This window comes from Flavobacteriales bacterium (genome assembly GCA_016779995.1).
In the GTDB taxonomy this organism is placed as follows: Bacteria; Bacteroidota; Bacteroidia; order Flavobacteriales; family UBA7312; genus UBA8444.
In genome coordinates, this window is the sequence record JADHMO010000002.1 from 1 (window position 1) to 57671 (window position 57671).

The 57671-nt window shown below is 33.8% G+C and carries 50 protein-coding genes (1 of these 50 running past the window's edge); 23 read left to right on the forward strand and 27 right to left on the reverse strand.

Annotated features, from left to right (window positions below):
- The 8 genes from cysD to ISP71_01915 all read right to left on the reverse strand — a co-directional run.
- Positions 1 to 464: sulfate adenylyltransferase subunit CysD (gene cysD, locus ISP71_01880; GenBank protein ID MBL6662827.1), on the reverse strand; the 464-nt coding region annotated here is incomplete at its 3' end.
- On the reverse strand, positions 457 to 1053 hold the full coding sequence (gene cysC / locus ISP71_01885; GenBank protein ID MBL6662828.1) for an adenylyl-sulfate kinase: 597 nt from the start codon (positions 1051 to 1053) through the stop codon (positions 457 to 459). The genes cysC and cysD, both read right to left, overlap by 8 nt.
- Complete coding sequence (locus ISP71_01890) at positions 1040 to 1447, reverse strand: DUF2061 domain-containing protein (GenBank protein ID MBL6662829.1); 408 nt, start codon at positions 1445 to 1447, stop codon at positions 1040 to 1042. The genes cysC and ISP71_01890 overlap by 14 nt, the downstream gene beginning before the upstream one ends.
- Positions 1434 to 2399, reverse strand: coding sequence for a GDP-L-fucose synthase (locus tag ISP71_01895; GenBank protein ID MBL6662830.1), 966 nt, complete (start codon positions 2397 to 2399; stop codon positions 1434 to 1436). The genes ISP71_01890 and ISP71_01895 overlap by 14 nt, the downstream gene beginning before the upstream one ends.
- A 7-nt stretch (positions 2400 to 2406) precedes the next feature.
- Positions 2407 to 3798 (reverse strand): UDP-glucose 6-dehydrogenase, encoded by a 1392-nt coding sequence (locus ISP71_01900; GenBank protein ID MBL6662831.1) that lies wholly within the window; start codon positions 3796 to 3798, stop codon positions 2407 to 2409.
- Positions 3788 to 4306 carry an ArsR family transcriptional regulator gene (locus ISP71_01905; protein ID MBL6662832.1) on the reverse strand — a complete coding sequence of 173 codons (519 nt, stop codon included), beginning with the start codon at positions 4304 to 4306 and terminating at the stop codon, positions 3788 to 3790. The genes ISP71_01900 and ISP71_01905 overlap by 11 nt, the downstream gene beginning before the upstream one ends.
- Before the next feature lie 79 nt (positions 4307 to 4385).
- A complete protein-coding gene (locus ISP71_01910) occupies positions 4386 to 4898 on the reverse strand; it encodes a UpxY family transcription antiterminator (protein MBL6662833.1) in 513 nt (170 codons plus the stop codon).
- Between the two features lie 4 nt (positions 4899 to 4902).
- The gene (locus ISP71_01915) at positions 4903 to 6003 is read right to left on the reverse strand and encodes an undecaprenyl/decaprenyl-phosphate alpha-N-acetylglucosaminyl 1-phosphate transferase (GenBank protein MBL6662834.1); all 1101 of its coding nucleotides are present in this window, start codon (positions 6001 to 6003) and stop codon (positions 4903 to 4905) included.
- A gap of 172 nt (positions 6004 to 6175) precedes the next feature.
- Here ISP71_01915 and ISP71_01920 point away from each other — a divergent pair, with 172 nt between their 5' ends.
- A complete protein-coding gene (locus tag ISP71_01920) occupies positions 6176 to 6934 on the forward strand; it encodes a glycosyltransferase (GenBank protein ID MBL6662835.1) in 759 nt (252 codons plus the stop codon).
- Here ISP71_01920 and ISP71_01925 read toward each other — a convergent pair whose 3' ends face one another.
- Together ISP71_01925 and ISP71_01930 are read right to left on the reverse strand one after the other, a co-directional pair.
- Positions 6935 to 8158 (reverse strand): hypothetical protein, encoded by a 1224-nt coding sequence (locus tag ISP71_01925; GenBank protein MBL6662836.1) that lies wholly within the window; start codon positions 8156 to 8158, stop codon positions 6935 to 6937. It abuts the gene before it with no gap.
- Positions 8159 to 8193: 35 nt separating this feature from the next.
- Positions 8194 to 10236 (reverse strand): hypothetical protein, encoded by a 2043-nt coding sequence (locus tag ISP71_01930; protein MBL6662837.1) that lies wholly within the window; start codon positions 10234 to 10236, stop codon positions 8194 to 8196.
- A 178-nt stretch (positions 10237 to 10414) separates the two neighbouring features.
- Between ISP71_01930 and ISP71_01935 the strand changes: the two genes are divergently transcribed.
- The 8 genes from ISP71_01935 to secA all read left to right on the forward strand — a co-directional run bounded on the left by ISP71_01935 (position 10415) and on the right by secA (position 22022).
- Positions 10415 to 11047, forward strand: coding sequence for a toxin-antitoxin system YwqK family antitoxin (locus ISP71_01935; GenBank protein MBL6662838.1), 633 nt, complete (start codon positions 10415 to 10417; stop codon positions 11045 to 11047).
- A 123-nt stretch (positions 11048 to 11170) separates the two neighbouring features.
- Complete coding sequence (gene htpG, locus ISP71_01940) at positions 11171 to 13078, forward strand: molecular chaperone HtpG (GenBank protein MBL6662839.1); 1908 nt, start codon at positions 11171 to 11173, stop codon at positions 13076 to 13078.
- Between the two features lie 110 nt (positions 13079 to 13188).
- A complete protein-coding gene (locus ISP71_01945; protein ID MBL6662840.1) occupies positions 13189 to 16473 on the forward strand; it encodes a CotH kinase family protein in 3285 nt (1094 codons plus the stop codon).
- A 17-nt stretch (positions 16474 to 16490) separates the two neighbouring features.
- A complete protein-coding gene (locus tag ISP71_01950) occupies positions 16491 to 17108 on the forward strand; it encodes a hypothetical protein (protein MBL6662841.1) in 618 nt (205 codons plus the stop codon).
- Positions 17109 to 17124: 16 nt separating this feature from the next.
- Positions 17125 to 17820, forward strand: a complete 696-nt coding sequence (locus ISP71_01955; protein ID MBL6662842.1) for an ABC transporter ATP-binding protein — start codon at positions 17125 to 17127, stop codon at positions 17818 to 17820.
- A gap of 9 nt (positions 17821 to 17829) precedes the next feature.
- Positions 17830 to 18378 carry a cob(I)yrinic acid a,c-diamide adenosyltransferase gene (locus ISP71_01960; GenBank protein MBL6662843.1) on the forward strand — a complete coding sequence of 183 codons (549 nt, stop codon included), beginning with the start codon at positions 17830 to 17832 and terminating at the stop codon, positions 18376 to 18378.
- A gap of 54 nt (positions 18379 to 18432) precedes the next feature.
- Positions 18433 to 18654 (forward strand): DUF2795 domain-containing protein, encoded by a 222-nt coding sequence (locus ISP71_01965; protein ID MBL6662844.1) that lies wholly within the window; start codon positions 18433 to 18435, stop codon positions 18652 to 18654.
- 104 nt (positions 18655 to 18758) lie between these two features.
- Positions 18759 to 22022, forward strand: coding sequence for a preprotein translocase subunit SecA (secA, locus tag ISP71_01970; protein MBL6662845.1), 3264 nt, complete (start codon positions 18759 to 18761; stop codon positions 22020 to 22022).
- Between the two features lies 1 nt (position 22023).
- On the opposite strand, the gene ISP71_01975 is transcribed toward secA, so the two are convergent.
- The gene (locus ISP71_01975; GenBank protein ID MBL6662846.1) at positions 22024 to 22596 is read right to left on the reverse strand and encodes a nicotinamide mononucleotide transporter; all 573 of its coding nucleotides are present in this window, start codon (positions 22594 to 22596) and stop codon (positions 22024 to 22026) included.
- Between the two features lie 10 nt (positions 22597 to 22606).
- Between ISP71_01975 and ISP71_01980 the strand changes: the two genes are divergently transcribed.
- The 3 genes from ISP71_01980 (at position 22607) to ISP71_01990 (ending at position 24944) form a co-directional block, all read left to right on the forward strand.
- Positions 22607 to 23365 carry a hypothetical protein gene (locus ISP71_01980; GenBank protein ID MBL6662847.1) on the forward strand — a complete coding sequence of 253 codons (759 nt, stop codon included), beginning with the start codon at positions 22607 to 22609 and terminating at the stop codon, positions 23363 to 23365.
- 34 nt (positions 23366 to 23399) lie between these two features.
- Positions 23400 to 24032 (forward strand): Crp/Fnr family transcriptional regulator, encoded by a 633-nt coding sequence (locus ISP71_01985; protein ID MBL6662848.1) that lies wholly within the window; start codon positions 23400 to 23402, stop codon positions 24030 to 24032.
- A 177-nt stretch (positions 24033 to 24209) separates the two neighbouring features.
- Positions 24210 to 24944: an alpha/beta hydrolase gene (locus ISP71_01990; GenBank protein MBL6662849.1), complete on the forward strand. Its 735-nt coding sequence runs from the start codon at positions 24210 to 24212 to the stop codon at positions 24942 to 24944.
- A 56-nt stretch (positions 24945 to 25000) separates the two neighbouring features.
- Here ISP71_01990 and ISP71_01995 read toward each other — a convergent pair whose 3' ends face one another.
- Genes ISP71_01995 through ISP71_02015 form a run of 5 tightly spaced genes read right to left on the reverse strand, consistent with a single transcriptional unit; the run spans position 25001 to position 31653 of the window.
- On the reverse strand, positions 25001 to 26539 hold the full coding sequence (locus ISP71_01995) for a YifB family Mg chelatase-like AAA ATPase (protein MBL6662850.1): 1539 nt from the start codon (positions 26537 to 26539) through the stop codon (positions 25001 to 25003).
- A 37-nt stretch (positions 26540 to 26576) separates the two neighbouring features.
- The gene (locus ISP71_02000; GenBank protein MBL6662851.1) at positions 26577 to 28565 is read right to left on the reverse strand and encodes a thioredoxin family protein; all 1989 of its coding nucleotides are present in this window, start codon (positions 28563 to 28565) and stop codon (positions 26577 to 26579) included.
- A 2-nt stretch (positions 28566 to 28567) separates the two neighbouring features.
- Positions 28568 to 29065, reverse strand: a complete 498-nt coding sequence (locus ISP71_02005; GenBank protein ID MBL6662852.1) for a hypothetical protein — start codon at positions 29063 to 29065, stop codon at positions 28568 to 28570.
- Positions 29049 to 30368: a tRNA lysidine(34) synthetase TilS gene (tilS, locus tag ISP71_02010; protein MBL6662853.1), complete on the reverse strand. Its 1320-nt coding sequence runs from the start codon at positions 30366 to 30368 to the stop codon at positions 29049 to 29051. Before tilS ends, ISP71_02005 begins: the two co-directional genes overlap by 17 nt.
- On the reverse strand, positions 30358 to 31653 hold the full coding sequence (locus tag ISP71_02015; GenBank protein ID MBL6662854.1) for an anthranilate synthase component I family protein: 1296 nt from the start codon (positions 31651 to 31653) through the stop codon (positions 30358 to 30360). The genes tilS and ISP71_02015 overlap by 11 nt, the downstream gene beginning before the upstream one ends.
- A 114-nt stretch (positions 31654 to 31767) precedes the next feature.
- Here ISP71_02015 and ISP71_02020 point away from each other — a divergent pair, with 114 nt between their 5' ends.
- The gene (locus ISP71_02020) at positions 31768 to 32016 is read left to right on the forward strand and encodes a hypothetical protein (GenBank protein ID MBL6662855.1); all 249 of its coding nucleotides are present in this window, start codon (positions 31768 to 31770) and stop codon (positions 32014 to 32016) included.
- A gap of 10 nt (positions 32017 to 32026) precedes the next feature.
- Here the strand turns inward: ISP71_02020 and lnt are convergent, their stop codons facing one another.
- Positions 32027 to 33553, reverse strand: a complete 1527-nt coding sequence (lnt, locus tag ISP71_02025; protein MBL6662856.1) for an apolipoprotein N-acyltransferase — start codon at positions 33551 to 33553, stop codon at positions 32027 to 32029.
- Between the two features lie 34 nt (positions 33554 to 33587).
- On the opposite strand from lnt, the gene ISP71_02030 reads away from it, so the two are divergent.
- Entirely contained in the window at positions 33588 to 34319 is a 732-nt protein-coding gene (locus ISP71_02030) for a CDP-alcohol phosphatidyltransferase family protein (protein ID MBL6662857.1), read from the forward strand.
- Positions 34316 to 34567: a phosphoribosylformylglycinamidine synthase subunit PurS gene (gene purS, locus ISP71_02035; protein MBL6662858.1), complete on the forward strand. Its 252-nt coding sequence runs from the start codon at positions 34316 to 34318 to the stop codon at positions 34565 to 34567. The genes ISP71_02030 and purS overlap by 4 nt, the downstream gene beginning before the upstream one ends.
- A 3-nt stretch (positions 34568 to 34570) precedes the next feature.
- Here purS and lptB read toward each other — a convergent pair whose 3' ends face one another.
- From lptB to ISP71_02050, 3 genes are read right to left on the reverse strand one after another with little or no spacing between them, the layout of a single operon-like run.
- Positions 34571 to 35296, reverse strand: coding sequence for an LPS export ABC transporter ATP-binding protein (gene lptB, locus ISP71_02040; protein ID MBL6662859.1), 726 nt, complete (start codon positions 35294 to 35296; stop codon positions 34571 to 34573).
- Complete coding sequence (gene tatC, locus ISP71_02045; protein MBL6662860.1) at positions 35293 to 36090, reverse strand: twin-arginine translocase subunit TatC; 798 nt, start codon at positions 36088 to 36090, stop codon at positions 35293 to 35295. The genes lptB and tatC overlap by 4 nt, the downstream gene beginning before the upstream one ends.
- A gap of 8 nt (positions 36091 to 36098) precedes the next feature.
- The gene (locus tag ISP71_02050; protein MBL6662861.1) at positions 36099 to 37175 is read right to left on the reverse strand and encodes a KpsF/GutQ family sugar-phosphate isomerase; all 1077 of its coding nucleotides are present in this window, start codon (positions 37173 to 37175) and stop codon (positions 36099 to 36101) included.
- Here ISP71_02050 and recQ point away from each other — a divergent pair.
- Complete coding sequence (gene recQ, locus ISP71_02055) at positions 37157 to 39346, forward strand: DNA helicase RecQ (protein MBL6662862.1); 2190 nt, start codon at positions 37157 to 37159, stop codon at positions 39344 to 39346. The two genes, ISP71_02050 and recQ, sit on opposite strands and share 19 nt — an antisense overlap.
- Here the strand turns inward: recQ and ISP71_02060 are convergent.
- The gene (locus ISP71_02060; GenBank protein ID MBL6662863.1) at positions 39343 to 40518 is read right to left on the reverse strand and encodes an amidohydrolase; all 1176 of its coding nucleotides are present in this window, start codon (positions 40516 to 40518) and stop codon (positions 39343 to 39345) included. The genes recQ and ISP71_02060 overlap by 4 nt on opposite strands.
- Entirely contained in the window at positions 40515 to 40883 is a 369-nt protein-coding gene (locus tag ISP71_02065; GenBank protein MBL6662864.1) for a sulfite exporter TauE/SafE family protein, read from the reverse strand. The genes ISP71_02060 and ISP71_02065 overlap by 4 nt, the downstream gene beginning before the upstream one ends.
- A gap of 47 nt (positions 40884 to 40930) precedes the next feature.
- On the opposite strand from ISP71_02065, the gene ISP71_02070 reads away from it, so the two are divergent.
- Entirely contained in the window at positions 40931 to 41572 is a 642-nt protein-coding gene (locus tag ISP71_02070; protein MBL6662865.1) for an MBL fold metallo-hydrolase, read from the forward strand.
- A gap of 36 nt (positions 41573 to 41608) precedes the next feature.
- A complete protein-coding gene (locus tag ISP71_02075) occupies positions 41609 to 42019 on the forward strand; it encodes a hypothetical protein (protein ID MBL6662866.1) in 411 nt (136 codons plus the stop codon).
- Here ISP71_02075 and ISP71_02080 read toward each other — a convergent pair.
- The 4 genes from ISP71_02080 to ISP71_02095 are packed head-to-tail and all read right to left on the reverse strand — an operon-like array spanning position 41998 to position 46630.
- Positions 41998 to 43215, reverse strand: coding sequence for an MFS transporter (locus ISP71_02080; protein ID MBL6662867.1), 1218 nt, complete (start codon positions 43213 to 43215; stop codon positions 41998 to 42000). The genes ISP71_02075 and ISP71_02080 overlap by 22 nt on opposite strands.
- Positions 43212 to 44549, reverse strand: coding sequence for an FAD-dependent monooxygenase (locus ISP71_02085; GenBank protein MBL6662868.1), 1338 nt, complete (start codon positions 44547 to 44549; stop codon positions 43212 to 43214). The genes ISP71_02080 and ISP71_02085 overlap by 4 nt, the downstream gene beginning before the upstream one ends.
- Positions 44546 to 45814, reverse strand: coding sequence for a kynureninase (kynU, locus tag ISP71_02090; GenBank protein MBL6662869.1), 1269 nt, complete (start codon positions 45812 to 45814; stop codon positions 44546 to 44548). The genes ISP71_02085 and kynU overlap by 4 nt, the downstream gene beginning before the upstream one ends.
- A gap of 9 nt (positions 45815 to 45823) precedes the next feature.
- Complete coding sequence (locus ISP71_02095) at positions 45824 to 46630, reverse strand: hypothetical protein (protein ID MBL6662870.1); 807 nt, start codon at positions 46628 to 46630, stop codon at positions 45824 to 45826.
- 140 nt (positions 46631 to 46770) lie between these two features.
- On the opposite strand from ISP71_02095, the gene gcvP reads away from it, so the two are divergent.
- The 5 genes from gcvP to ISP71_02120 all read left to right on the forward strand — a co-directional run bounded on the left by gcvP (position 46771) and on the right by ISP71_02120 (position 57413).
- Entirely contained in the window at positions 46771 to 49650 is a 2880-nt protein-coding gene (gene gcvP / locus ISP71_02100; protein ID MBL6662871.1) for an aminomethyl-transferring glycine dehydrogenase, read from the forward strand.
- A gap of 90 nt (positions 49651 to 49740) precedes the next feature.
- Positions 49741 to 51603, forward strand: a complete 1863-nt coding sequence (locus ISP71_02105) for a T9SS type A sorting domain-containing protein (GenBank protein MBL6662872.1) — start codon at positions 49741 to 49743, stop codon at positions 51601 to 51603.
- A 68-nt stretch (positions 51604 to 51671) separates the two neighbouring features.
- On the forward strand, positions 51672 to 53549 hold the full coding sequence (locus tag ISP71_02110; protein MBL6662873.1) for a T9SS type A sorting domain-containing protein: 1878 nt from the start codon (positions 51672 to 51674) through the stop codon (positions 53547 to 53549).
- 101 nt (positions 53550 to 53650) lie between these two features.
- Positions 53651 to 55543, forward strand: a complete 1893-nt coding sequence (locus ISP71_02115) for a T9SS type A sorting domain-containing protein (GenBank protein MBL6662874.1) — start codon at positions 53651 to 53653, stop codon at positions 55541 to 55543.
- 10 nt (positions 55544 to 55553) lie between these two features.
- Entirely contained in the window at positions 55554 to 57413 is a 1860-nt protein-coding gene (locus ISP71_02120) for a T9SS type A sorting domain-containing protein (protein ID MBL6662875.1), read from the forward strand.
- 53 nt (positions 57414 to 57466) lie between these two features.
- Here the strand turns inward: ISP71_02120 and ISP71_02125 are convergent, their stop codons facing one another.
- Positions 57467 to 57671 carry the end of an ATP-binding cassette domain-containing protein gene (locus tag ISP71_02125; protein MBL6662876.1) on the reverse strand. Its footprint extends 542 nt past the window's final position, so only the last 205 of its 747 coding nucleotides appear in the window; its start codon lies off the right edge, out of view — the gene reads right to left on this strand; its stop codon occupies positions 57467 to 57469.

Consider the following 57671-nt stretch of genomic DNA (forward strand, 5'->3'; position numbering starts at 1 on the left):
AACTCATCTCTATGAGAAAAGAAACGCTCTTTAGCTCGAGCTTTTTCTTCATCTCTACGAGCTCCACCCATAGCAGCATCTACTTTGTGTTCTTCTAAAGTGTCTAGTAAAGAAACTATTTGCAATGAATTCCTTGATGCATCAGCTCCTGTTTCTTCTTTGGCTCTTCCTTTATCGATAGCTTCTTGAACAGAACCGACTATCAATTGAACACCTAGGCTTTTAACTAAATTATCTCTAAACTTAATGGTCTCAGGAAAATTGTGACCCGTATCTATATGAACTAGTGGAAAAGGTATTTTGGCAGGATAAAAAGCTTTTTTTGCTAAATGAGTCAGCAAAATAGAATCTTTCCCTCCAGAAAATAATAGAACAGGATTTTCAAACTGAGCGGCTATTTCTCTGATAACAAAAATTGCCTCTGATTCTAATTCTCTCAAATGAGTGATAACGTAATTACCCATACAATCTTTTTTCTAAATATTTAAAAATTTTATCTACTGACTCCTCTACCGATTCCTTTATAGTATCAATTTCTAAATCAGGATTTTGAGGGATCTCATAGGGAGCAGATATACCCGTCATATTCTTAATTTCTCCCTCCCGGGCTTTTTTATAAAGCCCCTTAACATCTCTTCGCTCACATTCATCAAGGCTAGTATTAACATACACCTCAATATAATTTTTCGCTCCAACAGTATTTCTTACATCTTCCCTATCCTTAGAGTAAGGAGAAACAAAACTTGCCAAAGTTACTATTCCTGCATCAACAAACAAATTAGCAATTTCAGCTATCCTACGAATATTTTCTGTTCTGTCTTCAGGGGAAAATGTCAGGTCTTTACAAATACCAAATCGAATGTTGTCGCCATCCAAAGCATAAGTTGATACATTTAAACTATTGAGTTTTGATTCCAATGCATTGGCAATAGTCGATTTTCCAGAGCCAGATAGTCCAGTAAACCAAATTAAAAATGCTTTGTGCTGGTGTAACCTTTCTCTATCAGATTTAGAGACGTTGAAATTATGATGGACTATATTATTCATTCGCATTATCTTTTTCTAATCCATAATTAAACTTATACCAAACCTTCTCGTGAATGAAATACAAAACCATCTTAGTGATGACTTCAGCAAACCCAATTTGCAATCCAGTAAATGGATCCCCTGAAATTAGCCACCCAATAGCAATGGTGTCAGCAGTACCTAAAAAGCGCCAACTGAATGTCTTATAAATATGACGCTTTGAACTATTAGAAACAGTAGAGTTAAACCAAAAACGTTCATGGATATAATACAGCACCATTTTGGTTACAACTTCAATAGCACTAATTTTAAAGCCTGTAAATAAATTACCAGTAATCAGCCAAGACAGCAGCAAAGTATCCACAGTACCTACAAGGCGCCAACTTATGGTTTTTATAATATGTCTTTTACTTAACTTCAAATTTAACTTCTTTTAAATGAGCTTGATTTGCCAAAAACCATGAATACGTGTTTGCAATACCTGTTTTTAAATTATAAGTAGGCCGCCAACCTAATTGCATCATTTTTGAACTATCCATTAACTTTCTAGGAGTTCCATCAGGCTTTGAGGAATCCCAATTAATGTTTCCCTTATGACCAACTTGTGATTGAATAGTCTCAGCTAATTCTTTAATAGTAACATCTGTTCCAGTACCCACATTATATAAATAATCAGGTAATACATTTTCAAGTGCAAAAACAACGGCATTGGCTAAATCATCAACATGAAGAAACTCACGCATGGGACTCCCTGAGCCCCAAAGAGTAACATCTGAATGATTATTTTCTTTTGCTTCATGAAATTTCCTAATCATTGCAGGTAAAACATGAGAAGTTTGTAAGTCAAAATTATCATTCGAACCATAAAGGTTTGTAGGCATTAAACTCACAAAGTCTTTTCCAAATTGTCTTCGAATAGCTTCACATAATTTTACTCCAGAGATTTTAGCAATAGCGTACCACTCATTAGTTGGCTCTAAAGAATCTGTAAGTAAATATTCTTCCTTCAGTGGTTGTGGAGCCAACTTAGGATAGATACAAGAGCTGCCTAAAAAAATGAATTTAGCAGTATTCAAATCATGGGCTGCACTAATCAAATTATTTTGGATTTGCATATTCTCCATCAAAAATTGATAGGGGTAATCTTTATTGGCTACAATACCACCAACTTTTGCTGCCGCATCAATAATAACATCTGGTTTTGAATCTCTTAAAAAATCATAGACTTGTGATTGACTTCTTAAATCTAACTCATTCGATGTCCTTCCTATTAAATTAGAGTAACCTAATTTTTCTAAGACCCTCCAACAAGCTGAACCAACCATCCCACGATGACCTGCAATATATATTTTGGAAGACTTGTTAAGATTCATTTTTTTATCATTTACCTATCGAGAACACCTCAAAACCTATTTCTTCAAGAGCATCTTTATCTAAAATGTTTCTACCATCGAAAACTTTAGCTGGACTCATAACATTATCATATATTTTATACCAATCGTAAGATTTAAACTCATCCCACTCTGTGATGACTGCTACTGCATGCGAGTTTTCACAAGCTTTTAATGGATCTGAATAATAACTTAATGCGTTTTTATTTTCTTCAGATGAACGACTATTCAGATAATCCAAATCTGAAAGCATCTGTTGTTCACTAACCTTAGGGTCATACACACAAATTTCAGCTCCATTTTCAATGAGTATATCAGCAATATATATAGCCGCTGATTCTCTAGTATCGTTAGTGTCCTTTTTAAATGCCCAACCTAATAGAGTTATTTTTTTACCAGAAACTGTACCGAAAAGTGAAGTCATTATTTTTTTTGCAAAACGCTCCTTTTGGTAATCATTAATCTTAATGACTTGATTCCAATACTCAGAAACTTCATCTAAACCCAAAGATTTAGCAATATATACTAGGTTTAAAATATCTTTTTGGAAACAACTGCCTCCAAAGCCTACTGAAGATTTTAAAAACTTATTTCCTATTCTAGAATCCATTCCGATAGCTGTTGCCACTTCATCAACATCAGCTTCTGTAGCTTCACACAAGGCAGATATACTATTAATAGAGCTGATCCTTTGTGCTAAAAAAGCATTAGCCACTAATTTCGATAATTCTGAAGACCAGACATTAGTTGTGTATATCTTTTCTTTAGGAATCCAATTAGCATATATATCAACAAGAGCAGATATCGCTTCTTTTCCACTTTCAGTTTGTTGGCCACCAATCAAAACTCTATCTGACTTAAATAAATCTTGAATAGCCGTTCCCTCAGCTAAAAACTCAGGATTAGAAAGTACCTCAAAGTGAACACCATTTCCAGTAGAATCTAAGATAGTTTGTACAGCTTCGGCAGTTCTTACAGGTAAAGTTGACTTTTCTACAACTATTTTGTCTGTTTTAGCTACTTTGGCTATAGTTCGAGCACACAACTCAACATATTTCAAATCAGCAGCTTGACCTTTTCCCTCACCATAGGTCTTAGTAGGAGTATTCACTGCGATGAATACCATTTCAGATTCATCAATGGCTTTTTCAACATCCGTAGAAAAAAACAAATTGCGACCTCTAGCTTCTTTAACGACATCAGCTAAACCTGGCTCATAAACTGGTAGATTATCTAAATTATTATCGTTCCAAGCATCTATCCTATCCTGATTAATATCAACAACATTAACTTTGATATGTGGACATTTCAAAGCTATCACCGCCATAGTAGGGCCGCCTACATATCCTGCTCCAATACAACAAATGGATTTAATTTTCATAATACATTATATCTTTATCATAGAGTACAATACCCTCTTCTTCTGATTCCACCGAAAAGACCACTTTTCTTCCTATCTTATTTTTTAATTTTTTCTCTAACTCATCAATGTAATCCAAATTAATGTCATTGGCAATCAAAAGAACTTCGATTAGTCCAGAATCAATGCCTTTAGCATAATCGCCAATCAAAATAATCTTCTGAACATCACCAATACGCTTAACAATTGTCTCTACCATTTCGTCTAGCCTAAGATGTTTTTTTACGAGTTGTTGTAAAACTGAGTATAAAGGATGATTGGTATTTGCCCTATAAATTACTTTATTCTGCTCTTTATTACTTACTAAATAGCCTGCATCTTTTAACTTATTTAACTCCTTACGTACGCCATTGGTAGATTCGCCAAACTCTGATGCAAGTGAATTAAGGTGACCTTTGTTAGCTGCTCTTATAAAGAACTTAACAAGAACTCGTAATCTGGTTTTAGATGTTATTAATGAATTAAGCATAATTTACAATCTATTTAAAGGATAGCAAGTAGCTATCATAAATAAATGAGTAACAAAAGTACTTAAAAAAAGAAGAAAATTAAACTATTTCGAGACTAACCTTAATATTTAGACTTTTTATTTTTACCCAAAGTCTGTTTGATGTGACTTTAACAATCTCTCCTATTTGGTTTTGAAATTGCTCCACCTTCAATTTCTGTCCGACATTTAAACTAGTAACAGTAGATTTCAAACAACACTTCCCTTCGAGATAATTTTTAAGTAAATCCACCTCATGCTGTGGAATGCTGACTATTTTTTTGTTGTAAAACATATAACGTAAAACTCCAGGGCAATCAAAAACTTGACTTCTTTCGTGTTCAAACATATATACTAAAACCATAGAAGGAAGTGCAGCTGATCTAATTTTCTTTTTTCTATCTGACCATTGAGAGACTTTAATAACTACAGGACAATAAGAATCAATACCCAAAAGTTGTAAGCGCTCGTTTACCTTTATCTCATGCCTAGGCTTAGTATATAAAACATACCACTTTTTAATTGGTGTATTTTGCTGTCCATTGTTATAGTATTTAGAAAGTGTAGCCCTCATAATCTTACTTTTTGGCTTTTGACAACAACCATATCATTGAAAGTAATAGAAGAATAGATAGCACTAAAATCAAAATAAAATGTTTCAAAATCATATTATCAAACAATAAAAAAGAACATACTATAATTATTAAACAATATAAGATTATGAAAATAGTGGACTGTATATGAGAAAAACCTGCCTCTAACAATTTATGGTGAAAGTGGTTTTTATCGGCTAAAAATGGACTATTTCCAGAAATTCCTCTTAATGCAAATACGCGAAGAGTGTCTAAAAAAGGAAATGCAAACAAGGCTAATATGAAAACTGGTTTATTATCAATAACATGGACTGAACTAAATTCTGTAGAAAGAATCATTGTTGTAAAAAGAGCTAAAACATAGCCTATCACAAGAGAACCTACATCTCCCATAAAGATTTTACGTTTGCCTTTTGAAAGATTAAACCTCAAGAAAGCTAAAATACTACCCAGCATAGAAGAAATACAAATTACAGCTAAAAATGACTTAATACTGATAAAATAATACAGAAAACAACTAAAAATTATGAGTGCAATAGAAGCCGCCAAACCGTCTATACCATCTATTAAATTGTATGAATTAATAATGATAACAAAAACAAAAATGGTATAGATATAGGATACAGCTACAGGCAATTCATTTATACCAAATAAACCATAAAAACTATCAATACGAATATCTGTCAATACAATAAAAATTAAAGCAGATAATACCTCAACAAACAGCTTAATCTTGGGAGATAATCCAAAAATATCATCTTTTAGCCCAGCTGAAAAAAGGATTACAAGAGATGCTGTAACAGAAATTAAAATGGACATTTCACGAGAATCTAACATGAATGAACCAAAAACTCCGCTAACAAAAAACGCTCCAAAAGAAACTCCTAAACCACCAAGGTGAGGTGTACTTTTTTGATGAGAGCTTCTTTCGTTAGGACTTGCTGTTAAATTTTTAATAACACTTACGTACACAATCATTGGAAAAGTTCTGTATGCAGCAACAAGTGAAAGAGCAAAAACAGTCAGCGAAAAGATAAGAATGTTATCTTTAAAAAAAACAGAAACTACTTCAATAAATGTACTCAAGGTGTACTAATTTTGGTTAAGATTTTTTATAAAAATACTAAAAAAAAAGCACTTTTTAAAATGTTGTAAATTAAATTTCCTCATCTATAATTTTAAAATTTATTTCAATAAATAAATTAAGATATTATTTACAGATATATTTATTGATTATATTGCTGGCTATTCATTAAATATGAAAATATCAATAATTACAGCTACATTTAATCGAGGTCATTTTATTGAATCCTGTATATTATCAATTTTAAGACAAAACATAAAAGATATAGAAGTCATTATAATTGATGGTCTTTCTACAGATTCAACGTCAGAAAAACTTGAGCCACTGATTAAAAAAAACAAAAACATTAAGTTTTATTCAGAAACAGACTTGGGAATTTATGATGCTTTAAATAAAGGAATTGATAAGGCAAGTGGTGATATTATTGGTTTTTTGCATTCTGATGATCTTTTTTACAACTCAGAAGTTTTAGAAAACGTCATTAATACCATTCAAAATAATGACCTTGACGGTGTATATGGCGACTTAGAGTATGTAGAGAAAATTAATACAAGTAAAGTAGTGAGATACTGGCAAAGCTGTGTATTCAACACAAAACTTCTTAGAAAAGGATGGACACCTCCCCACCCTACCTTATTTCTGAAAAAAGAGGTTTACAAAAAACATGGAAAGTTTGATTTAAAGTTTAACATTTCAGCTGATTATGATTTTATGCTAAGGGTATTTAAAGATGACACCCTAAATCTTGACTATATACCTAAAGTGATAACTCGAATGAGAGTTGGTGGCATTAGCAACAAAAACATTAAAAATATTTTACTAAAAACGTTTGAAGACTACAAGGCTATTCGCAAGAATAAAATTGGAAGTATAGGTACATTATTAAGAAAAAACACCTCAAAAATTAAACAGTTTTTTAAAAAAAGAGTCTAACTATTCTTTTTTATCCCTTTTAGCGAAAAGGAATTTAACACCGATACCAACATTTATACCATACATCGAGTTTAAATCAAAAATGTTAGCCTGCCTGGTAAACAATTGAAGATGTATGCTATCAGCTTTGTAATTGTATTTAAATTGTAAGCCATTTTTTTCTAATCCACCTAGATGATATCCAAGGGTTAACTCGTGCTTCTTTAATGTTTTATGAAAATCAACCGCAAGTCTTGGCCTAGGATACATACCAACTCTGTGCTCAGCAGTTATAGTATATCCATCCGTGTATTTATTTCCAACAATTTCCTTATTGAAAGAGCCGTTTAATCGAGCGGGAAGTGTAAAAGTATAGCTTTCATTATAAGGATTGATTAAGTCTCTTAAAGTGTCTAATTCGGCAGTAAAATAGCTAGATTCTATTTCTGAAAAATCAGAAACTTCCATAGGAACAATTATATCATCAGCAACGATATCAAAATGACGTGCAGATTCATCCCATTTAATGAAACCCAAGTCTTTTACTGAAATCATATAATTTCCATCATATATTTCTCCCTTATAATCAAAACCAACAGAAAAGCCACTACCAACGCTTTTAAATAACTCATCAATTCCCTTTAAAGCTGTAAGATCAGATCCATTGTCAATAATATACCTAACGGGGACACTCTCAATACCCTCAAGAGCCATATCGTATGAAATAGATTGCCCATATTCAGCTGAAGCATAATCTAATTTTGAAAATTCACCAGAAACAAATTGATGTCCTGCAATTAAGGATACAGAAGCTGATAATTGTTCCGAAATATCGTAACCCAATGTGATGTCTGAATAGTGAAAAAACTTTCCTTCAACTGGAGTCAAATCAAAACTCTGTGCTGAAGAAGAAGTATTACCATACAAACCTAAACGCACCAATTCTCCATCGAAAATCCCGTAAGAAGAAACATGATTTCCAAATGCTAGACTAATGCCTTTTCTAGTTGTAAATTTAATAACATTGTTGATGTCAACATAATAAAAGTTTTCGTCATCCATGTTCTTAAGAATAGCTTGTTTTTGATCTTCATCAATATATCCTAAAGAATTTAAAAGTGTCTGGGCATCTAGAGACGAATTGTATAATCCAATATCAGAACTTAAATCAATAGTGAACTTTTCTTGTGCTTTCAAAAGAAAAGGGAGTAAAAACAAACAGATTGTAAAGATTATATTTCTCATTGTTTAGTTATAAAATGTCAAAAAATATTAGATAATTATTCTGCAATTGATTGACTTATTAATTTTTCAAAATTTGCTATCACTGTCATATCAATAGAGTAATCGCTGTATAGCTTGACAAATTGATCAGCAGGTTGTGTATTTAATGTTATTTCTACACCTATTTTTTTAGTTCGATTTAATATCAAACTCAAATCATCAAAAGGAAAATTAAGGACGCTTTCTGTTGAAGCAACGGTAACACCTTCAATATCAACCTGACTAGCTCTAACAAAATTTTCACTTTCTAATGTCTCCAGGACTCTGCCTGCATTATTCATTAGTTCCATCTTTATTTCAGCATCAAATGGAAAACCATTATTGACTATAATAGTAAATGAGCCGTCTAATAGGATACTTGGAACCGACAAACTAACATCAACTGTATCTTTCATAACCATATTAGATGCTTTCATTGAAACTGGAATTTCAATTTGCAATTCTGAACTCACGCCATAATCAAGATAAACAAAACCTTCGTTTTGATTATTATCTCCATTCACAACCATCTCAAAATCAAAAGCAATACTATTAGGTTTACTTTCAACAATCTTGTCAATATTTGAATTGGATTCATCAAAAATAATTTCAGTTATTACAGCAGTAACAGGATTTTGAGGGTCCATACTTTCTACGGCAGGCTGAATAGTAAATGGAGAAGCAAGTAAAGGACTTTCTAATTGAATAGATGATTCAGCACTTGAACTCTCAATTTTAAGCACGTGCAAATCTGCAGCAACACCTAAGTTATTTTCGGTCACCATTTTGACTTCAACAAATTCGAAGTCAATATCTCCTTTCAATGCACTTAAATCTAGGAAAGAAGTTTCTCGACTTTCTTTGATGGTATCCTGTCCTAAATAACCCCAAGCTGCTGAAGGTGATATATTCTCAATAGAAATTGTGCTTTCAACACCATTATCTAAGGATATTGATACGTATTCACCGGTAGAATCTATTCTAGCGTAAGACTCAACAAATATGGTATTACTTTGATTGCCATCCTGTCCAGTTAGGTCAAACTCATAGTTAGCAAGTGAGATAGTCTCATTTAAAGTACCTCCAGCAGGAATTTCTCTGTACACAGAAAATGGCTCCCCATTAAGAGTAGCTTTTGGTATTTTATATTCAAATTTCAAAACAGTATTTAGAGAGCTAGAAATATCCATTTTTATATCTCCACTACTCATTTTTACTCTATCTAATAATGCTCCACCTGCATCAAAAACAAAGGAGGTGTCTTCATTTATGAGCTCTTGATTAGGCAAAATAACAATAGCTTCATCTAATTGAATGTCCATAATATCGACCTGAGCAACCAACTCATCAGAGTAATTAACAATAAAAGCATTTGTTTGAGCTGGAATATCAATATTTGAAATAGAAACCTCAATGTTTCCAGTCATAGATTTTCCGGATAAATTAATCTCTTCTGAATATGTGCTACCAGCATTGAGGTTAGCGATATTAAATGTATTTAAAGGTAAGTTTTGGCCATTATCTACCGAATATATATCTATGATAATGTTACTTAAGTCAACATCATAACCATTACTAAAAGTTAGTTTTAAGGTCCCATCTGCAAATTTAATTTCTTGAAAATCATCTGATGCATCATGCGTAATAGTTTTGTTCAAAACATCGTTTATTTCATTTTCAAATGAAAATGGTGTGCCATCAGCAATATTAAATTGAGATACTATTTCACCAAAATTTGTGCCGTCAGAAAAAGAAACATCATCAATATCGACATCTCCTATTGTTTCAGATCTACTGATAGAAATAGAGTTTAATTCAACTATTTCATCGAAACTATAATCGACCAAGTCTTTTTGGTAAACAAAAACTAAACTTTTATCGCCAAGCGTATCAATCGATAATGTTGTGTCTCCTAACAAATCGTCGAAACTTACACTACTTCTAGCGATTGGAGCAGATGCCTCTACATCCCAACTTGGCAGTTGATAATCTTCTCTAATATCACAAGATGAAACTAAAAAAATAAGAAAAAGTGATGAAGCTTGAATTAAGGTTTTCATAAGGTTAAAATTTACCGTAAATATATTTGTTTTTTTTTATCTAGTAAAATTTAATTTAAAAAAAAACAAAGTAATTTTTTACTAATAAAAATTCTAAAGATTGTATTCAACTGGGCATTTATTGATAAAATTTTGTTAAATTTATGAATTACTTAATTCAATGATAATGCTTAAACTTATGTGCCTTTCTCTTCTTTTTGCGTCTACTATATTCGCACAAGATATTACTACAGAACTAGAGAAAAAAAATCCCATTAGACAACAAGACAAAGATACACCTAACACGCTTAAAATTAGTGGTAAAGACACCATTAATGTCAGTGATGAAAACGGAGAGCTACAAGGTCAATGGGAACGCACTCATCCAGATGGTAGTTTTAAATGCAAAGGCGTATATAAAGATGGCTATAAAATGGGCTATTGGGAAAGAAAATGGCCAAATGGAAAATGGAGATATCAGATAAACATGAAAGATGGTTATCGCCATGGATATTGCAAGTTTTATTATGAAAATGGCAATATTGAAAAAGAAGGAAACTATATAATGAGTAAAGAAGATGGGCTCATATTAACATTTTATGAAAATGGCAATTTAGAATCTGAGGAAACATATAATAATGGTGTACTTCATGGCTTATGTAAATATTTTGATGAAAATGGCACTTTAACAAGAGAAGGAGCCTTTTTGGAAAATAAAAGAAATGGTTTGTGGAAATTTTACTCGCCTAAAACTTCCAAACTTAGCTCACAAATAACATTAGTTGAATACGATAATGGTCAAGCCATTAGCACAAAAATATCAGCTTATTAAATTAAAAATCTGTCAATTTTTCAGAATAAGACATTTGAAAATCTCTTACTAAGCTATATTTGTCAGTCAAACTAAGCTTGGCATAATTATTGTGTCGTTGTTTTTTTAAAACACTATAAACTGATGGCAAAAAAAGGCAATATCAATGTTCAAACGGAAAATATTTTTCCAATTATCAAACAGTTCTTATACTCAGACCACGAAATCTTTCTAAGGGAGTTGGTTTCTAATGCTGTTGATGCTACTCAAAAAGTAAAAACACTAAAATCAATAGGTGAGTTAAAAACTGATATCGACAAATTAAGAGTTGAAGTTATCATTGACAAAAAGAAAGAAACCTTAACCATTAGAGATAATGGTATAGGAATGACAGAAGAAGAAGTTGATAAGTACATTAACCAAATAGCTTTTTCTGGTGCTGAAGAATTCGTAAACAAATACAAAGATGTTGATGCTAAAAATTCTATAATTGGACATTTTGGGTTAGGCTTTTACTCTTCATTTATGGTTTCTAAAGAAGTAGAAATCATTACTAAAAGTCAAAAAGCTAATAGCACTGCCGTTAGATGGATTTGTGATGGCTCGCCAAATTATACTATTGAAGAAACAAGCAAAAAAACAAAAGGAACAGATATAATTCTTCATATCGATGAAGACTCTAAAGAGTTTCTTGAGGAAGGAAGAGTCAGTGAAATTCTAAACCGATACTGCAAGTTTCTGCCAGTCGAAGTGAAATTTGGAACAAAAAGCATTTTTGTTGATGATCCCTCAGGAGAAAAAGACGACAAAGGAGAGATAAAACAAATTGAGAAAAAAGTTGACAACATCATCAACAACACTAAACCAACATGGACAAAAGCTCCACAAGATTTAAACGAAGAAGATTATTCCAATTTCTACAAAGAATTATACCCAACAGAATTTAATGACCCTATCTTTAATATTCATCTTAATGTTGACTATCCATTTAATTTAACTGGAATTCTATACTTCCCAAAACTAAAGAACAACTTAGAGGTACAGAAAAATAAGATAAACCTTTACAGCAATCAGGTATTTATCACTGATAATGTAGAAAATATAGTTCCAGAGTTTTTGACACTTTTACATGGCGTCATAGACTCTCCTGACATACCCTTAAATGTATCCCGATCCTATCTTCAGGCTGATGGTAATGTGAAAAAAATATCAAAATATATTACTAAGAAAGTTGGTGATAAGCTAAGTAATATGTTCAAAAATGACAGAGAAGATTTTGAAAGTAAATGGGATGAAATCAAAGTTTTCATAGAGTATGGAATGCTTACGGAGGATAAGTTTTTTGAGAAAGCAAAAGATTTTTGCCTGTATAAAAACACGAACAATAAGTACTCAACATTCAACGAATTAATTGAGCGAGTTAAGGACAATCAAAGCAACAAGGACGGTAAGACTATTATACTTTACACTCACAATAAAGAAGAGCAAGACAGTTTCGTTAATAGTGCCATAGAAAAGAATTATGAAGTGATGGAGCTAGAAGGTCCTCTTGTTAGCCATTTGATTTCTAAATTAGAGTCTGAAAATAGCAATGTCCAATTTGCAAGAGTTGATGCCGATACTATAGATAAGCTTATTGAGAAAGAAGACAAAACCCCATCATTATTAAGTGAAGAAGAGGAAAAAACTCTCAAAGAAATAATTGAAAAGAAAATTGATGATAAAAAATTTAATGTTCAAATTGAAAGTTTATCAACAACTGACGCACCTTTTATAATTACACAAAGTGAATTCATGAGAAGAATGAAAGAGCAACAACAACTTTCGGGGGGAATGAATGTTTTTGGAGAACTCCCTGAAAGCTATAATTTGGCAGTAAATTCAAACCATCCAATCACAAGTCAACTATTAAACGAAAGCGATGAAAATATTCAATCAGAACTAATCCGCCAAATTCTTGATTTAGCATTATTATCTCAAGGACTACTTAAAGGCAAAAATCTGACTGAATTTATCGCTAGAAGTGTATCAATGATTAACTCAAAAATCTGAAAGCTATCTGCAATTTTAAAGTTTGAACACGTAATAAATTGACTGTTGATATTTTTTTGTTGGTACGTAATAGTATATATTTGCTCTACAATTACTAACAACAAGTCATCATGCGACTATTTTTTATAATTTTTATTTTTTTTAGCTTAAATTCATACAGTCAAATTGTTGTAAATGAATACTCAGCTGCAAATTTTGATGACTTCAATGATAATTATGGTCAAAATGAAGATTGGTTTGAACTGTACAATCCTTCTGGAACTGCAATAAACCTAAACGGCTACTATGTCAGCGACAAAGATGACAACCTCACAAAATGGCAATTCACTTCAGATGTTAACATCAACCCCAATGAGCACTTAGTTGTTTTTTGTTCAGGTAGAGATGAGATAAACGGAGGTAATATTCACACCAGCTTCAAACTTCATCAAACAAAAGGTAATGAATGGATTATTTTGACCGACCCAAATGGAATTACCGTTATTGACTCTGTCTTTATCAGACCTTGCTTAACTAATTCATCAAGAGGAAGATTAAATTACTCAGACAACACTAAAGGAGTTTTTACTACGCCAACTCCTGGAGCTATTAATACTGGAGGATATATTGATTATTCATCAACACCATCATTTACGCCTGCTGCTGGTATTCATAACAATCCTATCAATGTGACTATTACAGCAGATTTAGGATCAACTATATACTTCACTACAGATGGAAGCTTACCAGATAATACAGATACACAATACAATGGACCGATTCCAATTAATAATACTACAGTTTTAAAAGCTGTTGCTTACAGTGATAATCCTGATATTTTGCCTAGTTTCATGGAATTTGGCACCTATTTCATCGGAGTTTCACATAGTATTAAAATTCTTTCTATATCTGGAAGAGAGTCCAATAATCCAGCCTTCCCTGAGCTTTATGAACTAATAGCTGGAGGAAATCAAGTGCAGCCTTTTGGAACTTTTGAAATATACAACCCTGACGGAAGCTTATTTGATAAAGCTAGAGGAGAGTTTAACGAACACGGAAACGATTCTTGGGCCTATCAACAAAGGGGATTTGACTACATAACTAGAGATCAATTTGGTTATAACTATGCAATTAAAGGTGAGGTTTTTAATGATAATGATAGAGATAGATTCCAAAGATTTATTGTAAAATGTGCTGCTAACGACAACTATCCTTTTTCTTACGGAAGCTCAGGAGCACATATTAGAGATGCTTATGTTCAGTCTCTTTCACAGGTTGCCAAGTTGAGACTTGATGAACGTTCATACGAATCGTGCGTTATGTATCTTAATGGAGAATATTGGGGCGTTTACGAACTCCGAGAAAAAGTGGATGATTTAGACTACACCGAAATTCATTACGATCAAGACTCTGTTGCATTTTTGAAAACTTGGGGAGGCACATGGGTAGATGTATTAACAGACGGGCAAAACCCTAATGATGTTGAGAATAGCTGGGATGATATAAGAAACTACATAACCGGCAACGACATGAGTATTCAAGCCAATTATGATTACGCTAAAGATCAATTTAATGTGGGAAGTTTAATTGATTACTTTATTCTTAATTCTTACACCGTAAACGCAGATTGGCTAAATTGGAACACGGCTTGGTGGAAAGGACTTAATGAAGATGGCGACAAAAAGAAATGGCGCTACGCTCTTTGGGATATGGATAATACTTTTGACCATGGTGCAAATTATACAGGCATACCTAATGATGGTCCCGATGCAGACCCATGCGCCCCTGAATCATTAGGAAATATTGGTGGTCAAGGACACATTCCTATATGGAATGCATTGATTGAAAATGAAGAATTTTTTGACGACTACATAAACAGATGGACAAATCTTTCAAATTCTTATTTGTCATGCGACTTTATGATTGCTCACCTAGATAGTTTGATAGGTATTATAGAACCTGAAATGCAAGACCAAATTGACACTTGGGGAGGAAGCTACAACGAATGGATGGACAATGTCAATGATATGAAAGAATTCATGAACGAACGTTGCACATTTTTGAACGCTGCAATTGTAGATTGTTATGATGTTGAAGGTCCATTTAATGTAAATGTGGTTATTAATGGTGTTGGCGAAGTGGATTTTAACAATTTTTTCGATGTAAATGAATCAAACACTCCATTCAACGGAGAATTTTTTGGTGGAATTGATATTGATTTTAGTGTTACTAGTGGCAATTTCTCTTATTATGAAATTATTAGTAATGATAATTACAACTATAATGAAACAGATACGGATTTCTCATTAGAACTATTGGGTGATATAACTATCGTATTTTATTTTGATGCTAACGAAATAACTTTTTTAGTCGAACCTATTGGCTCAGGCAGTATGTCTATAAATGGAAATTCTATCACTGCATTTCCGCACTCACAAGCTTTTATTGACAATAGCAATATTGTGCTAAACGCACAGCCAAACCTAGGTTGGGAAATGGCATATTGGAGTAGCACAAATCATTCATTTTCGCCAACTACTACAGATGAAAATGTAAGTATAGTGGCTAACAGCTCTGATACTATTATCTTACATTTAAACCAACAACGTTTTGATTTAACTTACATATTAGAACCATCAAATGCTGAAGTAGATGTCGAGATTAATGGTAATATAATATCATCATTCCCCCATACTACTACAGAATTTTATGGTACCAACATTAGCCTAGATGCCAAGTCCAATATCGCTTGGGACTTTTCGTATATGACCTCCAGCAATGGTTATTTTGCTGGACAATCTATTTCTCCTGTCTTTTCATTTGATGTAGATAAGTCTGACACCATAACGATTTATTACGATGCGAACATCTTTTATGACGTTTCATATGAGGTCTCTCCAATAGGAAGTGGACAGATAAGAGCTAATAATGTTATGATTGGAGATACCATTGTAACTATAACATATCCTTATACTGAATCAGTAAGCCTAGAAGCAATTGCATCTGATGGTTGGAGGTTTTCTCACTGGGACAAGCAAAATAATATACTTAATCCTAGCGAAGATAATAGTAATGTGAATTTCACTGTCGAATCTTCTGATAATATTCGAGCGAACTTTAAAGAAATGTTCGAAGTATATGTGCCTAATTCATTCACTCCTGCCAATGACGATAACTTACACAACACATTTGATGTATCTATCTTCTCCATAGAAGGTGTAAAATTTGAATTTGAAGTGTTCAATCGTTTTGGCGAATCTTTATTCTATAGCAATGATGAAAACATCTCTTGGGATGGTTCCTATAAAAATGGCTCTCAAGTACCATCTGGAGTTTACATCTACATGCTTACTGTAGAATCAAATATGACAGGAAAAAAGATTCGGAAAAAGGGTTCAATTACTCTCTTAAGATAGATTGTTAAATTTGCTAAATGAGCAAATTACTATTCCTACTAAAATATCTAAGGTATATTTTTATTAGCAAAACAAAGCATGGCGTTCATTCTCCCTTTGTTTATGATTTGGTTACCAATGTTTTAAATGACAAAAGTCAAAGACAAGAGTATGCAAAAATTCGAAATTTAAATACTTTCACAATTAATTCGAAGCACCTCAAATTAATATACAGAATAATCAATCATTATAAATCTGAGAACATCTTAGAACTAGGACATTCTGAACATTTAAATAAGACAATTCTAAGTCATATTCAGCTCAAAGCTAATATGTTCTATTGCAATATAAAAACAAACGAAATTTCTGAAATTAATACTCAAAACAAGATACAATCACAAAGTTTTGACTTTGCAATTTATAATATGCAAAATAAAGAGGAATTGACGCTAAATAAATTCATGAGTCATCTAAAATATTTTCATAACAACAGTGTTGTAGTTATTAATCATATCCATCAATCTAAGAAAATGGAGGACCTTTGGAGAAAGATTAAAACTCAAAAAGAAGTCACCATAAGTATTGATCTATTTTTCATTGGACTTGTGTTTTTTAGAAAAGAACAAGTAAAAGAAAATTTTATCATTCGTTTTTAATTAACTTTACACAACTATGGCGGTAATTGAAATTGAAAATATTGCAAGGCATTTTTATGTAGGAAACGAAACCATTAAAGCTTTAAAAAAGATTGATATTTCTATTGAAAAAAATGAATTTGTTGCTCTTATGGGACAATCTGGTTCTGGTAAATCTACCTTAATGAATATACTTGGGTGTTTAGATACACCAACTAAGGGAAATTATCATTTAGCAAACAAAAATGTTAGCTTATTAAATGACAATAGCTTAGCAGAAATCAGAAATAAAGAAATAGGATTTGTATTTCAAAGTTTCAATTTGCTGCCTAAGTCAACAGCTTTAGAAAATGTAATGCTTCCCCTAATATATTCTGGTTTTGACAAAAAAGAAAGACAGCAAAAAGCCTTAGTGGCCTTAGAAAAAGTTAATCTATCGGATAGAGTTAATCACAGACCAAATGAACTTTCTGGAGGACAAAGACAACGAGTAGCAGTAGCAAGAGCATTAGTCAATAACCCATCTATTATTTTAGCAGACGAACCTACTGGAAACCTCGATAGTGCCACTTCTGAAGAAATAATGGCTCTTTTTCAAAATATTCATAAAAATGGTAATACCATAATTATTGTAACCCACGAGGAAGATATTGCACAATATGCCCATCGAATAATTAGACTTAAAGACGGTGAAATAGAAAGCGATAAGGTAAATAAATCCCCCAAGCAATAAATTTAAGATATGAAGATTTATACTAAAAAAGGAGATAAAGGAACTACCCAACTCATTGGAGGAAAACGAGTGCCAAAAAACAACTCCAGAATCGAAGCATATGGTACTATTGACGAACTTAACTCATACATAGGCTTGGTTAGAGATCAAGGCATAGACCAACAATCCTTTGATATGCTAGTTGAAACACAAGACCGACTGTTTACCCTAGGAGCATTACTTGCAAATGATGGCGCATCAAATAAAATGAAACTTCCTTTAATTGACGAAAAGGATATTCATTTACTAGAAAAAGAAATCGATAAAATGAATGAAGAATTAACTGAAATGAAATCTTTTATTCTTCCAGGAGGGCATACCACTGTATCCTATTGTCACATAGCTAGATGTATTTGCCGAAGAGCAGAACGCTTAGTTGTTGATTTGCCAGAAACCACATTACAATTTGATTTAATCCTTAAATATTTAAACCGACTTTCTGACTATTTATTCGTTTTAAGCCGGTTTTTAACAAAAAAATTAAACGCTAAAGAAATACCTTGGAAACCTAGGATGTAAAAAAGTGTTGTCTATTTGACTAAAAAAATTACATTTGCAAAAAAATTTAAGGTTATGTATTGGACATTAGAATTAGCATCAAAATTAGAAGACGCACCTTGGCCAGCAAACAAAGATGAACTTATCGATTTCGCCATTCGCTCTGGAGCACCTATGGAAGTAGTAGAAAATCTTCAAGAATTAGAAGATGACGGCGAAATGTTTGATTCTATTGAGGATATTTGGCCTGATTATCCTGATAAAGACGACTTCTTCTTCAATGAAGATGAATATTAAAACATTAGCTGCTATTTAGCAGCTTTTTTTTATTCAAAAAGCTATGTATATCTCTTAAAAAAGTAAATTTGCTAATCCATAATATAACAGCATAATTTTAGGCGATGGGACTATTCGATTTTACAACAAAACTTTTTGGCAATAAATACGATAAGGATTTAAAAGAAATTAATCCTATCATTGATAAAATTAAAGCTGTTTATCCATCCATTCAAGCACTTTCCAACGACGAACTAAGGCAAAAAACAGAGTCCTTCAAAAAACAAATAAAGGAAGCTACTCAAGAGCACGAAGATGATATAAAATCACTTCAAGAAAAAGCTGAAAATTCTGATATAGAACTTCAAGAAAAAGAAGATATATATAGCCAAATAGACAAGCTACAAAAAGAAATAGTTAGTACAACAGAAGAAAAACTTGAAGAGATTTTGCCTGAAGCTTTTGCAGTAGTCAAAGAAACAGCCTCACGCTTTTCAAAAGGAAACATCATAGTTACTGCCAATGACTTTGATAAAGACTTGGCAGCAGAATATAGCAATGTAGAGATTAGTGGAGAACAAGCCACATTTTTCAACAAATGGATAGCAGCAGGGAATGAAATTGAATGGAATATGGTTCATTATGACGTTCAATTAATTGGTGGATATGTATTACACTCTGGTAGGATTGCAGAAATGCAAACAGGTGAAGGTAAAACACTTTCTGCCACCCTGCCCGTTTATTTAAATGCCCTAGCAGGAAAAGGTGTTCACCTAGTAACAGTAAACGATTACTTGGCTAAAAGAGACTGCGAATGGATGGGCCCTATTTATCAATTTCACGGATTAACAATAGACTGTATTGATAGACATCAGCCTAACTCTGAAGAAAGAAGAAAAGCATATCTCGCTGACATCACTTATGGAACTAACAATGAGTTTGGCTTTGATTACTTAAGAGATAATATGGCAAGAAGGCCTCAAGATTTAGTTCAAAGACCTCATAATTATGCTATTGTTGATGAGGTGGACTCAGTACTAATTGATGATGCACGTACACCATTAATTATTTCCGGTCCTACACCTACAGGTGATAAACACGAATTTGGTGAATTGAAACATAAAATCAGTTCACTAGTAGATGCTCAAAAGAAATTCGTTAATACCGTTTTAGCTGATGCTAAAAAACTCATTAATGAAGGCAATGATAAAGAAGGTGGCTTTAAATTATTAAGAGCATATCGAGGACTTCCTAAGAATAAAGCACTTATAAAATACTTGAGTGAAGATGGTGTAAGGACTTTATTGCAAAAAACAGAAAACTTCTACATGCAAGACCAAGGTAAAGATATGCCAAAAGTCGATGAAGACCTCTTTTTTGTAATAGATGAACAACACAATGCTATTGAACTGACAGATAAAGGGATTGACCTTATTACCAGCAATTCAGATGACAACAACTTTTTCATTATGCCAGATGTAGGCGCAGAAATAGCTGTACTAGAGAAATCCGATTTATCAGAAAAAGAAAAACTTGTCAAAAAAGACGAGTTAATGAGAGATTATTCCATTAAAAGTGAACGAATTCACTCCGTAAATCAATTACTAAAAGCTTACACACTCTTTGAAAAAGATGTAGAATACGTTTTAATGGACAACAAAGTAAAGATTGTTGATGAACAAACTGGTCGTATTATGGATGGAAGACGTTATTCAGACGGCCTCCACCAAGCTATAGAGGCTAAAGAAAACGTAAAAATAGAAGCAGCAACACAAACCTTTGCTACCATTACTCTGCAAAACTATTTCAGAATGTACAACAAACTGTCAGGTATGACAGGTACAGCTGAAACAGAAGCAGGAGAATTTTGGGATATCTATGAATTAGATGTAGTTGTAATTCCTACAAATCGCCCTATTCAAAGAGACGATAAAGAAGATAAAGTATATAAAACTGCAAGAGAAAAATACAATGCAGTCATAGATGAAATTGTTGAATTGAGTAAGCAAGGAAGACCTGTGTTGGTAGGTACGACATCTGTAGAAATTTCAGAGCTACTTAGTAGATTGCTAAAAATGAAAAACATTAAGCACAATGTACTTAATGCAAAACTTCATCAAAAAGAAGCTGACATTGTAGCCGAAGCTGGAAAAGGCGGTAATGTGACCATAGCAACAAATATGGCAGGTCGTGGTACCGACATCAAACTTTCTGACGAAGTCAAAGTAAATGGCGGATTAGCCATCATTGGTACCGAACGCCACGACTCTCGAAGAGTTGATAGACAGCTAAGAGGTCGTGCGGGACGTCAAGGAGATCCAGGCTCATCACAATTCTTTGTATCTCTAGAAGATAACCTGATGCGATTATTTGGCTCAGACAGAATTGCCAAAATGATGGACAGAATGGGGCTTGAAGAAGGCGAGGTTATACAACACTCCATGATAACTAAGTCTATTGAACGTGCTCAAAAGAAAGTAGAAGAAAACAACTTTGGTATAAGAAAACGATTACTTGAGTATGATGATGTTATGAATGCTCAAAGAACCGTCATCTATAAGAAAAGAAAACACGCATTATTTGGTGAAAGGCTAGCCGTAGATATTGACAATATGATTTACGACACCTCCGAAACTATTGTCAATGAGTATCAAACACTGCAAGATTTTGAAGGCTTCAAACTAGAACTTATTCGTTTCTTAAGTATAGATTGCCCGGTAGATGAAGCCGAATTCAAATCATTAAAATCTGAGGACTTAACCAACAGGGTTTATCAAAATGCCGTAACAAATTATAAAACAAAGTCGCAAGTCATTTCGCAAAAGACATATCCTGTTATTAAAGATGTTTACGAAAATCAATCGGCAAGCTATCAAAACATTGTTATACCATTTACCGATGGTTTAAAAACCTTACAAGTGGTTACCAATTTGAAAGAAGCCTTTGAATCTGAAGGAGGAAACATACCTTTATCAATAGAAAAAGGTGTCAGTTTAGCTATAATTGACGAGTCTTGGAAAGAGAACCTTAGAGAGCTTGACGATTTAAAACAATCTGTTCAAAATGCTACCTATGAGCAAAAAGACCCACTTTTAATCTATAAGTTTGAATCGTTCAACTTGTTTAAACAAATGGTAGAAAAAGTCAATAAAGATATCGTCTCCTTTTTAATGAAAGCGAATCTTCCTGAACAAACTTCTGTCCAACAAGAGCAAAAAATTGCTAGAGAAAAACTACAAACCGGCCGTCAAGACATTGGTGGTAATACTAATACTGAACCAAAGAAACAAGCTAGAGTACAACCAGTAAGAGTAGAACAAAAAGTAGGCAGAAATGAACCCTGCCCATGTGGAAGTGGAAAGAAATTCAAACAATGTCACGGAAAATAATTTAGACAAACTCTTTTTTCCACTTAAAATAACCGACAAAAGACATGATAAAGTATATAACTGTTAAGCCTGAATAATAGTCTAAAGCTTTGCTATAATACAAAGCTACAGTCATACCATTAATTATTATCCAATAAATCCAACCAGAAAGTACTTTTTTTGTTTCCAAATAAGTAGCCAAAAAACTAAAAATAGTAGTAAAAGCATCTAAATAAGGCGAACTAGCATCCGTGAAATTTTCAAAAACCCATGCCAATGAAATTGCAACTAAAGATGAAAAACTAATTACTTGAATATGAAAGCTCAACCCCTTTTCGCTAATTAAAAGACCTGTATTACCGCCGCTATTAGGAATTGTTCGACTCCAAGAGTAATAGCCATAAAACCCCATAAAGACATAATACGTGTACAAAATCGCTTCTGAATACAACTTACTATTATAAAACAAAAAAATACTTAGAAGAGAAGCTGCGATACCAAACCACCAACAGTTTATATTTTGTTTTATGAGTAGGATTAAATAAATCAATCCAAGAATAACTGATACTATTTCAATAGTTAAAAATAAATCCATAACCTAAATCATGAATGTAAAAATAGAACTTATAAACGGATATTTTAAGACCAATATTTGTTTAGATAAAACTATAATTGATGAATCTTTTAAAACCTTTATGTCAAGACATATCTCGTATAGAAAAAACTTTCTACAAACTGAATACAATTATGCATTTGATGGATATTCATATATGGGACAAAAAAACAGTACTAATCAATATGCCCATGACTCATTGCACTCATTTGTGGTATCCGATTTTCAAGCGGTTAAAAATTATCCTATAGAATTTCACCCTTTCTTGAATACATATTGGAATAAGTTAACTTCCATTGTAAAAGCAGTTGAACATAACCTATTACATAAAATGTTAGTCCAAAGTGAAATAATTCAATTTCATGAAAAAAACGTTGGTCACATGATGAGTTTAAACTTCTATCCAATAGTTAAAAAAGAAAATACTAAACGATTATCTATACACAAAGACGTGTCGTTAATTAGTATTTTTCCTTTTGGAATTTCGAGGGAATTATTCATTATTGATGAAAATGGAAATGAAATAAAAATACCAGCGACAAAAAATCTTATCGCCTTTCCTGGATTTTTAATAGAACTACTCTCAAAAGGAAGAATTAAAGCCTTACAACACTATGTCAATTACGATGAATCGATAAATCAAGAGCGATACTCATATGTCATATTTTCTATACCCAAACCTTACACTAATCTCCCGATTATAAATATCAATAGTGAAAATTACTTCAAAAAATACTTATCTTTATTTTAGTTATAAAGAAACCCTTAAAAGCATCATATTTACTATGGAAAAAGAAAAAATGTTTACCAACTTACTTTCTCATTTGAATTTAAAAGAGCCACTACTTCAATATGAACTAGCTAAAGATTCAATAGTAGAGTTTGTTCCAAAAAATAGCCAGCTTATAAAACAAGGACAGTATGTCAAATGGTTTACAATAATTGTAACAGGTAAAATAAGAGTTTGGCATAAAGAAAATGAAAAAGAAATCACACTGTATAAAATTAAAGATTCTGAAACTTGTGTTTACTCAATTGTAGCTATTGAACAAAACTATCAAAGCTTGGTCAATGCTACAACTTTGAAAGATACTATAATTGTAAAAATCCCAGTAAGATTGATGACTGAATGGAAAAAATACCCCTCATGGCAAGAATTTATTATTAAAACATTAACCGAAAAATATGAGTTATTATTGAGATGTATTAAACTTATTGCATTCAAAAAAATTGATGAGAGAATAATGATTTTGCTAAAAGAAATTTCTAGCAAATCACAATCAAAGGAGGTAAATATTTCTCATAACGATATTGCTAAAGAAATAGGAACTACTAGAGAAGTAGTATCAAGATCCTTAAAAAGGCAAGAACAGCTAGGAGAAGTGTTTTTAAAATTCAAGAAAATAAAACTTAAATAATAATTTTCAATTGTAACAATAGACACAAATTTAATATAATAAAGGTCTTTATATTTGCTGCATTAATTAAAACTAAAAATCATGATAAAACTTAAAAATCTTATGGCAGTTAGTGCACTATCACTATTATTTTTCAGCAGCTGCACTACTAACAATTCTCAGAATAAATCTGAAGATATGGCAGTAGAAGAAGTTAAAAAAGAGACCTTTGTTCTTGTTCACTCCGCTTGGCTTGGAGCTTGGCAATGGGAAGGTGTAAAAAATATTCTTGAAGCAGAAGGACATAATGTGATTACGCCTGACTTACCCGGACACGGAAATGACAAAACAAGCCCCGCCGACATTACAATGGATAACTATGTAAATACTATTTTATCCATTCTTGACTCTCAAGAAGAAGATGTAATTTTATTAGGCCATAGCTTTAACGGAATTACTATAAGTAGAGTTGCTGAACTAAGACCTAATAAAATTAAAAGTTTGGTTTACCTTACAGCATTCTTGTTACCGAATGGAGGTTCATTTTTTGGAGCTGTACAAGGTGTTGAAGGCTCAAAAGCTGTAGAAAACTTTTACCTATCTGACGACAAAACATTTGCTTTAGTAAAAGAAGAAGAAATTCAAAACGCTTTTGCCCACGATATTCCAAAAGAAGTATTTGATGGTGCTAAGCCTTACATCGTGCCAGAACCGTCTGCTCCTTTGATGTATGAATTAGAAATCACTAATGAGAATTTTGGTCAAGTACCTAAGTATTACATCGAGTGTACAGAGGATAAGGCAATTCCTGTAGAAATACAAAGAGCTATGTATACAGATAAAGTGGTAAAGTCATTTTCTATCAACTCAAGTCATACTCCAAACTTTTCACAACCCGAAAAAGTGGCAGAAATACTTCTCTCTATTATTTAAAAAATTTGTTTTTTCATTGTGTAAAAAGGCGGTGACATTTTTGTCACTGCTTTTTTTTATCCTGCCCAATCGCCTCTGTCTAAAGATCTAAATTGAATGGCCTCTGCTATGTGATTAGTTTGAATATCACTACTACCTTCTAAATCAGCAATTGTTCTTGCTACTTTTAATATTCTGTCATACGCCCTAGCAGATAAATCTAACTTCTGCATTGCTTTTTTAAGTAGTTCTTGGCTAGTTGTGGATAATGTACAAAACTGCCTTATTTGCTTAGGATTTATTTGAGCATTACAATGTATTTGTGGCATTTCGGCGTATCTATTAGTTTGCCTCTGTCTAGCTTCTATAACTCTTTTACGTATTAAATGACTGGCTTCAGACTTTTTATCTTTAGATAATTCTTCAAATTTTACTGGCGTAACCTCAACATGCAAATCTATTCTATCAAGCAAAGGTCCTGAGATTTTATTGAGATACTTTTGCACAATACTTGCACCACATAAACATTCTTTTTCAGGATGATTATAAAATCCACAAGGACAAGGATTCATTGAAGCAATAAGCATAAAACTAGCAGGAAAATCAACGCTAAACTTAGCTCTAGAAATGGTAACTACCCTATCCTCTAGAGGTTGTCGCATTACTTCCAAAACTGTACGCTTAAACTCTGGCAGCTCATCTAAAAATAACACCCCATTATGAGATAATGAAATTTCACCAGGCTGAGGAAAAGCTCCTCCACCAACTAAGGCAACATCTGAAATGGTATGATGAGGAGAACGGAAAGGTCGTGAAGTTAAAAGAGAAGAATTATTTGACATTCTACCAGAAACAGAATGTATCTTAGTCGTTTCCAAGGCTTCGCTTAGACTCAAAGGGGGTAAAATTCCAGGAATACGCTTAGCTAACATAGTTTTACCTGAACCTGGCGGTCCAATAAGTATGGCATTATGACCACCTGCTGCAGCAATTTCTAACGCACGTTTAATGTTCTCTTGTCCTTTTACATCGGCAAAGTCAGCGTCTGAAAATAACACTGAATCAAAAAACTCTTTACGAGTATCAACATACTCTGGATTTAACTCTTTTTCTCCATTTAAAAAATCTATTAATTCTTTGATATTATCCACACCATACACGTCCAAATCGTTTACGATTGCTGCCTCCTTGGCGTTTACTTTAGGCACAATTAAGCCTTTAAATCCTTCTTTTCTAGCTTGTATAGCTATTGGTAAAGCTCCCTTTATGGATTGAACACCACCATCTAAAGATAATTCACCCATAATCACATACTCTTCCAAACCTTCTGATTTGACTTGATGAGTGGCTGCCAAAATACCTATAGCCAATGGTAAATCATAAGCTGAGCCTTCTTTGCGAATGTCTGCTGGAGCCATATTGATTATAAACTTTTTACCTGGCAATCGATAACCTGTATTTTTAAGAGCTGCTTCTATACGGAAATGACTTTCTTTAACGGCGTTATCAGGAAGACCAACTAAGAAAAATTTAATGCCAGGAGATACATTCACCTCAATAGTGATAGTAGTAGCATCAATACCAAAAACGGCAGAACCAAAAGTTTTGACTAGCATTTAAGTAAGTTTAATAAATCAATAAAGGTTGTAGCCTCTATTGATTAAATTCATCTATGCCTTTTTGCAACCAAGCTTTAAATAAATCTACCTCACCATAATCTTGATAATTGGCAGAAACACCAAGTTGATTTTCATTATGATCTAGAATAACATAATAAGGTTGAGAGTTGGTTTTATAGGTTTCGGCTTGTAGAACAGTCCATTTATCACCTACTGTTCTAACCTTTTTCTTTTTACCAGCAATAGTCGTCTCGTATTGTTCGTCTTCAGCCAAAGGAGTTCTTTCATCTACATACAAAGAAATCAAAACAACATCTTCAGTAAGGATTCTTTTGACCTCCGAATCAGACCACACTTGTTCTTCCATCTTACGACAATTTACACATGCCCAGCCTGTAAAATCTATCATTATTGGCAGTCCCACTTTTTTAGCATGAGCTATACCTTTATCGTAGTCATGAAAAACCATAATTCCCTGAGGACCTAAGTGTTGACCTTCTTCTTCAGAGTGTGCAACAACAGCTCCACCACCTTGAGTATAGCCTACACCATAGGGAGATTCGCTGTAATGCATTGGAGGAGGAAAAGCATTAATAATTTTTAATGGAGCACCCCACAAACCTGGTATCATATAAACCGTAAACATCCCTGTTAATACAGCAGTAAACAATCGACCTACCGAAACATATTTTAAATCACTGTCGTGCGCTAACTTGAACATTCCTAACAGATACATTGTTAAGAAGGCAAAAATGATAATCCATATAGCAATAAACACTTCTCTTTCCAAAAGGTGTGTTTGCCATACTAAGTCTGCATTAGATAAGAATTTGAAGGCAAGTGCTAACTCTAAAAATCCTAAAACAACTTTTACAGAGTTTAGCCAACCACCAGATTGTGGCAATGAATTTAACCAACCTGGAAATGCCGCAAACAGGGCAAATGGTAAAGCAATAGCTAATGAGAAGCCTAGCATACCAATGATTGGGCCCATATAACTACCCCCTGAGGCAGCCTCAACCAATAATGTTCCGACAATAGGTCCTGTACAAGAAAATGATACTAGGGCTAAAACCAATGCCATAAAAAATATGCCAATAAAACCACCTCTATCAGAAGCTTTGTCAGCTTTATTTATCCACGAATGCGGTAATGTTAAATCAAAGGCTCCTAAGAATGATGCCGCAAAAACTACAAGAAGAACAAAAAATGCAATATTAAAATAGGCGTTAGTAGCCATACTATTAAGCACTTCAGGACCAAATGCCGCAGATACGCCTACTCCTAGTCCAACGTATATTATGATGATAGATATACCATATATGATGGCATTAGAAATACCTTTTGCTCTACTTTTACTTTGCTTAGTAAAATAGCTCACTGTCATAGGTATCATAGGGAATACACATGGAGTTAAAAGAGCCGCAAAGCCACTAAAAAAAGCAATGAAAAATATGCTCCACATACCTTTATTATTCGATGATTCATTTTCAGATTCATCAGCATCTGCTGAAACTAAATTAAGAGATGAGGTACTTTCTGCGTCATCAACATCCTTAGTTTCGACTTGTTCAGACGCTGAACCTAAGGTAAAAGTAAAATCAACATATTCTGGTGGTAAACATTGAGTAGCATCACAAACCATAAACATTAACTCCCCATCGACCTTGGCATCAGCATTAATTGCTTTTACTTTTTGAGTAAAAACAGCCTCTTTAGTAAAATAGGATAAGACCATATCAAAATTAGGGTCATATTCTTGTTTGGGCTCACCCTCTTGTGTCGTCCCAATAAGCTCATAGCTATTGGATTCAAAAAAAGTAAAAGTAGTCGGCAAAGGACCATCATCTTCAACAAATTGAGAATACAAATACCACCCGTTCTCAATACTTGCTTTGAAAACAAGTTCGTACTCACCGCCTCCTAAATCTTCTTTAGAAAACTCCCAAGATACAGGATTGAAAATCTGAGAAAATAGTAGTGTTGGAAACACTAATGTAATGACAAAAAGAAATTTTTTCATGATTATTTTTTTAATTGTTGGTTTAATACTCTTAATAATTCTGTAGGGTTTTGACTTCCTATTAAGTATTTCAAACCATCTTTATCGGTAAGCTGTATACACTCCTTACCTCGAGTATAAAAATGGATTGCTCCTTTAAGGTGTAAATTATATACCGCTCTATTAAAAAAGAAACGGCTGTATTTAACTTTACTGACATCTTTAATTGACGATAAGTCAATTTTTACTTTTCTAGCCGTCCACAGTCCATCTAAAATTAGACTACCATTTTCGACTCTTGTTCTATAATGTAAAATAAAAACGAGAATTGCCGAAACTCCTATGATAGCTACTCCTAAGAAAAAAAGTAAACTACCCGAACCCTCAGCATCAACTGAGTTCCCAGACCAATAATAGGACAAAAAACAGAATAAGGCTAAAACCATTCTCCTCAAAAAGGATAGTCTGTTGTAGCCTAAATATTGACTTTCTTCGTATAAAATATCACTTTCCATGTTCATTCATCAAAGGTTCGACAAGATATACTTTTTCTGTCTCTGGCACAAGTTTGAATTCATCATTAATTCGATGACCTACTATGCAAACTATGGTATCTAACGAACAAATTACCCAAGTATTTTCTTTTTGGTAGGTAGAAAATTTTTCGTCAATCATAAAATCACTAATTTTCTTCTTTCCTTTCATTCCAATAGGAGTGAAAACATCCCCCTTTTGCCAAGGTCGAAGTATCAAAGGAAAATGGAGTTTACTATAATCCAAAGCAGCTAAGCGACTGTTTTTAATGAGTTTGAAATCTTTGAAATCGTGAACTCTCAGCTTTATACTAATAGGAGAAGTTAATACGGTATCATTAACTTTAATAAAAAGCTGTTCTTTTAAATTCTCTGATATTTTTGAAACAAAAAAACCTTGTCGTTCTCTAACAATTCTGAATTCAGAGTTGGCAACATACCTACCGACTTCGCTATCAATTAGAGAAAAGACATCTCGCCAAGAAAATGGTCCGTATTGCTTTAATATCTCGTATAAAATTTCTTGCTTTTCATCTTGCTTAAGTAGGTATTCAAATGGCAAGAAGATTCCATTGTTTTTGTTTTCACAAAACTTGGTATTGTATCTCTCACATTTTTCGAGAAGCTTGGAATAGGCATTTTTGTTACTTTCTATCTCATCAAGGTATTTAGCTCTTTTATCTTGACTATCATATTGTAATGATTTTCTAATACTATTTCTTTGATATTGAATAGATGAATTAGATTTATCTTCTCTATACTCAATAGAATTTTCTAAGATATAGTTTTGAATTTGCTCTACACTAAAAGTCAAAAAAGGTCTTATGATATTGGCATTTTTAACTGGAATCCCTTGCAAAGCTCCAATACTAGATTTTCTGCTTTTTTTGATTAGCAAAGTCTCTATGGCATCGTCTTGATGATGAGCAGTTACAATTTTATTATAGCCCTCTTTCTTAGTCAAATTGTCAAACCATTCATAGCGCAAATCTCTAGCTGCCATTTGAATAGATAATTTATTTTCAATAGCATATGTCTTGGTGTCAAATGATTGAGAATAAAAAGGAACGTTTAGTTTATGGGCTAATTCTTCAACAAACTTTTCATCGCCATCACTATCTTCTGCTCTCAATTTAAAATTGCAATGAGCTATTGCAAAAGCATAGTCCAATTGATGAAAAAGGTGAGCCATCACAACACTATCTTTACCACCACTAACTGCTAGAAGTAATTTTTCATTAGATTCTGCCAATTGATATTCTGCTATAAAAGATTTTAGCTTATTTAGCATTAAGCACCTCCATCATAGCTTTAGCTTTTAAATAACATTCATCATACTCATCTTGCGGATTGGCATTTGCAGTAATAGCACTACCTACTGGCAAAGATGCGTATTGATTGGTAGAATTATAAAGAATACTTCTTATTACAACATTGAAATCAAAATTAGAATCAGGAGTAACAAATCCAACTGTCCCAGAGTACAAACCTCTTTTAAAAACTTCTGTCTTTTCAATAAGCTGCATAGCACTAATCTTAGGTGCTCCTGTCATACTACCCATTGGAAAGGCGTGACGAATGGCTTCCGTCCAAGGTGTGTTTTCTTCCAATTCTGAGACTACTGTAGAAATCATTTGATGTACTTGAGGAAAGGAATAAATACCAAAAAGTTCTTCTACTTTTACAGATGAGGGACTAGCAGTCTTAGACAAATCATTTCTAACCAAATCAACAATCATCACATTTTCAGATTGTTCTTTGGGGCAGTTTAACAATTCATTTTTTAAACGATTATCTTCTTCTGCTTGTGGACTTCTTTTTCTTGTTCCTTTTATAGGCTGAGAAATTAGTGTTGTATTATCTTTTTTAAGAAACCGTTCTGGGCTAGCACACATTAGGTGCTTATCTTGACACCTATAATAGGCTGCAAAAGGTGGCTTTGAAACACTGTATAAGTTTTGATAAACAGAAATGGGGTTTAAGATTACATTTTTTGCAAAAAACTCTTGACAATAGTTGACCTCATAAATGTCCCCTCTAAAGATATGTTGTTGCAATTTTTCAAATCCTGCAATGTATTCCTCCTTGCTAATTCTTGCTTCAATACTTACCGTTCCATTGGAGTTATCCTCCAATTCAAAATTCATAATTTCCTTAAATAAGAGTTGCATTTCTTTGCGTTCAACATTTGTAGGAAAATGAATACTGACTTGATTCTCTATGATTTCAAATACCCACTTAGGCTGAAAAAAATGCAAGGAAGGAAAATTTAAAAAATCTAAATTTTCGGATTTTAAATCTTCTATCTCATTTTTTAAATCATAAGACATAAAACCAAATAGCCAATCTTGTTTGTCATTATGAAAATTGAATAAATTATCAAAACTATCTTTTTCAGAAAACAGCTCGTCTAAGGCATCAACACCAACTAACATATCGTACTTTAAATACAAACCGTTATTTTTATCAGTTTTTCCTTGTAAAACAGCCGATTGTTCAAACTGTGAAGCCCAAGACGTTAAACGTTTTTTGAAAAATTCAATATCTGAAATATTATAAACCGCAGTCTGACGCATAAGTACAAAACTAAACAATATTCAATCCTAAAGAATATCAAATTGTTTAGCTTTATAATATTTTTTTTAAATTGTAAAAAAATTAAAACCCAAGAAATTATGAAATTTAGCGAAATGATTATCACGGCTGTTCTAGTAATCGGTGCTTTTATTATTGGTTTTATGAAAAACACTAACTCAAGTCCTATTCTAGAAAATACACCAAAAAATACTGTACTCAATATAGAAGCCTCATCAACTAATGAAGAACAAAATTTAATGATGATGAAATTTGATATTGAGAGTGAAGTTGAAGTTATTGAAACAGACTCTTTAATTACAGATTCTATATCTCAAGATACTGCAATGGTTATCGAAGAATAAAGATGCTAACTTAATCTCTTTTAGCCACAGCAAAGCATAAAAACATTACTGCAATAAAAGCAGATATTCGACCAATATAGTCGCCGAACCTAACATAAATAGTTTGAGTTGTGTTCGTTTCCAAACGACCTTTTATTACTATTTCCTCATCCCATTGTGTGGCGTTTGATATTTTACCTTTACTATCAATGAAGGCTGAAATTCCTGTGTTTGCAGAACGTGCAATAGCCCTTCTACATTCTATTGCTCTAAGACTAGCATAATTCAAATGCTGTTTGTAACCGGGCGTATCTTTCCACCACCCATCGTTGGTAATAATAGCAAACAAATCAGCACCATTGCGAACATACTGACTAATGAATTCTCCAAAGATAGATTCGTAACAAATGATGGGTGCCATCTGTGCTGACTTAGACGCAAATACTTCTCTATAATCTTGAGTACCAAGACTTCCAGTAATTCCACCTAAGTCAATAGCTAAAAATTCGAGGTTTTCTAAAAGTGCTGGAAAGGGCGTAAATTCTACACCTTGAACTAACTTAGACTTATTATAAACGGAAATTTCAGAAGCATTTATTTGAATAGCAGAATTAAAAACATCATAATAAGCATCTAACCCTGTAAACTGACGAGCTGTTTTTGGAATTTGCTCAGTTTTAGAATAAGCTTTGTAAGTTACTGCCCCTACAATGATATTCAATTTAGGGTACTTTTCAATTAATTGTATCAATCTCTGTATTTCTGGAGAATTTTCAATTTTATTTTCCCATACCCCATCAACAATAGCTGTTTCAGGACCTATTAAATAATTGGTAGATGAATCCAATTTACTTTCAGCTAATTCGATGAACTTTTCTAATTGTTGTATAGAAGTCAGGTCATCAAATTTTTCGAAATAGGGGTCAATATTGGGTTGTACCACCACAATTTCAATGACTTTTCCTGTTTCATTCTTAGTATTGATTAGGAATGAAAATAGAGTTGGTAAAGCTATTACTACAGAAGATAAAAGGTATTTAGATTTATTCTTTATGGAATGAAATAAGCTAATATTAGCTAATAGTATCCATAAACTTCCTCCCAGAGTTCCAGTATATTCATACCATTGTATAGATTGAGGGTAGTGAGCAAATGCATTTCCTAAAGTTAGCCAAGGCCAAGACAAATCCCAATTTAAATGAAGGTACTCAAAACTTAACCATAAACTAATAAGTGCCCACCAAGCACGTCTATCGTTAAACTTTGATTTTAGCCATATGAACAGAGTCATCACACTAGCCATCAAAATACTATTTACACAAACTGCAGCTATTGCACCAAACAAACTGGCATTATAAATCCAATAAGTTGTGAATGTATTCCACAAAGCAAAAACCAAAAAAGAGTAAAAAAAAGCGAATCTTTTCTTTTGAAGGTCTTTAAGAATAAAAAACAAAGGCACAAAAGCACCAAAAATTAGGAATGGGAAACCTGAAGGTGGCCATGAAAGCACCAAAAATAGAGCTGAAATAAGGCAAAGTAGTAGTTTGCGGAACATCTTTTGTATTATTGCATAGCAAATATCGTATTTCTTGAGCATTTTTAAACATATACCCAACCTAATTACTTTAGGAAACTTAGCATTCGGAATTTTAGCTATCCTTTTTGCCTTTGGCGGTAAGCTGACTTTAGCTTCTACTTGCATCCTAATAGGTGCATTTCTTGACTTTTTTGATGGCTTTTTGGCTAGATTACTCAAGGCTAGTGGAGAAATGGGAAAACAACTAGACAGTTTAGCTGACTTAATTACATTTGGCTTAGCTCCTTCAATTATCGTTTTTCAATTGTTATTTCTTCTAGAAACAGAAAGCTACTTCACAGCAACCAATAACCTATGTGATTATTTTAGGCATTACTTACCGTACATTGCTTTTTTAATTCCCTTATTTTCAGCTTATCGTTTGGCAAAATTCAACATTGACACCAGACAAAGCGATTCTTTCATAGGCTTACCAACACCTGCCAATGCACTTTTTTTTATTTCTATCCCCTTTATTGTAGAATACGGAGAAGGATTCGTTTATGATTTGATTTACAGAAAAGAGGTAATTATTATTAGTGTAGTTATTCTTAGTCTATTGATGATTTCTGAATTAAATTTGATTGCACTAAAATTTAAATCTACCCGCTGGTCAGAAAATAAGTACCGATATATACTAATTGTAACAAGTGTGATATTATTATTGCTTTTAGGCTTTGAAGCTGTTCCAATTATTTTAATTTTGTACCTAATATTATCGATTATTAATAAGCAAGTTAAATGAAATTTATAGCAGAAATTGACATCATGCCATTAAAGGCACTTTTAGACCCACAAGGCAAAGCAGTAAGTGGTAGCATGAAAAATGTTGGTCTTCCAGAAATCACCAATGTTAGAATCGGTAAACACATTACATTAGAAATAGAGGCAAATAGTGAAGCCGAAGCCAGTGAAAAAGTTGACAAAGCTTGTTCTGAACTGTTGTGTAACCAAATTATGGAAGCTTACAATTTTAAAATCACAGCAGCATAAGTATTATTTCCTCAATTCGAAGTTCTGTCCTAAATATACTTTTCTGACTTGCTCATCAGCTGCCAATTCATCAGCTGTTCCAGATTTAAGAATTTTTCCTTCAAACAACAAATAAGCCCTATCAGTAATAGAAAGTGTTTCGTGGACATTATGATCGGTTATTAGTATTCCGATATTCTTATCTTTTAATTTAGATACAATTTGCTGAATATCCTCAACAGCAATGGGATCAACACCAGCGAAAGGCTCATCTAGTAAAATGAATTTTGGGTCGGTTGCCAAACAACGAGCAATCTCTGTTCTTCGTCTTTCACCTCCTGACAGTAAGTCCCCTCGATTTTTACGAATGTGTTGCAGCCCAAACTCGTCAAGTAGGGATTCTAACTTCGCATTTTGTTCAGACTTAGATAAAGCTGTCATTTCTAGTACAGCCAATATATTATCTTCAACAGATAACTTTCTAAAAACTGAAGCTTCTTGTGCCAAATAGCCAATTCCCATTTGTGCTCTACGATACATGGGCTGGTCGGTTACGTCTTCATTATCCAAATAAACATGTCCTTCGTCTGGCTTTACTAAACCTACCATCATATAGAAAGAGGTGGTTTTACCAGCACCATTTGGACCTAATAGACCTACAATCTCGCCCTGTTTAACATCTAACGATATTCCATCAACGACTCTTCTATTCCTATACGTCTTGACTATGTTTTTAGCTGTTATCTTCATTCTTCATCTTGAAATCTAGCTGACACCTTAATACTAACTTCATAAAGTAGCATAAGTGGGAAAGTCACCAAAATTAAACTCATAATGTCTGGAGGAGTGATTACTGCCGCCAAAATCATCAATATAACTAAAGCATGTCTTCTATATTGTCTTAAAAAGGCAGGAGTTATGAAACCTAATTTACTAAGGAAATATATAAGAACAGGTAAAAGGAAAACTATCCCATTTGCCAAACATACAGTAGTAACTGTAGTAATGTAAGAATTGAGATTGATTTGATTGATTACTTCCGAACTGACTTGATAATTTCCTAAGAACTGAACAGATAAGGGAGCTACAGCATAATATCCAAATAAAACACCCAATGTGAAAAGTAGAGAGGTGTAAAAAACAACGCCTCTAGAATATTTTTTCTCACTATTATGAAGGGCTGGCTTTACAAATCGCCATATTTCCCAAAAAATATAGGGAAAAGCAATCACAAAACCGGCAACGACAGATGAGACAATATGAGTACTAAATTGACCAGACATATTGATGTTCATTAACTCAAATGGCATTTCATCAATACACAAAGCTTCTCCAAAATGAAGCGTTTCAGACATCCAACAGAAAAATCTATAGGTAGCAAAACTGGGGTCTTTTGCGGCAAAAATTATCTTATCAAAAAGAATTTCTGGAAATACAAAAGCTAAAACTGTAAATAACAAAACGGCAGCAGAGCTTCTTATAAGATGCCAACGCAATATTTCTAAATGTTCTAAAAAAGACTGTTCTTGTTTTTCTTCGCCTATTTTTTCCATCAAACTAATCCTTCTTTTAAAATATCATGAATATGTACAATTCCAATATATGCATCATCATTGACTACTACAATTTGAGAAATATTATTGTGTTGCATAACTTTAAGAGCATCACTAGCTAACTCTGCCTCTTTAACAATTTTGGGGTTTGAGTTCATAATATCAGTCGCTTTAAAATGATTCCAATCGCTTTGATTTTCTAGCATTCTTCTAATATCTCCATCCGTAATTATTCCGAGAAGCTGATTATTTTCTATTACGGCAGTAGCTCCTAGTCTTTTATTAGAAATTTCAACAATTACCTCCTTGACGCTAGAGTCAGCCGAGACCTGAGGAGCTTGATTATCAGAGCATAATTCACCAATTTTCATAAACAATTGCTTGCCTAATGTTCCTCCTGGATGATAACGAGCAAAATCAGCATCGGTAAATTCACGACATTCTAATAAGCAAACAGCTAAAGCATCGCCCATTACCAATTGAGCGGTAGTGCTTGTTGTAGGGGCTAAATTATTTGGACAAGCTTCTTTTTCAATACTAGTATTTATAGTCCAATTGGACTGTTTAGACAAATAAGAATCTGTATTGGCAGTCATGGCAATAATAGTATTACCCATAGCCTTAATGAGTGGCAGCAGGACTTTTATCTCCTCTGTATTTCCACTTTTTGAAATACACAATACGATGTCATCAGCTTGTACATTACCTAAATCGCCATGAATGGCGTCTGCAGCATGCATAAATATAGCAGGTTGTCCTGTAGAATTAAAGGTCGAAACCATTTTTTGAGCAATATTGGCACTCTTTCCAATACCACTGACAATCAATCTGCCCTTTGACTTAAGGATAGTTGATATGATAGCCGTAAAGTCGTCATTTACAAAAGCTTGCAAATTAAGAATAGACTCACCTTCTGTGCGTATAACAGACTTGGCAATTTTTTTTATGTCAATATTAGATTTCAATAAATTTATTTTGAATAGGTTAATAAAATTGTCTAAATTTATACCTATGTTGTTTGATGCAAAAGTATCAAATTTTAGCTTGATTATATTAAATGAACACACACACCACATCTTTAACGGATGAACTTCAAAAGTATTTTGGATTTAACCGTTTTAAAAGCCAGCAAGAAACCATCATTAAGAACACATTAGATGGTAATGATGCTTTTGTAATTATGCCTACTGGTGGCGGCAAGTCAATGTGTTATCAACTACCAGCTTTGATAAGTGAAGGTTGTGCCATCGTAGTGTCTCCATTAATAGCCCTGATGAAAAATCAAGTGGACGCTATTCGAGGTTATAATAATAATGATGCTATAGCTCACGTGCTAAACTCCTCACTTTCCAAAAGAGATGTCGCACAAGTTAAAGAAGATGTGGAGACAGGAAAAACTAAACTTCTATATGTCGCTCCGGAATCTTTAACTAAAGAAGAATATATCGACTTTTTAAAAGGTAGAAAAATATCCTTTTACGCTATTGACGAGGCACATTGTATTTCTGAATGGGGCCATGACTTTAGACCAGAGTATAGAAATTTAAGAAAAATCATAGAAAATATTGGACTTGCTCCAATCATTGCCCTTACAGCTACAGCTACTACCAAAGTACGAGAAGATATTCAAAAAAACTTAGGCATAAGTGACTGCCCTGTATTTTTCGATTCGTTCAATAGGGATAATTTATACTACGATATCCGACCAAAAATTGATGTAGAAAAGGAAATTATAAAATTCATTAAACAAAACGAAGGTAAATCCGGCATTGTTTACTGTTTGAGTAGAAAGAAGGTGGAAGAGATAGCCGAAACGCTTCAAGTAAATGGCATCAATGCGCTTCCTTATCACGCTGGATTAGAAAACAAAACCAGAGTAAAACATCAAGATGCCTTCCTCATGGAAGATGTAGATGTAATTGTGGCTACGATTGCTTTTGGAATGGGTATAGACAAACCAGATATTAGGTATGTTATTCATCACGATATTCCAAAAAGTTTGGAAAGCTATTATCAAGAAACAGGACGAGCTGGCCGAGATGGTGGAGAAGGAAATTGCGTGACTTTTTATAGTTATCAAGACATTGAAAAACTAGAAAAGTTTTTGCAAGGTAAGCCTGTTGCTGAACAAGAAATTGGCAGACAACTCATTCTAGAAACTATCTCTTTTGCCGAAACCTCTATGTGTAGAAGAAAATACATTCTACACTACTTTGGAGAAACATTTGATGATGCCAATTGCAACGAAATGTGCGACAATTGTAGACATCCAAAACCTAAATTTAATGGTGAAGAATATATTCTTCAATTATTAGAAAGTGTTAAGGCTGTAAGTGAGCGACTAAAAGCCAAAGAGGTAGTTAAAGTTATTGTAGGTGAAAGTAACTCTTTAATCAAACAACATAAATCTGAATCTCTAGATGTCTTTGGCAAAGGGAAAAACAAAACAAAAGGCTTTTGGCATTCCGTAATTCGTCAATCATTAGTCAAAGGTTTTTTAAGAAAAGAAATAGAAAGTTATGGCATTCTTAAACTCACTGATGAAGGGAATGAATACAATCAAAAACCCTACGAAATCTTATTGACTGAAGACCACGACTATGATGCAATAAATGCTAAAAACGCCGTAACAAGCAATCAAAAAGGGGCTGCAGCTGATACAATACTATTTGCTAACCTCAAAGATTTGAGAAAAAAATATGCTAAAGAAAAAAGCTTACCTCCAAATATTATTTTTTCTGAAGCATCTCTTATAGACATGGCTAATCAATACCCCATAACTACTGATGAACTAGCGCAAATACATGGGGTTGGGCAAGGAAAAGCTAAAAAGTTTGGAGAACCATTCTTGAAATACATCAAACAGTATGTCGAAGACAACGATGTGATAAGACCTGAGGAAATGGTAGTAAAAACAGTAGCTAAACAGTCTAGTAACAAAGTCTATATTATTCAAAGTATTGACAGAAAACTTTCCATTGAAGATATTGCATCTGCCAAAGGACTAACTGTAGAAGAACTAATTACAGAAATAGAAACAATTGTAGAATCAGGTACTAAAATCAACCTCAACTACTATCTTGATGAAATAATTGATGAATATCAAGAAGAAGAATTATCTGACTTTTTTAAAAATTCTGAAAGCGCAACCTTTGACGAAGCAAGAAATGAATTTGAGGAAGATGAATATACTGACGAGGAATTGAGACTTTACAGAATAAAATTCATTTCAGATATCGCTAACTAACTGTTTATAGCTAGCCAACTCATTATTCCAATACTATTTTTCAAAGCCGACTCGTCGATATCAAAATAAGCGTTGTGCAAATGTTTTCTCTCTTGATTATTAATACCCACACCTAGTCTATAAAAACAAGCTGGTACATGATGCGAATAATACGAGAAATCCTCGGCAGTCATTCGTTTTGGAATTTCAATCACATTTTTAGCACCTATGAACTTTTGAGCATTTTCAAAACAAAGCTTAGTAAAAGACTTATCATTTTTTAAAAAAGGATAGCCAATTTTAATTTCTATATTACACTCACCACTCATTTCTTGTGCTGTAGAACAACAAATGTCTCGCATAATTTGGTGTGCTTCTTTACGCCATTCTTCATTCATAGCTCTAAAAGTACCCTGTAAACTAACCGTGTCGGGAATAATATTTCCAGCAGAACCGCCTTCAATAACTCCAATAGAAAATACCGATGGGGTATCTTTTACTCTATCAAATCTATCGTATAAGGCTATTAATATTTTACTTGCAATTAGTACTGGATTTACCCTACCCTTTGGAAGCGCAGCATGTCCTCCTTTACCAATAACATCTATATATATTTCATCTGCTGAAGCCATAAACATTCCACCACGCATTCCAATAACACCACTATCTAGCTCAGGCGAAACATGTTGACCAATAATTTTATCTACTTTAGGGTTTTCCAATACACCTTCGGCAATCATTAAAGATGCACCGCCAGGCAATTTTTCTTCACCAGGCTGAAATATTAACTTAATTGTCCCCTCCCATTCCTCCTTCAATTCATTGAGGATACGCCCTACACCTAGAAGTGATGCTGTATGAACATCGTGCCCACAAGCATGCATAACACCCTTATTTTTAGAAGTATAATCTAAGTCATTCAATTCCTGAATTGGTAATGCATCTATATCGGCACGTAAGGCGATGCATTTAGAATTGGGGTTTTTACCTTTGATAAGCCCTACAACTCCTGTTTCTACTAATCCAGACGTAAAAGGGATACCGTATGCTGTAAGTTTTTGCTGAATATACTCCGATGTTTTGTATTCTTTAAACGAAAGTTCAGGGTAGGTATGAAGATATCGTCTAATTTCAACAGTATCTTTGAAATAATTTTCGGCAAGATATTTTATCTTATTTTGAAGATTTTTCATTTACCAAAGATTAGTTTAAAGCCGCCAATAAGTAGCATTATGCCAAAGACTTTTTTTAGTGTTTTTGCATCAACATTTACTGCCCATTTAGAACTTAGGTAACCCCCTACAATAAAAGCTACTGAAATTATTAAGGCATATTTCCAATCTACAAAACCCGCTTTATGATAATTCCAAGCGGCCAATATTCCAATTGGTGGCAACATAACGGCTAGACTAGTTCCTTGCGCTTGATGTTGAGTCATTCCCAATAATATCATTAATAAAGGAATAATAATTATTCCACCACCAACACCGATAAATCCACTCAACAATCCTGCTGCTAAACCTATTAAAATTAAAAAAAGTAATGTTATTGTAGACATAATGTAAATTCCTTGCTAAGATATATAAATCAAAATATCTTTGCCTTATGATACAAATACAATCTTTCACATTTAACGGCTTTCAAGAAAACACCTACGTTTTGTTTGACGATACTAAAGAATGTATCATAGTTGACCCGGGTTGCTATGATAAGTACGAACAAGAAACGCTAAGCAATTTCGTGTCTGAAAATAAGCTAAAGCCTGTTCTTCTAATAAATACACATTGTCACATAGACCACGTCTTAGGTAACCGTTTTGTTGCTGACAAATGGAAATTGGACTTAGCTATGCATGAATTGGATGTGCCAACACTTAAGTCTGTGAAAGATTATTGTACGGTCTATGGATTTCACAATTATCAAGAAAGCCCTTTACCTTCTCATTTTTTAAATGAAGGTGAAAAAGTAAAGTTTGGAGAAAGTGAGTTAGATATTCTATTTACTCCAGGTCATGCCCCTGGTCATATTGTTCTTCATTCTAAAAAAGACGATTTTATAATTGGTGGAGATGTGTTGTTTCAAATGAGTATTGGCAGAACCGATTTGCCGGGCGGTGATTTTGATACACTAATTGAGAGTATCAAAGAAAAACTGTTTCCCCTTGATGACAATACCAAAATTTATTGTGGACACGGACCAAGTACAAATATCGGCTTCGAAAAAGCCAATAACCCTTTTTTAAAATGATTCCTTATATTTGAATATCTTCTTAGAGCTTATTTCATGATAAAACTACAACTATTCGAAACCAAAAAAAGAATTAGACTTTTACTTGCCGTTGTATCATTATTTTTAACCGCTTATATCCTTTTACGTCCTATTGAAAGAATATCGACTATAGCTTTATTAGTAAGTTTTATTATTCCAATGCCTTTACATCTATATGAGTTTTATAGAATGAGCAAATATTATTTCAACATTGAAAAAGAATCCATTTGTTGGAAAATGTTAGCCATGGAAGAAGAAAATAAATTTGACTTAATAGGGCCTATTTATGAAATAACTGAAGATTGGAAAGGCATTCATTTTAATAATAACAAAAAACAATTTTCAATAATGACAGATGGCTTGTCCAAAAAACAAAAGAAAATAATTATTGAAGGGCTAAAAAATCATTCCACTCTCCTTTCATAATCCAAGATAAGTAGATAATAGGTAAATACCCCAAAAGCATACAGAGCTGCTGTGATATAAAAAATATAAGCGTAGGGCATATCCATACTTTTTAAAAATCTAAATATTTGAGAACTGAAGTACCAGCTACCACTCCAAATAGCAGCAGTTATGGCAGATAAAATTTCTTGGTTTTCCTTGCCTACATAATTCATAGTTAGCTCTGAAGTCATAGGCGCAGCCATATTCATTAAAGGCGTACGTATCCAAAAACATAAAATAGCTAATGGCAAAGCCCACCAATACTCCACAAAAAACTCTGTAGTAGCTAAAGCAACTAAAGCCAAAACAGCAATGGACTGAGTTAGTGTAATACCTTTTTTAAACCCTAATATATCTTTGACCTTTGGAACTAACAAAGCCATAAACGCTACTAGCAAACTAGCACCGCCTCCAATTAGAGCAAACTCCGAAGAGTCCACACCGAAATCATGATAGAAAAATAAATTGATGAATGGGATAGTCAAACCTGCACCAATAGAAATTATTATAGTTGGCACTATGGCTTTAAACAACAAAATCCAGTCGTAAGACTTCCATTGAATACCTTTCTTTTCTGCTAGTACATCGTCAGTCTTGAGTTGCAATAAGAAAAATACACCAATTAGCCCCACTAATGAAATAAACAACAGGATAGTCCCTTCATCGATAGTTCTAAATGAACGACTTAAAATAAATATGATGATACTACAAATAATTGTTCCAAAACTATGTGTAGCATAATTTAAAGATATGGCATGAGATTGGTTTTCTTTTGAAGTATTTCTCATAATGTATGGCAAAGTACTGACTTGAAAACATGTAAATACTACACCCCAAAACACAAATAAATAGGGTAGAAAAACAAACATCTGATTACGGATAGCAAGTATCATAACAATAGCCACTAAAGGAACGCCAAGACTACCTATCGTAAAAAATGGTTTAAGGCGTTTGCCTTTAATGTAAAACCCCAAAGGAAAAGCTAAGACCATTACTGCTAAAAAACGATAGGAAATATAGTTGGCTATTTCGGGATCACTAAACCCCTCTTTAGCTAGGTATATATTTAGGATAAGAAAAAAAGCTGCACCAATAAGCTGAATAAAAAACTCTGCTCTTATCATCAGCAGAATATGCTCTTCTAAGCGTGCATATGATTGTAAAATTTTTCTCAAGCGATTAAACTAAGCATCAACTGTTCCACCTCATCACTCTCCCATTTATCTTCAATGTTAGGAACGTCCATAACTTTCTGCATTAGCTTTTCTTGTTGTTGTCCAATCTCCCATGCTTCAGAATAACGAATAGTACTAAATGAAACCATAGAGTACAAAGGCAACCACTTGTCAGGATATTTTTTGGAAAAATGTAGTTCTATTTTTTTCTGAAGTAAGAATTTAGGGTCGGCAGTCTTGTCTCGCATAACAATAAAATTGTGCATAGATAAATCTTGAACACCATCACCATCTGGCTTTCTTATTTTAGAGTATTCATCAAAACAAGCCTGCCAATCTTCGCCATGTTTTTGCATCAATTGGTCCAAAACAAAACAGCCCTCAAAGCCCGCATTCATACCTTGACCATAAAAGGGAACTGTTGCATGAGCGGCATCTCCAATGAGTAATACTTTATCGTCGACAGTCCAAGGGTTGCAACGCATTATAGCTAATGAGGAGGTAGGATTTTGAAAATATTCTTCTACCAAATTAGGGATTAAGTCTAAAGTGTCTGGAAATACTTCTTTGAAAAAGTCGTAAACCTGTTGTTCGGTTTGTAAGCTGTTAAAGGAATACTCACCTTCATATGGAAAAAATAGTGTGCAGGTAAAACTTCCGTCCATATTTGGCAGAGCAATAAGCATATAACTTCCTCTTGGCCAAATGTGTAAGGCATTAACTTCTAATTTGTGAGTGCCATCTGAATTGGCTGGTATTGTCAGCTCTTTGTAACCATGTTCAATATAATGTTGCGAATACTGAAAACGGTCTTGCTTAATCATTTTTGAACGTATCACAGAATATGCTCCATCTGCACCAATAATCATATCAGCATCGACATTTTTTTGATTGCCATCATTATGCTCAAAGGTTGCAGAGGCTGACTTTAAATCTACATCAACACACTTATAGTTGAAATGCATATTCACATTTTCTTGCTCACCCGCTAAGTTCATCAGCAATTGATTAAGACCACCACGAGATACAGAATAAATAGCCTCTCCATCTTGTCCGTACTGTTGGTCAGTAAGAGAGCCGTCAACTGCATGCATGACTCTTTTATACATTGGAATAGCCATTTTCTCCACATCTTGATCTACACCAACCGCCTTTAGAGCATTCCAACCTCTAGCAGATAAAGCTAAATTGATAGAACGACCAGCGGATAATTCAACTTTTCTCATGTCAGGTCGTCTTTCATAAACCTCAACTTGAAACCCACGTTTGGCTAAGTAGATAGCTTCTAAAGAACCTACCAAACCGGCACCAGCTATAGTAACTTTTTTTCTCATGATAATGCTTTTTCTATGATTTGACCTAACTGATAAATATCTTCAAAAGAATTGTATAATGGAACAGGTGCTAAACGAATAACGTTTGGTTCTCTCCAATCTGCAATAACGCCTTCTTTAGTAATAAAATCAAACATCGACCTACCCTGACCGTGACATAAAACAGACAATTGACACCCTCTATATCTTTCTTCTTTTGGAGTGATAATTTCTAAATCGCAATTATTGTATCTAGAAGATATATCGTTGAATATAAATTCCATATAGTTTGTCAAACGCTTACTTTTAGATACTAATCGAGTCATGCCTACTTCATCAAAAATATCCATACTAGCCTTACAAGGCGCCATAGCAAAAACAGGCGCATTACTCAATTGCCAACCTTGAGCTCCTGGCATCGGCACAAAGTTTTTTTCCATCAAAAAACGGCGTTCTTCATCATGCCCCCACCAACCAGCAAATCGTGGTAAATTGGAATTATTATCATGCTTTTGATGTACAAAAACACCAGAAACACTACCAGGACCAGCATTCAAATACTTGTAAGAACACCAACAAGCAAAATCAACGTTCCAATCGTGCAACTTTAGCTCAATATTGCCAACACCATGAGCTAAATCAAAGCCAACATAAGCCCCTTGAGCATGCGCTTTTTCGGTAATTTTAGCCATATCAAAGACCTGACCACTATAATAATTTACACCGCCCCAAAAGACTAGAGCCAACTCCTCTCCAACTTCTTCAATGGTGGATAATATATCTTCTTCTCTAATGGTATGTTCTCCATCACGAGGGGAAACCTCTATAATAGTATCATCTGGGTTTAAGCCGTGAAATTTTACTTGACTTTCAAGCATATATTGATCTGAAGGAAATGCTTTTGCTTCACAGATAATTTTAGTACGCTTGGAGCTTGGCTGATAGAATGAAACCATCATCAGGTGAAGATTTACACTAAGCCCATTCATAGCAACAACCTCCTCCTTATTTGCTCCTACTAATCGAGCAAATGGCTCGGATAATATTTTATGATAAGATACCCACGGATTTTTGGCTTCAAAGTGACCTTCAACACCATATTTTGCCCAGTCATCTAACTCTTGCTGAACATATTCTCGTGTGCTTTTTGGCTGTAACCCTAAAGAATTACCAGTAAAATAAAGTGCATCCTTACCATTAATTTTAGGAAGGTAAAAACGTTGTCTGTAGGCTGACAGCTCATCTTGCTGGTCAGAATCTTGGGCAAATTCTAAAGTGTTTTGCATGATGTTAAATTAGAGGGCTAAGATACCAAAAGCCAATGGGATAATAAAAAGAAGTAAATACATTATTATACTTGCTCCTTCTACCCAAAAAGAAAAGAAGAAGTTATTCTTTTCTTGAGAGGATTTAATTATCAAAATTCCGCTTAGCAAAGAAGTAAACAACAGTGCTAATAATAGCTGCCACGAAAAATCACCAACAAAAAAGTGAAAAATAGAAATCAATTCGAAGAAAGCAAGACAATAGAGTGCTATCATTTTTGCTTTTTGCTCACCAAAAATTTGAGGAATCGTTTTCAATGACAAATCATCATATTTTAAATCTCGAATATCGAATGGTATTGTTATTGCCAAAACAAAACTAAATCTACTGAGAAAAAGCAATAAGGTATCAAGAGTATAAAATGATTCATTTTCAAGAGTAACTAGAGCAACGCTAACTATGGACCAAACTAAAGCTATAAGAAATATTTTAGCTCTTGGCAGTTCTCTCAACGAAACCTTTTGATTTCCTAAAGGAATTATTTTGATGGGATAAGACAAGCTGATGATTGAGGCAGGTATCAAAAAATAAAATGTTGAAAATGATAAACTCACGGCATAATAAACGGACAGAAATAAGCTTATAACAGTAATTATAAGTATAAATAATCGATTCTTATTGAGCCAATCTAGATGTGCTGATTGTTCTTTGTTTGGACTAAACCTTACCATACGTTGAAAATTATACGCAAACAAAGTGGAGAAGAATACAAAGGGTAAAAGATGTGATGAATCGACACCAATTATTATGCTAGTACTTTGACACAGTGCTAGCACACAAAATGATACAAAGACATTACTATAAACAAAAAATTGACCTAATTTTTTTAGCAAATCCACTAGTCAAAAATATAGAATATTAGTTCATTAAATTACAACTTCATTTCATATTTTTGTACTCTAAATATACTAACAATATGAATCAGTTCTCAGAACGCCATATCGGTCCACGACCAAGCGACCAAGAAAACATGCTTAACAAGATTGGAGTTTCTAATATGAGTGAGCTAATTGACCTTACTATTCCTCAGGCTATTCGTCTATCAAAGAAAATGGATTTACCCAAAGCTCTCAATGAATCCGAGTTACTTGACCATATGAAAATGTTAGGTCAAAAAAATAAAAATTATAGATCTTATATTGGCTTAGGCTACTACAACACTATTCTACCTGGCGTTATTCAAAGAAATATATTAGAAAATCCGGGTTGGTATACGGCTTACACGCCATATCAAGCTGAAATTGCACAAGGCAGACTCGAGGCTTTATTAAATTACCAAACAATGGTAACTGACTTGACAGCTATGGAAATTGCTAATGCCTCATTGCTAGACGAAGGAACTGCAGCGGCTGAAGCAATGATAATGCTATTCAATGCCATGCACAAAGACAAGAAAAAAGCTAAAGCTTGTACATTTTTAGTTTCTAAAGATTGCTTTCCCCAAACTATAGATGTCCTTAAAACAAGAGCTACTCCAATTGGCATAAAACTTCAAATTGTTGAACATTCTGATTTCATTTTTTCAGATGATGTTTTCGGTATGTTAGTTCAGTATCCTTGCAAATATGGTAACATTGAAAACTATAAAGTTTTGGCTCAAGATGCTAAAAACAATAACGTTGGTATTGCTGTAACAGCCGATTTATTAAGTCTTACTCTTTTAACACCTCCTGGTGAATGGGGAGCAGATGTCGTAGTTGGAACAACCCAACGCTTTGGAATCCCTATGGGTTATGGCGGTCCTCACGCGGCCTATTTCGCTACAAAAGAAAGCTATAAAAGAAATATACCTGGCAGAATTATCGGTGTTACAATTGATGCTGAAGGCAATAGAGCATTGAGAATGGCACTTCAAACCAGAGAACAACACATCAAGCGAGAAAGAGCAACATCTAATATCTGTACTGCTCAAGTGCTACTATCTGTTATGGCGGGAATGTATGGTGTATATCACGGTCCAAAACGACTTAAAAATATTGCTAGAAAAATACACGGCTTAGCATGTGTCTTAACTGAGGGACTAGAGCAATTGGGCTACAAACAACTCAATAAAAATTACTTTGACACTATTTTGGTCAATATAAATGACGTGTCTATTGATACACTCAAGGTATTTGCTGAAGATGCTAAGATGAATTTTAATTATATCGATGATAAACATCTTTCCATTTCCATTGACGAAAAAGATGGCCTTCAAAACATCAATGATATTCTAAGCGTATTTGCAAAAAGCTGTAATCACTCTGACCCGACCGAATTAATAAAAAATGTACTGAGCGGAAATTATACAGATGCCAATTCGTTTATCCCAAAAGAATTATATAGAGAAAGTCCATATATGCAACACGAGGTATTCAATACCTATCACAGTGAGACCGAAATGATGCGCTACATTAAGCGATTAGAGAATAAAGATTTAGCATTGAATCATTCCATGATACCTCTAGGCTCTTGTACCATGAAACTAAATGCTGCTGCTGAGCTTTTTCCTCTAAGTTGGAGTGAATTTAGCAACATACACCCATTCGCGCCAATCAATCAAGCTCGAGGCTATCAAATTATGTTTCACGAACTAGAAGAATCCCTGTGTGAAATTACTGGCTTTGACGGTATGTCTTTACAACCCAATTCTGGTGCTCAAGGTGAATATGCCGGCTTAATGGTAATAAGAGCATATCATCAAAGTAGAAACGAAAGTAATAGAGACATTTGTCTTATTCCTTCATCAGCACACGGTACAAATCCCGCTTCTGCCACTATGGCTGGCATGAAAGTCGTTGTTACAAAATGCGATGAAATGGGTAACATTGATGTTGATGATCTAAAAGCAAAAGCAGAAGAACACAGTGAAAATTTAGCTGCCTTGATGATTACCTACCCCTCTACTCATGGTGTATTTGAAGAATCAGTAATTGAAGTGACAAATATCATTCATCAACATGGCGGACAAATATATATGGACGGTGCTAATATGAATGCTCAAGTTGGATTAACAAATCCAGCTATTATTGGAGCTGATGTATGTCACCTCAATCTTCATAAAACATTTGCCATTCCTCATGGAGGAGGAGGGCCAGGAATGGGTCCTATAGGAGTGGTTGAACATCTCAAGCCATTTTTACCCTCTAACCCTATTATCCCAACAGGAGGTGAACAAGCCATTTCTGCCATTTCTGCAGCACCTTGGGGTTCATCATTAGTATTGTGCATTTCATATGCCTACATCAAAATGTTGGGTGAAGAAGGATTAACAAAATCTACTGAAGTGGCTATTCTTAACGCTAACTATATTAAAGAAGAATTGAAAGACGACTATACCATTCTTTATACCAACCCTAATAATATGGTGGCTCATGAAATGATACTAGAATGTCGCCCATTTAAAGATGTTGGAATAGAAGTTACGGATATAGCTAAACGACTTATGGACTATGGATTCCATGCACCAACAGTCTCTTTTCCTGTTGTTGGAACACTTATGGTTGAACCTACAGAAAGTGAAAGTAAACAAGAATTGGACAAATTCATTGCAGCTATGAAATCTATTAGAAAAGAGATTAACGCTATAGCAAGTGGACAGTCTGACGAAAAAGATAATGTTTTAAAAAATGCTCCTCATACTATTAATTTAATAGCCAATGATAAATGGGAAAAACCATACAGCAGACAAGAAGCGGCATTTCCACTTGAATATATCAATGACAATAAATTTTGGCCAAGTGTAAGTCGTGTTGACGATGCCTTTGGAGATAGAAATTTAGTATGCTCGTGCGAGAGTATTGAGAGTTACATTTAAGATTACATAAAATACTTGTTAGTTGGTCTAGGTTTTTATGAAAAAAGACCGTAAATTCGTACACACTTAACTGATAATTTAACAAGTAATATGAAAAATTTTTATTCTATCATCTGTTTATTAATCCTTGCAAACACTTCTTTTGCTCAGATAATGAACAATCAAAATTTTATTGATGCGTCAAGATATGACCAGCACACAAAGTACCTAAACAAATACGAAATTACTCTAAGATCTTCTGTTGATTGTTCAACTTCAGACGCTTTATATTGTGAAGATTTTGAAACCGTTTCAATTCCAGATTTACCATCTGATGTATCAACAAACACTTTAGAGCAAAATTATTACACAATTTCAAATTCAGATCAAATTCAAGTATCAGGTTTTTATACTGGAACTTCAGTTGATGCAAACGCAGGAGGTTATTGGCCAGTAGGAGAGCATGGCCAATTTGCTATGACAAATGATGATGCCTGTAGACCCGGTGGAGTAACACCTGGAAACAATAACAACTGTGATTTAGCTTTTGAATCTCTTACTTTACCAATGCTAGATTTTACTGGTCAATCTGATGTGTTTTTAATATTTGACTACTACCACGATAAAAACTACGGTGGTGGAGATGCTTATGTTGAAGTAAGTAATGACGGAGGTGTCAATTATACTGATATTTCTGGCCCTCTAAGCAATCTAGAAGCGTGGCAACAAGGAATCATTAGCCTATCTGATTACAATGACCAAGATTCGATTGTTATTCGTTTCGTATGGAGTGACAACGGAAGTTGGGCAACAGGATTTGCTGTTGATGATATTGAAATTAACGAATTACAAGATAATTCTTTATCAATGCCACTATTCAACCAATGGTTAGCAGGTTATGATGGGTTTGCATCATCCTATTCTCAAATTCCATTAAGTATGATTCCAAACTCTACAGGAATAATATTCCAATCTTATGTATTTAATAACGGAAATCTTGCACAAGATTCTATTCGTTTACATGCATCAGCTACTGGTTTCACTTCACAAAGTACTGCTGTTAACTTAGAATCTCTAGAGCAAGATACATTACAATGTACTGAAAGATTCCAGCCAACATCTACTGGTGTTTATCAATTAGATTTTTATCTTATGTCTGATAGTGTAACGACTGTTACAAAATCTAAATCTATTGAAATTACAGACTTCATTTATGCTAGAGATGATAACGAAATTGACGCTGTAAATTCACTTCTTCCTTCTGGCGATGGCATAAGCACATGGGAAAGAGGAGCTATCTACGATATATACGAGAGCAATACACTTTATGCAATCGATGCATATATTCATAACGCTACTACAGCAAATGCTAAAATTCAAGGTAAAATTTATCTTTATCAAGACAACCAAACTTTCTTTTTAGAAGAAACTAACTTATTATCAGTATCGGCTAGTGACGGATGGCAAAGCGTAAAGTTTGCTAATCCTGTAGCTTTAGATGCTGAAAGCCAGTATTTAATTACTGTTGCTGGAGATGGTTCTGCTTTAAATGACACCCTTAGAATTGGTTCAAGTGGTAGTGTACAAAGTAGTTATGGTTATATTGTTTACAACGGTTGGGTTGATAGTAATGGAACAACTGCTACAGATGGAACAACAGGCTCTACTCCTATGGTAAGAATGAATATGAATCCAGATGTTGCTGGACCAACTAGTATTGAAGATAATTCATACTCTGCTTTTAACGTTTATCCAAATCCAAACAACGGAATATTTAATATTTCATTGACTAATTCAACAGACAAGCAGACAATAGAAATTAAAAATATTATTGGGCAAACTATTTATTCGCAAATCGTTGGTAATTCATTAAATACTACTATCAACTTGTCTGATATTAACAAAGGAATTTATACTGTTTCTCTAATTAACGAAAACGGAACAAGTTCTACTAAAAAGATAATTATTCAATAATTATATACTTAATCTTAACAAGAAAAAAAGCAGGCTAGCGTCTGCTTTTTTTATTAAAACTCAATATTATGAAACACGCTTTATTAATTTTTGGAATGGCTTTTAGCTTATGTTCTTATGCACAAGAAAGTATTAAGTCATTAATGAGCTTTACTGAAAAAGCCCCAACTATATATCAGTTACGTTCGTTACAAGCTGTTGCTGAAGAAGACAGTGCTGATGTCATTTGGTACGAAGATTTTAGAGAAGGTCTAGATGGAAACAATTCTTCTATAGATCCAGCATGGACAGTAAGTGGCGATGACGGTGATGTCTGGGAACTTGATTTTGATGGTTCTAATGGGGACTATGCAGGAAATACACCTTATTTATTGGAGTCAGAATCTGCAGCTAACGGTTGGATGATTTTTGATGCTGATGGATCAAATGCAGGATTGCCTACCTCGGCTTACTCTGAAAGACAAGGCCAACTAACCTCTCCTTATATTGATTTATCAAACGATTCAAATGTGACTCTAAGTTTTGAACATGCTTACAGATGGTGTTGTTTTAGTTCACACGAATTAGTGGTATCCATCAATGATGGTTCTGGATGGGAATCAGCAGCTAGTTATCAAGTCAATGACCTAGGTACTGTTAACGTCCTATCAGGAACCATAACTTATGAAGTTATTATCACAGAAATAGCAGCATTAAAGGATAGTGTTCAAATACGTTTTGACTGGGCTGTTGGTGAAAATACAGCTTCTCACTATTTTTGGATGGTTGATGATGTGAAAATTATCAAAACTCAACCTTATTCTTCAAATCTTTTAAATAGTTTTAATAATGTACCTAGCGCTTATTTTGGAGGCACATCTTATCGTGTAATGCCATTGGAACAAATTTCAGAAACAGAATACTTTTATGGTGGTTATATTGAAAATGTAGGATATAACACGCTTGACAGTTTGAGAATACATGCCGAAGTGACTTCTGCTGGATTTATGTCACAAAGTGATGGTTTATCTCTAGTTTCTAGTGATAGGGATAGTATTTACGTCAATGATGGTTTCACGCCAACAGAAATAGGAACATATGATGCTGACATTGTTGGTAAAGATGATGATGGTTATGTTTTAACTGATACGCTTAGACGCACATTTGTTGTATCTGATTATATTTATGCTCGAGACAATGGAGATAACGCTACCAATTTTGGACGATATGGCATCAACGCTGACGGCTCAAGACAATATGGAAATGTTTTTGATATATATGCAACAAGTACCTTGTATAGCGTTAAGTTTCGTTTGGATGAAAGAACCTCTGCAAATGCTCAAGGTACAATAAGATTAAATACTGTCGATACTCAATCTGGAGAAATTAGCTTTTTAGTAGAAACAGAAACCCTAAATTTAGGTCAATATACTGGAGATTGGTTCGATGTATCATTTGACCCTCCAATTATACTAGATGCTGGACAAGTGGTTTTACCTGCTATTTATGCTACATATAATGGTATAGACACAGTATTTGTTAATACATCTGGATCCAATCCTAACAACAGTGAAAGTTTAGTGCAAGATATTGATGGCACACAAGAGGGAGTAAACCCTGGGACTTGGCTATATACAACATCAGCTCCATGTGTAAGATTAAATTTTGATCCTACTGTTGTTGGAGTAAATGTAGGTATTGAAGAAAATAACTCTTTATCTAAATTTAATGTTTTCCCTAATCCAAACAACGGGCACTTCAACATACAAATTCAAACTTCGCAATCGGAAGATATAAGTATTAATATTTCAAATTTAGTAGGTCAAGTTGTGTATTCAGAAAAAGTATCGATAACCAATTCACTGAACAAATGGCTAGACCTTAGCCATTTAGAAAAAGGTGTTTATACCGTTACATTAGAGAATAACAACAAAAACTTTATGGTAAAGAAAGTGACTATTCAATAAATACGTTCACTATTCGTTTAAAAAAAAGCAGGCTACAAACCTGCTTTTTTTTTTGCTCAGAATTTTATGTAACTTTGTGACAACTTTTTAAACTTAAAACTATGAAACCTGTACTTACTTTTATGGGCATATTATTAACTCTTAATATTTTTGCTCAGCAACTAACTTCTCAACTTTTACAATCAAACTCATTTCTTAGTCATTCCTCCAACACCCCTACGGAATACCAAGGATGGATTGATGACGACAATACTTATTCCTCGAGTGCTGCCTCTTCAGCTACAGATGTAATATTGTGGTCAGATGACTTTGCCAATGGCTTAGATGGCAATAACACATCTACTGTGCAAACTTGGACAGTATCTGGCACACACAGCACCTTATGGGAGTATGATACGGATGGTTCTGAAGGTCCATTTGCTGGTAATCCACCATTAACTCTAGAATCTGAAACCAAAGATAATGGCTGGATGATTTTTGACGCTGATAAAGCGAATACAAACCTTCCTCAATCTGCATTTGTGAAAAAGCATGGTGAACTTATTTCTCCTAGTATAGACTTATCCAACGACACTAATGTAACCCTAAAATTTACACACATGTATAGATATTGTTGTAGCCCCGATCATACACTAAAGGTTTACATATATGACGGGACTAATTGGAGTAATGGTATAGATGTAAGTATAGGCAGTACTGTAAATTCTGTAAAAGAAACTAATGAAATTGAATTGAATATAACGCAATACGCCGGTCAAAAATCGGATGTAAAAATTAAATTTTCATGGGAAGCAGACGAAGCCGAAGCTTACTATTGGATGATTGATGATGTCAAAATTGTAAAAACCAATCCTTATGATGCTAATCTGCTTAATGCTTTTTATGTAACTCCAACCTCTGTATACGGAGGAACAAGCTATCGAATAATGAATTTAGAACAAGCTGAACAAACAACGTATTATTTTGTTGGCTCTTTACAAAACTCTGGATACAACAACATAGATAGCTCAAGAATTTATGCTAGTGTTGTTGGCGAAAACCAATCTTTTCAAAGTCATGGTCTAGTGAGTACCCCTACATCTATTGATACACTTTACACTAATCAAGGTTTTACTCCATCAGCTACAGGGGTTTATAATGCAGATATATGGGGAAGCGACAATGATAACCAATTCAATACAGATACCATAAGAGTAGGTTTTGAAATTCACCAATATGAATATGGCAAGGATAATGGTAATTACAACCAAGGTAATTTTCAACGACGAGTGATGAATGATGATGGTGCTTATGAAATAGGAAATCGTTTTATGATTTATAAAAGCAAAGAGCTAGAAACTGTAAAAATCAGAATGGATGCTAGAACTGGTCCGGATGCTAAGGGTAGAATTAAACTATACGAAATACAATCGGATGGCTCGAGAGTATTTATTATTGAATCGCAAGAGAAAAATATAGGTCAAAGTGCTGGGAATTGGTATAATTTTAAGTTTGATAACCCATGGGATTTAAGTGCAAACACGGAATATATGGTTATGTTATACACAGCTGCAGCAACTTCAACAACTGATACTGCTTTTATCAGCACAGGTGGAATTGTTGATCCACAAGAAAGTTTCTTAGTTGATGTAGATGGAGCAGGAACAAATGTTGAACCAAATACTTGGTTTTATACTATATCAGCTCCTTGTGTACGATTAAATTTTGACCCTAATGTAATTGGTATAAAAGAGCAATTGGGTTTAGCTGACTTAAGTCTATATCCTAATCCAAATAGTGGAATTTTCAAGATAAAAATAAAGTCTGAAAAACAAGAAGATCTTCATCTAAATGTAAGAAATGTATTAGGTCAGATTGTGTACTCAGAAGATTTTATTAAGGTCAATCAACTGACTAAACAAATGAATCTTACTCATTTGAATAGTGGACTTTACACCATTAGCTTGGAATCTGAAAGAGGACAGCTTAGTACTCAAAAAGTAATTATTAAGTAAATTTTTAGCTATGAAAAAATTACATCTCATTTTATTGTGCATTTCGTATATCTCCTTTGCTCAAAATCCGTATCCCGTAAATTTTGAAGCATTCAGAGATAACACCACAAAAAAACTTATCAAAACTACGCCAAGAAGTAGTAATCAACAATTAGATTGTTCAGACACATCCTACATCTATTGTGAAAACTTTGAGTCCGTTTCATCTCCTGAATTACCAAGTGATATAACTACATCATCTTTAGAAGATGGATATAATGTCACAGTGAATTCTACAGCTCAAAACGTTAGTGGGTTCTACACAGGAAACTTTGAGGATGCCAATGTTGGAGGGTATTGGCCTGTTTCTGAGCATACTCAATTTGCTATGACTAATGATGATGCTTGTAAACCCAATGGAATTACTCCTAATACAAATAATAACTGTGATCTTAGCTTTGAAGTCATAGAGTTACCTAGATTAGACTTTACAGGTCTTGAAGATGTGTTTTTGATATTTGATTATTACCATGACAAAAATTATGGTGGTGGCGATGCTGTTGTAGAAGTTAAAACAGCTAATCAATCGACTTGGACAGATATATCAGGAAATTTAACGAGTTTAGATGACTGGCAGGAAGGCATTTTTTCACTTTCGGATTATAATAATACAGATTCTGTGAATATTAGAATTAGATGGTCTGATGGGAATAGTTGGGCAAGTGGGTTTGCTATTGATAACATTGTGGTTAAAAAATTAAAAAATTATGATTTATCGTTAATTGCTTATGACCATTATATGAGTGGTAATTCGTATATAAACAACTACTCCATAATTCCACTTGAACAACAAAATGTAGAGGGGGTTATTGCTAGAGCTGTCATAAGAAATACAGGAAACAATGCTCAAGATTCTGTACGCTTAAAAATAGAAGTCAGTTCAGAAAGCTACACGGATCAAAGTTGGGGTAAGAATTTGGTTTCACTAGCTAGAGATACATTTTTTGCTAATCAATTTTTTAACGTAAGTTCAACTGGCAACTACGATTTGGACTTCATAGCAGAATCAGATAGTACATCTACCCAAGCTTTAAGTAGAAGCCTAAATATTAGTGAATATACTTTTGCAAGGGATGATAACACTCCAGCGTTGAGTTTTAGTTTATTTTCCGCAATTGGAACAGCATCGACTGTTGAGCATGGCAATTCATTTGATATAGCCGCTGATGATGATTTATACGCCGTAGATGTATTCATCGCTGATAACAGTTACCCTAATGGTAAAATCCAAGCCAAAGTTTATGAAATCATATCAGGAACGGCTGCATTTCTAACAGAATCTAACCCACTTAGTATAGTCAGTACAGGTGCATGGCAAAGTGTAAAATTTCCAACTCCTGTTCCATTAGTTGCAGATAAAGAATATTTAATTACTGTTGGAGGTGATGGAACTACAACTGATACAACAAGAATAGGCGTTAGTAGCTCTAAAATTAGTAGTTATGGTTGGAGAATATATAATGGATTCTCTGGAACTAGTGGAACAGCACCTCAGGACGGTATATACCTATCTATTCCTATGGTTAGGATGAATTTTGACCCTGATGTTCCTGGACCAACAAGTATTGAAGAAGAAGAGGAGTTATCATTTTTTACCATATATCCCAACCCTAATAATGGGGTGTTTAGCCTAAGTTTTGACGATTTATCTGAAAGCTCATCTATAGAAATTCATAATATTCTTGGTCAACTAGTACATAAAGAATTTTTGAATCAACATACTCTAACGAAAGAATTCAACTTGAGTCACTTCGAAAAAGGTATTTATACAGTAAGTTTGATTAATCTTGAAGGAAAAACTGCACAAACGCAAAAGATTATAATTAAGTAATAGTTAATATTTGACAATAAAGAAGGCTAGTTTTGACTAGCCTTTTTTTGTGTCTATTTTCTTAACTTTTTGAATAGTTTAGAAGCAAAAACAAAATCATTTAACTCCTTAGTTGTGGAGTTGATTATGGAGTCTTTATCGCCTTGCCACGCCAATTGACCTTGGTGTATAAATGCAATGTTATCTCCTATCTCCATAACTGAATTCATATCATGAGTGTTAACTACAGTTGTTATGTTATACTCTTGAGTAATTTCT

Coding starts and splice junctions, on each gene's coding strand:
- cysC (MBL6662828.1), bottom strand. CDS start 1,053: ATGCGAATGAATAATATAGTCCATCATAATTTCAACGTCTCTAAATCT.
- ISP71_01895 (MBL6662830.1), bottom strand. CDS start 2,399: ATGAATCTTAACAAGTCTTCCAAAATATATATTGCAGGTCATCGTGGG.
- ISP71_01900 (MBL6662831.1), bottom strand. CDS start 3,798: ATGAAAATTAAATCCATTTGTTGTATTGGAGCAGGATATGTAGGCGGC.
- ISP71_01905 (MBL6662832.1), bottom strand. CDS start 4,306: ATGCTTAATTCATTAATAACATCTAAAACCAGATTACGAGTTCTTGTT.
- ISP71_01910 (MBL6662833.1), bottom strand. CDS start 4,898: ATGAGGGCTACACTTTCTAAATACTATAACAATGGACAGCAAAATACA.
- ISP71_01920 (MBL6662835.1), top strand. CDS start 6,176: ATGAAAATATCAATAATTACAGCTACATTTAATCGAGGTCATTTTATT.
- ISP71_01925 (MBL6662836.1), bottom strand. CDS start 8,158: ATGAGAAATATAATCTTTACAATCTGTTTGTTTTTACTCCCTTTTCTT.
- ISP71_01930 (MBL6662837.1), bottom strand. CDS start 10,236: ATGAAAACCTTAATTCAAGCTTCATCACTTTTTCTTATTTTTTTAGTT.
- ISP71_01935 (MBL6662838.1), top strand. CDS start 10,415: ATGTGCCTTTCTCTTCTTTTTGCGTCTACTATATTCGCACAAGATATT.
- htpG (MBL6662839.1), top strand. CDS start 11,171: ATGGCAAAAAAAGGCAATATCAATGTTCAAACGGAAAATATTTTTCCA.
- ISP71_01945 (MBL6662840.1), top strand. CDS start 13,189: ATGCGACTATTTTTTATAATTTTTATTTTTTTTAGCTTAAATTCATAC.
- ISP71_01950 (MBL6662841.1), top strand. CDS start 16,491: ATGAGCAAATTACTATTCCTACTAAAATATCTAAGGTATATTTTTATT.
- ISP71_01955 (MBL6662842.1), top strand. CDS start 17,125: ATGGCGGTAATTGAAATTGAAAATATTGCAAGGCATTTTTATGTAGGA.
- ISP71_01960 (MBL6662843.1), top strand. CDS start 17,830: ATGAAGATTTATACTAAAAAAGGAGATAAAGGAACTACCCAACTCATT.
- ISP71_01965 (MBL6662844.1), top strand. CDS start 18,433: ATGTATTGGACATTAGAATTAGCATCAAAATTAGAAGACGCACCTTGG.
- secA (MBL6662845.1), top strand. CDS start 18,759: ATGGGACTATTCGATTTTACAACAAAACTTTTTGGCAATAAATACGAT.
- ISP71_01975 (MBL6662846.1), bottom strand. CDS start 22,596: ATGGATTTATTTTTAACTATTGAAATAGTATCAGTTATTCTTGGATTG.
- ISP71_01980 (MBL6662847.1), top strand. CDS start 22,607: ATGAATGTAAAAATAGAACTTATAAACGGATATTTTAAGACCAATATT.
- ISP71_01985 (MBL6662848.1), top strand. CDS start 23,400: ATGGAAAAAGAAAAAATGTTTACCAACTTACTTTCTCATTTGAATTTA.
- ISP71_01990 (MBL6662849.1), top strand. CDS start 24,210: ATGGCAGTAGAAGAAGTTAAAAAAGAGACCTTTGTTCTTGTTCACTCC.
- ISP71_01995 (MBL6662850.1), bottom strand. CDS start 26,539: ATGCTAGTCAAAACTTTTGGTTCTGCCGTTTTTGGTATTGATGCTACT.
- ISP71_02000 (MBL6662851.1), bottom strand. CDS start 28,565: ATGAAAAAATTTCTTTTTGTCATTACATTAGTGTTTCCAACACTACTA.
- ISP71_02005 (MBL6662852.1), bottom strand. CDS start 29,065: ATGAACATGGAAAGTGATATTTTATACGAAGAAAGTCAATATTTAGGC.
- tilS (MBL6662853.1), bottom strand. CDS start 30,368: ATGCTAAATAAGCTAAAATCTTTTATAGCAGAATATCAATTGGCAGAA.
- ISP71_02015 (MBL6662854.1), bottom strand. CDS start 31,653: ATGCGTCAGACTGCGGTTTATAATATTTCAGATATTGAATTTTTCAAA.
- ISP71_02020 (MBL6662855.1), top strand. CDS start 31,768: ATGATTATCACGGCTGTTCTAGTAATCGGTGCTTTTATTATTGGTTTT.
- lnt (MBL6662856.1), bottom strand. CDS start 33,553: ATGTTCCGCAAACTACTACTTTGCCTTATTTCAGCTCTATTTTTGGTG.
- purS (MBL6662858.1), top strand. CDS start 34,316: ATGAAATTTATAGCAGAAATTGACATCATGCCATTAAAGGCACTTTTA.
- lptB (MBL6662859.1), bottom strand. CDS start 35,296: ATGAAGATAACAGCTAAAAACATAGTCAAGACGTATAGGAATAGAAGA.
- recQ (MBL6662862.1), top strand. CDS start 37,157: ATGAACACACACACCACATCTTTAACGGATGAACTTCAAAAGTATTTT.
- ISP71_02050 (MBL6662861.1), bottom strand. CDS start 37,175: ATGTGGTGTGTGTGTTCATTTAATATAATCAAGCTAAAATTTGATACT.
- ISP71_02060 (MBL6662863.1), bottom strand. CDS start 40,518: ATGAAAAATCTTCAAAATAAGATAAAATATCTTGCCGAAAATTATTTC.
- ISP71_02065 (MBL6662864.1), bottom strand. CDS start 40,883: ATGTCTACAATAACATTACTTTTTTTAATTTTAATAGGTTTAGCAGCA.
- ISP71_02070 (MBL6662865.1), top strand. CDS start 40,931: ATGATACAAATACAATCTTTCACATTTAACGGCTTTCAAGAAAACACC.
- ISP71_02075 (MBL6662866.1), top strand. CDS start 41,609: ATGATAAAACTACAACTATTCGAAACCAAAAAAAGAATTAGACTTTTA.
- ISP71_02085 (MBL6662868.1), bottom strand. CDS start 44,549: ATGAGAAAAAAAGTTACTATAGCTGGTGCCGGTTTGGTAGGTTCTTTA.
- kynU (MBL6662869.1), bottom strand. CDS start 45,814: ATGCAAAACACTTTAGAATTTGCCCAAGATTCTGACCAGCAAGATGAG.
- gcvP (MBL6662871.1), top strand. CDS start 46,771: ATGAATCAGTTCTCAGAACGCCATATCGGTCCACGACCAAGCGACCAA.
- ISP71_02105 (MBL6662872.1), top strand. CDS start 49,741: ATGAAAAATTTTTATTCTATCATCTGTTTATTAATCCTTGCAAACACT.
- ISP71_02110 (MBL6662873.1), top strand. CDS start 51,672: ATGAAACACGCTTTATTAATTTTTGGAATGGCTTTTAGCTTATGTTCT.
- ISP71_02115 (MBL6662874.1), top strand. CDS start 53,651: ATGAAACCTGTACTTACTTTTATGGGCATATTATTAACTCTTAATATT.
- ISP71_02120 (MBL6662875.1), top strand. CDS start 55,554: ATGAAAAAATTACATCTCATTTTATTGTGCATTTCGTATATCTCCTTT.